At 71.4% G+C, this 57,671-nt stretch carries 46 protein-coding genes and 2 tRNA genes (2 of these 48 cut by a window edge); 17 read left to right on the top strand and 31 right to left on the bottom strand.

What is annotated here, in order from left to right:
* From ACQY0Z_RS12560 to ACQY0Z_RS12550, 3 genes are all read left to right on the top strand, one after another.
* A protein-coding gene (locus ACQY0Z_RS12560) for a CDP-alcohol phosphatidyltransferase family protein (RefSeq protein WP_254586885.1) crosses the window boundary here: on the top strand, positions 1 to 651 show its 3' portion. It extends 336 nt beyond the left edge of the window; only the last 651 of its 987 coding nucleotides appear in the window; its start codon lies beyond the left edge, outside the window; its stop codon occupies positions 649 to 651.
* A gap of 80 nt (positions 652 to 731) precedes the next feature.
* Positions 732 to 2,411 carry a hypothetical protein gene (locus tag ACQY0Z_RS12555; protein WP_439812269.1) on the top strand — a complete coding sequence of 560 codons (1,680 nt, stop codon included), beginning with the start codon at positions 732 to 734 and terminating at the stop codon, positions 2,409 to 2,411.
* 228 nt (positions 2,412 to 2,639) lie between these two features.
* Positions 2,640 to 4,817, top strand: a complete 2,178-nt coding sequence (locus tag ACQY0Z_RS12550; RefSeq protein WP_189906483.1) for an acyltransferase family protein — start codon at positions 2,640 to 2,642, stop codon at positions 4,815 to 4,817.
* Positions 4,818 to 4,888: 71 nt separating this feature from the next.
* Here ACQY0Z_RS12550 and obgE read toward each other — a convergent pair whose 3' ends face one another.
* The 8 genes from obgE to ACQY0Z_RS12510 form a co-directional block, all read right to left on the bottom strand.
* Positions 4,889 to 6,334 carry a GTPase ObgE gene (gene obgE, locus ACQY0Z_RS12545; protein WP_189906481.1) on the bottom strand — a complete coding sequence of 482 codons (1,446 nt, stop codon included), beginning with the start codon at positions 6,332 to 6,334 and terminating at the stop codon, positions 4,889 to 4,891.
* Between the two features lie 103 nt (positions 6,335 to 6,437).
* Complete coding sequence (rpmA, locus tag ACQY0Z_RS12540) at positions 6,438 to 6,692, bottom strand: 50S ribosomal protein L27 (RefSeq protein WP_189906479.1); 255 nt, start codon at positions 6,690 to 6,692, stop codon at positions 6,438 to 6,440.
* A gap of 14 nt (positions 6,693 to 6,706) precedes the next feature.
* Complete coding sequence (rplU, locus tag ACQY0Z_RS12535) at positions 6,707 to 7,027, bottom strand: 50S ribosomal protein L21 (RefSeq protein WP_006132815.1); 321 nt, start codon at positions 7,025 to 7,027, stop codon at positions 6,707 to 6,709.
* A gap of 203 nt (positions 7,028 to 7,230) precedes the next feature.
* Complete coding sequence (locus ACQY0Z_RS12530) at positions 7,231 to 7,983, bottom strand: sugar phosphate nucleotidyltransferase (RefSeq protein ID WP_381730984.1); 753 nt, start codon at positions 7,981 to 7,983, stop codon at positions 7,231 to 7,233.
* 82 nt (positions 7,984 to 8,065) lie between these two features.
* Positions 8,066 to 12,382, bottom strand: a complete 4,317-nt coding sequence (locus ACQY0Z_RS12525; protein ID WP_439812268.1) for an Rne/Rng family ribonuclease — start codon at positions 12,380 to 12,382, stop codon at positions 8,066 to 8,068.
* Between the two features lie 261 nt (positions 12,383 to 12,643).
* Complete coding sequence (locus tag ACQY0Z_RS12520; protein ID WP_254588605.1) at positions 12,644 to 13,432, bottom strand: TIGR03936 family radical SAM-associated protein; 789 nt, start codon at positions 13,430 to 13,432, stop codon at positions 12,644 to 12,646.
* 188 nt (positions 13,433 to 13,620) lie between these two features.
* Positions 13,621 to 14,553: an MHYT domain-containing protein gene (locus ACQY0Z_RS12515; RefSeq protein ID WP_439812267.1), complete on the bottom strand. Its 933-nt coding sequence runs from the start codon at positions 14,551 to 14,553 to the stop codon at positions 13,621 to 13,623.
* A gap of 98 nt (positions 14,554 to 14,651) precedes the next feature.
* The gene (locus ACQY0Z_RS12510; protein ID WP_439812266.1) at positions 14,652 to 15,620 is read right to left on the bottom strand and encodes a hypothetical protein; all 969 of its coding nucleotides are present in this window, start codon (positions 15,618 to 15,620) and stop codon (positions 14,652 to 14,654) included.
* A 264-nt stretch (positions 15,621 to 15,884) separates the two neighbouring features.
* Between ACQY0Z_RS12510 and ACQY0Z_RS12505 the strand changes: the two genes are divergently transcribed.
* Complete coding sequence (locus ACQY0Z_RS12505) at positions 15,885 to 16,673, top strand: hypothetical protein (RefSeq protein WP_189906859.1); 789 nt, start codon at positions 15,885 to 15,887, stop codon at positions 16,671 to 16,673.
* A gap of 117 nt (positions 16,674 to 16,790) precedes the next feature.
* On the opposite strand, the gene ACQY0Z_RS12500 is transcribed toward ACQY0Z_RS12505, so the two are convergent.
* From ACQY0Z_RS12500 to ACQY0Z_RS12445, 12 genes are all read right to left on the bottom strand, one after another.
* The gene (locus ACQY0Z_RS12500) at positions 16,791 to 18,755 is read right to left on the bottom strand and encodes a TIGR03960 family B12-binding radical SAM protein (RefSeq protein WP_254588592.1); all 1,965 of its coding nucleotides are present in this window, start codon (positions 18,753 to 18,755) and stop codon (positions 16,791 to 16,793) included.
* Between the two features lie 102 nt (positions 18,756 to 18,857).
* A complete protein-coding gene (locus ACQY0Z_RS12495; protein WP_439812265.1) occupies positions 18,858 to 20,429 on the bottom strand; it encodes a CYTH and CHAD domain-containing protein in 1,572 nt (523 codons plus the stop codon).
* A gap of 78 nt (positions 20,430 to 20,507) precedes the next feature.
* A complete protein-coding gene (gene rodA, locus ACQY0Z_RS12490; RefSeq protein ID WP_189906865.1) occupies positions 20,508 to 21,710 on the bottom strand; it encodes a rod shape-determining protein RodA in 1,203 nt (400 codons plus the stop codon).
* On the bottom strand, positions 21,707 to 24,037 hold the full coding sequence (gene mrdA, locus ACQY0Z_RS12485; protein WP_381730978.1) for a penicillin-binding protein 2: 2,331 nt from the start codon (positions 24,035 to 24,037) through the stop codon (positions 21,707 to 21,709). The genes rodA and mrdA overlap by 4 nt, the downstream gene beginning before the upstream one ends.
* 114 nt (positions 24,038 to 24,151) lie before the next feature.
* Positions 24,152 to 24,820 (bottom strand): rod shape-determining protein MreD, encoded by a 669-nt coding sequence (gene mreD / locus ACQY0Z_RS12480; RefSeq protein WP_189906869.1) that lies wholly within the window; start codon positions 24,818 to 24,820, stop codon positions 24,152 to 24,154.
* Positions 24,821 to 24,833: 13 nt separating this feature from the next.
* Positions 24,834 to 25,775 (bottom strand): rod shape-determining protein MreC, encoded by a 942-nt coding sequence (mreC, locus tag ACQY0Z_RS12475; RefSeq protein WP_254585546.1) that lies wholly within the window; start codon positions 25,773 to 25,775, stop codon positions 24,834 to 24,836.
* A 169-nt stretch (positions 25,776 to 25,944) separates the two neighbouring features.
* Entirely contained in the window at positions 25,945 to 26,964 is a 1,020-nt protein-coding gene (locus ACQY0Z_RS12470; protein WP_019527666.1) for a rod shape-determining protein, read from the bottom strand.
* A 425-nt stretch (positions 26,965 to 27,389) separates the two neighbouring features.
* Positions 27,390 to 27,803 (bottom strand): nucleoside-diphosphate kinase, encoded by a 414-nt coding sequence (ndk, locus tag ACQY0Z_RS12465; protein ID WP_086698973.1) that lies wholly within the window; start codon positions 27,801 to 27,803, stop codon positions 27,390 to 27,392.
* A gap of 64 nt (positions 27,804 to 27,867) precedes the next feature.
* A complete protein-coding gene (locus ACQY0Z_RS12460; protein WP_439812264.1) occupies positions 27,868 to 28,218 on the bottom strand; it encodes a DUF4233 domain-containing protein in 351 nt (116 codons plus the stop codon).
* A gap of 6 nt (positions 28,219 to 28,224) precedes the next feature.
* Positions 28,225 to 29,745, bottom strand: coding sequence for a bifunctional tetrahydrofolate synthase/dihydrofolate synthase (gene folC, locus ACQY0Z_RS12455; RefSeq protein ID WP_189906875.1), 1,521 nt, complete (start codon positions 29,743 to 29,745; stop codon positions 28,225 to 28,227).
* A 54-nt stretch (positions 29,746 to 29,799) separates the two neighbouring features.
* On the bottom strand, positions 29,800 to 30,834 hold the full coding sequence (locus ACQY0Z_RS12450) for an acyltransferase (protein ID WP_347226288.1): 1,035 nt from the start codon (positions 30,832 to 30,834) through the stop codon (positions 29,800 to 29,802).
* Positions 30,835 to 30,977: 143 nt separating this feature from the next.
* The gene (locus tag ACQY0Z_RS12445; RefSeq protein ID WP_381727856.1) at positions 30,978 to 33,602 is read right to left on the bottom strand and encodes a valine--tRNA ligase; all 2,625 of its coding nucleotides are present in this window, start codon (positions 33,600 to 33,602) and stop codon (positions 30,978 to 30,980) included.
* Positions 33,603 to 33,738: 136 nt separating this feature from the next.
* On the opposite strand from ACQY0Z_RS12445, the gene ACQY0Z_RS12440 reads away from it, so the two are divergent.
* On the top strand, positions 33,739 to 34,737 hold the full coding sequence (locus ACQY0Z_RS12440) for a hypothetical protein (RefSeq protein ID WP_381727854.1): 999 nt from the start codon (positions 33,739 to 33,741) through the stop codon (positions 34,735 to 34,737).
* Between the two features lie 37 nt (positions 34,738 to 34,774).
* Complete coding sequence (locus ACQY0Z_RS12435) at positions 34,775 to 35,722, top strand: hypothetical protein (RefSeq protein ID WP_189905414.1); 948 nt, start codon at positions 34,775 to 34,777, stop codon at positions 35,720 to 35,722.
* 265 nt (positions 35,723 to 35,987) lie between these two features.
* Here the strand turns inward: ACQY0Z_RS12435 and clpX are convergent, their stop codons facing one another.
* The 5 genes from clpX to ACQY0Z_RS12410 all read right to left on the bottom strand — a co-directional run bounded on the left by clpX (position 35,988) and on the right by ACQY0Z_RS12410 (position 40,838).
* The gene (gene clpX / locus ACQY0Z_RS12430; RefSeq protein WP_439812263.1) at positions 35,988 to 37,274 is read right to left on the bottom strand and encodes an ATP-dependent Clp protease ATP-binding subunit ClpX; all 1,287 of its coding nucleotides are present in this window, start codon (positions 37,272 to 37,274) and stop codon (positions 35,988 to 35,990) included.
* Between the two features lie 183 nt (positions 37,275 to 37,457).
* Positions 37,458 to 38,165: an ATP-dependent Clp protease proteolytic subunit gene (locus tag ACQY0Z_RS12425; protein WP_006133588.1), complete on the bottom strand. Its 708-nt coding sequence runs from the start codon at positions 38,163 to 38,165 to the stop codon at positions 37,458 to 37,460.
* A 107-nt stretch (positions 38,166 to 38,272) separates the two neighbouring features.
* On the bottom strand, positions 38,273 to 38,878 hold the full coding sequence (locus ACQY0Z_RS12420) for an ATP-dependent Clp protease proteolytic subunit (protein ID WP_189905509.1): 606 nt from the start codon (positions 38,876 to 38,878) through the stop codon (positions 38,273 to 38,275).
* Positions 38,879 to 39,199: 321 nt separating this feature from the next.
* Positions 39,200 to 40,597 carry a trigger factor gene (tig, locus tag ACQY0Z_RS12415; protein WP_189905416.1) on the bottom strand — a complete coding sequence of 466 codons (1,398 nt, stop codon included), beginning with the start codon at positions 40,595 to 40,597 and terminating at the stop codon, positions 39,200 to 39,202.
* Positions 40,598 to 40,761: 164 nt separating this feature from the next.
* Positions 40,762 to 40,838 (bottom strand) — tRNA-Pro (locus tag ACQY0Z_RS12410).
* Between the two features lie 165 nt (positions 40,839 to 41,003).
* On the opposite strand from ACQY0Z_RS12410, the gene ACQY0Z_RS12405 reads away from it, so the two are divergent.
* A tRNA-Gly gene (locus tag ACQY0Z_RS12405) sits at positions 41,004 to 41,074 on the top strand.
* 185 nt (positions 41,075 to 41,259) lie between these two features.
* On the opposite strand, the gene ACQY0Z_RS12400 is transcribed toward ACQY0Z_RS12405, so the two are convergent.
* On the bottom strand, positions 41,260 to 41,454 hold the full coding sequence (locus ACQY0Z_RS12400) for a hypothetical protein (protein WP_006133597.1): 195 nt from the start codon (positions 41,452 to 41,454) through the stop codon (positions 41,260 to 41,262).
* Positions 41,455 to 42,139: 685 nt separating this feature from the next.
* Between ACQY0Z_RS12400 and ACQY0Z_RS12395 the strand changes: the two genes are divergently transcribed.
* Positions 42,140 to 43,282, top strand: coding sequence for an acyltransferase family protein (locus tag ACQY0Z_RS12395; RefSeq protein ID WP_381728683.1), 1,143 nt, complete (start codon positions 42,140 to 42,142; stop codon positions 43,280 to 43,282).
* Here ACQY0Z_RS12395 and ACQY0Z_RS12390 read toward each other — a convergent pair.
* Together ACQY0Z_RS12390 and ACQY0Z_RS12385 are read right to left on the bottom strand one after the other, a co-directional pair.
* Positions 43,279 to 43,731 carry an HD domain-containing protein gene (locus ACQY0Z_RS12390; protein WP_189905513.1) on the bottom strand — a complete coding sequence of 151 codons (453 nt, stop codon included), beginning with the start codon at positions 43,729 to 43,731 and terminating at the stop codon, positions 43,279 to 43,281. The genes ACQY0Z_RS12395 and ACQY0Z_RS12390 overlap by 4 nt on opposite strands.
* A gap of 41 nt (positions 43,732 to 43,772) precedes the next feature.
* Positions 43,773 to 44,951 carry a PP2C family protein-serine/threonine phosphatase gene (locus ACQY0Z_RS12385; protein ID WP_189905418.1) on the bottom strand — a complete coding sequence of 393 codons (1,179 nt, stop codon included), beginning with the start codon at positions 44,949 to 44,951 and terminating at the stop codon, positions 43,773 to 43,775.
* 164 nt (positions 44,952 to 45,115) lie between these two features.
* On the opposite strand from ACQY0Z_RS12385, the gene ACQY0Z_RS12380 reads away from it, so the two are divergent.
* On the top strand, positions 45,116 to 46,366 hold the full coding sequence (locus tag ACQY0Z_RS12380; protein WP_439812262.1) for a GNAT family N-acetyltransferase: 1,251 nt from the start codon (positions 45,116 to 45,118) through the stop codon (positions 46,364 to 46,366).
* A gap of 37 nt (positions 46,367 to 46,403) precedes the next feature.
* On the opposite strand, the gene ACQY0Z_RS12375 is transcribed toward ACQY0Z_RS12380, so the two are convergent.
* Both ACQY0Z_RS12375 and ACQY0Z_RS12370 read right to left on the bottom strand, forming a co-directional pair.
* Complete coding sequence (locus ACQY0Z_RS12375; protein WP_189905422.1) at positions 46,404 to 47,225, bottom strand: Fpg/Nei family DNA glycosylase; 822 nt, start codon at positions 47,223 to 47,225, stop codon at positions 46,404 to 46,406.
* A 43-nt stretch (positions 47,226 to 47,268) separates the two neighbouring features.
* Entirely contained in the window at positions 47,269 to 47,754 is a 486-nt protein-coding gene (locus ACQY0Z_RS12370; RefSeq protein WP_189905424.1) for a ribose-5-phosphate isomerase, read from the bottom strand.
* A 204-nt stretch (positions 47,755 to 47,958) separates the two neighbouring features.
* Here ACQY0Z_RS12370 and ACQY0Z_RS12365 point away from each other — a divergent pair, with 204 nt between their 5' ends.
* Complete coding sequence (locus tag ACQY0Z_RS12365) at positions 47,959 to 49,437, top strand: amino acid permease (protein ID WP_189905426.1); 1,479 nt, start codon at positions 47,959 to 47,961, stop codon at positions 49,435 to 49,437.
* Between the two features lie 86 nt (positions 49,438 to 49,523).
* Here ACQY0Z_RS12365 and ACQY0Z_RS12360 read toward each other — a convergent pair whose 3' ends face one another.
* The gene (locus ACQY0Z_RS12360) at positions 49,524 to 50,108 is read right to left on the bottom strand and encodes a biotin transporter BioY (protein ID WP_189905429.1); all 585 of its coding nucleotides are present in this window, start codon (positions 50,106 to 50,108) and stop codon (positions 49,524 to 49,526) included.
* A gap of 468 nt (positions 50,109 to 50,576) precedes the next feature.
* Between ACQY0Z_RS12360 and ACQY0Z_RS12355 the strand changes: the two genes are divergently transcribed.
* From ACQY0Z_RS12355 to ACQY0Z_RS12325, 7 genes are all read left to right on the top strand, one after another.
* Positions 50,577 to 51,785 carry an ROK family protein gene (locus ACQY0Z_RS12355; RefSeq protein ID WP_439812261.1) on the top strand — a complete coding sequence of 403 codons (1,209 nt, stop codon included), beginning with the start codon at positions 50,577 to 50,579 and terminating at the stop codon, positions 51,783 to 51,785.
* A gap of 233 nt (positions 51,786 to 52,018) precedes the next feature.
* Positions 52,019 to 53,083, top strand: coding sequence for an ABC transporter substrate-binding protein (locus ACQY0Z_RS12350; RefSeq protein WP_439812260.1), 1,065 nt, complete (start codon positions 52,019 to 52,021; stop codon positions 53,081 to 53,083).
* A complete protein-coding gene (locus tag ACQY0Z_RS12345; RefSeq protein WP_381728411.1) occupies positions 53,080 to 53,952 on the top strand; it encodes an ABC transporter permease in 873 nt (290 codons plus the stop codon). Before ACQY0Z_RS12350 ends, ACQY0Z_RS12345 begins: the two co-directional genes overlap by 4 nt.
* Positions 53,928 to 54,647: an ABC transporter ATP-binding protein gene (locus ACQY0Z_RS12340; RefSeq protein WP_189905436.1), complete on the top strand. Its 720-nt coding sequence runs from the start codon at positions 53,928 to 53,930 to the stop codon at positions 54,645 to 54,647. Before ACQY0Z_RS12345 ends, ACQY0Z_RS12340 begins: the two co-directional genes overlap by 25 nt.
* Before the next feature lie 96 nt (positions 54,648 to 54,743).
* On the top strand, positions 54,744 to 56,105 hold the full coding sequence (locus ACQY0Z_RS12335) for an LLM class flavin-dependent oxidoreductase (RefSeq protein WP_439812259.1): 1,362 nt from the start codon (positions 54,744 to 54,746) through the stop codon (positions 56,103 to 56,105).
* 32 nt (positions 56,106 to 56,137) lie between these two features.
* Positions 56,138 to 57,049, top strand: a complete 912-nt coding sequence (locus ACQY0Z_RS12330) for a TauD/TfdA dioxygenase family protein (protein WP_439812258.1) — start codon at positions 56,138 to 56,140, stop codon at positions 57,047 to 57,049.
* A gap of 142 nt (positions 57,050 to 57,191) precedes the next feature.
* Positions 57,192 to 57,671: the beginning of an amino acid permease gene (locus tag ACQY0Z_RS12325; RefSeq protein WP_189905442.1), read on the top strand. It continues 900 nt past the right edge of the window; the window shows 480 of its 1,380 coding nt (coding positions 1–480); the start codon lies at positions 57,192 to 57,194; its stop codon lies off the right edge, out of view.

Raw genomic sequence — 57,671 nt, 5'->3', positions numbered from 1 at the left:
CGCGTGCTGGTGTGCGCCATCGCCCTGATGGGCGGGCAGTACCAGCGGACGGAGGACGTCACCTACATATGGCTCGCCGTGGCCGTGGTGTTCCTCGACATGCTCCGCTACATGGACGCGCTGGAGATATGGAAGGTCCGCCTGAACATGCGGCGGCGCCAGCGTGAGCGCGCCGAGGAACTGGGCCTGATCGACACCTCCCAGGACAACGGCTCGGACGACGACGCCGACGACACCCCGGTGAAGACCGCCAAGGTCCCCGCCCAGCCGACGGCCGGCGACGCCTCCGCGGCCGACGCCGCGGCGACCGCCACCCCGGCGCACGTGGTGCCCCCGGCCAAGACGTTCATCACGCGCCTGCCGGGGTACGTGCGCCTGCGCGACTTCCTCGTCAGTCACCGGATCCGCATCCACCTGTTCAGCGGCATCGAGTTCCAGATGACGATCTTCATCGTCGCGCCGCTGCTCAACCAGATCTTCTGGCCGACGGTCGCCGCGGGCGCCCTGCTCCTCGCGTTCGAGGTGCTCGTCGTCTACCGCCTCCTCCTGGCCACCCGCGCCTTCCAGCGCACGATGGCCCGGTACGACCGCCTGGAGGCCGAGATGACGTCCGAGACGTCCAGCCCGTCGGAGCAGGCCACGCTGGTCTGAGAGGGAGAGGGCCGCCCGGCGGAGAGGACGAGCACAGAGGACGAGCACAGACGTTCCCGGCAGAGAGTGCGCAGATCGCGATGAATGAGACCCTCCCGGCACTGTCCCCGAACTACGCGGCACAACGGCGGCACGTCTTCACCGAGGCCACCGAGGCGCACGGGAAGTGGCCCGTCGAATTCCAGTTCCGCCCCGCCCGCGGGGACCACCGCAATCTCCTCGTGGTCTTCTCGTCCGTGGGGAGCCGGTACGGATTCGGCAACGCCCTCGACAGTGTCCAGTGCCACATTCTGCGGATCCGCGACCACTTCGACGGCGGGGCCTCGTACTACGTCGCCCGGGACATGGACTTCTCGGTGTCGGAGTCCGTCCAGTCGCTCATCAGGAGTTTCATGGAGCGGCTGGGCGTGTCCCGGGACGGGGTGACCCTGCTGGGAGCGTCGAAGGGCGGAAGTGCCGCCCTGTACTACGGCATCAAGTACGACTACCGGAACATCGTCGCGTCGACTCCCCAGTACTTCCTGGGCAGCTACGCGCACGGTCACGGTCAGCTCGGCGACGCGGTTCTCGGTGAGGGCCAGCCGGCCGAGAACGTCGCGCTCATGGATTCCGTGATGAGGGATCTCCTCGAGAAGGACACGGAATTCGACCGGAACATCTACGTGATCTCTTCTCCGGGCGATTACCAGTACGAGCAGGAAGTGAAGCACTACCTGCCCGCGCTGCGGTCCTACGAGAACGTCAACTTCCTTTTCGTGGACTCCCCCACCGTGCGGCGCCACGACGAGGTCGTCCGCCAGGCCATGCCCTCCGTCCTGAGCATCGTGTACGCGCTCACCGAGGGCGTGGCCCCGCGCTGGGGCGACGTCCGGATCGGTCCAGGACCCGAGGACGAGGACAAGGCGGCCGAACACCTCGACCGGCTCCGTAAGTCCGACACCGCGCTCGCCGTTCTCACCCGCGCCGCCGCCGACGGCGGCGGGCTCCGGCTGAGCGGGCACGCCTTCCTCCCCGGCGTCTCCCGTGAGGGCGTCAAGGAGGAGCAGAAGCGGCTCGTCCTGGAGCGGCGCGGCAGGAGCTGGACGTTCCCGCTGACGTCCGCCAAGGAGCCGCGGCTGTACCGGGAGTACTTCGACGAGTACGTCTGCGCGTACGGACAGGGCGGGTTCGCCACCCCGGACGGCCTGGACCTCACCGCGCTGCCCCGGGGCACGTACGAGGCCTCCGTCGTCGTGTCGAGCCCCGAGGAGGGGATCGAGCGGCGCACCCGTCTCATAGCCTCGCGGCCGCTCGACGCGCGCCAGGCCCTCGGCGACAGCGAACTCCTGGTCCGGGGCGGCGGGAACGGCGTCAGGATGACCAAGCGGCGCATCCTCGGGGAGGACACCGGCGGGGTGCGCTTCTCGCTGGAGAAGTCCTGGAGGCGGGACCGCACGGTGCACGCCGAGGGCGTCTTCTTCCTCCCCGGCAGGAACGCCGACAAGAAGGGCCACGCCCACTACTACCTGGTCCTCCAGGGCCGACGCGGCTGCTTCTCCTTCCCTCTCGAGGCGAGGAAGAACGCGGCGGTGGTGCGCGCGCACCGGGGCCGCGGGGACATCGGCGCCTATCCCTTCGGGTACTTCACCACGCCCGGGGACGAGGGCGTCGACGTGTCCGCGCTCCCGGCCGGCCGGTACCGGATGTACGTGACGATGAGCACGGGCGGCGCGCTGTTCACCAAGAAGGCCGGGCGCGTCACCCTCGGCAGAGTGCGCTGACCCGGCGGAGGACCCGGCTCACACCACCCTCCACGGGCGTTCGTGAGTCACTTGTTACGACAATGCGACAGAAGATGCGACGGATCCCGGACCGGGCGGAGATACGCTCGAGCGTCTGACTCCGCGTCGATCACCGGCGTCAGCAGGTCCCGGCGGCGCCTGGCCCCGGACCGTGTCGCAGACTTCTCACGTCTCGCAGACGCTCCCCGAACAAGGAGAATCCCCGAATTGTCCGCCCGCGATCTCGCGTCCCCACCGCGGCCTGCAGCAGATGGCGCCCCGTCCGTCCCCCACACGCGGGCCGACTCCCCCGCACCGCCGTCCGGCGCCAAACCCGCCTCCACCGCGGGCGGCGCCGGACTGAGGCTGGACATCCAGGGACTGCGCGCCGTCGCGGTCACGCTCGTGGTGGTCGCCCACGCGGGTGTGTCGTCCCTGGCCGGCGGCTTCGTCGGCGTCGACGTCTTCTTCGTCATCTCCGGCTTCCTCATCACCTCGCTGATGCTCCGCGAGTGGAAGCGTGAGGGCCGGATCTCGCTGGGCCGCTTCTACGCCCGCCGGGCCATGCGCCTGCTGCCCGCCTCCACACTGGTCGTCATGGCGACGCTGGCCGGGTCGTGGCTGTTCCTGGGCCCGCTGCGGTTCGCGGACTACGCCAAGGACGCCATCGCCTCCGCCTGGTACGTCGTCAACTTCCGGCTGGCCGACACGGGCACCGACTACTTCAACACGGACGTGCCGCCGTCGCCGTTCCAGCACTTCTGGTCGCTGGCGGTGGAGGAGCAGTTCTACCTGATCTGGCCCGTCCTGCTGATCGTCGCGCTGAAGATCTTCCGGCGCCGCGCCCTGCTGGCGATCCCGCTGCTGGCCCTGGCCGCCGCGTCCTTCGCCGTGAACCTGCACCTCACCGAGACGTCCCCGTCCTGGGCCTACTTCGGCTCGCAGGGCCGTGTCTGGGAGCTGGCGGTCGGCGCTCTGCTGGCGCTGGTGGCGCACCGGCTGGACGACATCCCGCGCCCGGTCGCCGCGGTCCTCAGCTGGGCCGGCCTGGCCGCCATCGCCTACGCGGCGGTGGCCTTCGACGACCACACCGTCTTCCCCGGCCACAACGCCGTGATCCCCGTGCTCGGCGCGGCCGCCGTGCTGGCGGGCGGCGCGGCGGGCGGCCGGTACGGCGCGGGCCTGGTGCTGTCGCTGCGTCCCGCCGTGTGGGTCGGCGGCGTCTCCTACGCCTGGTACCTGTGGCACTGGCCGCTCATCGTCATCGTGCCCGCGGCCGCAGGGTTCGGCGAGCACGAGGGCCCGCTGCGGCTGATCGCCGCCCTGGGCGGTCTGGTGCTGGCCTGGCTGACGCTGAAGCTGGTCGAGGACCCGATGCGGTTCCACCGGGCGTTCAAGGCGCACGCGGCACGCGGTCTGTCGCTGGGTCTGGGTCTGTCGGCGGTCGCGGCGGTGGCCGCGCTGGTCGCCGCGCAGTTCCCGCCGAGCCTGTCCTCGGGCGGCGCGCAGCAGAACACCAAGGAGGCGATCGCCCAGGCGCCCGACCCGCAGGCGGCCCTGACCCGGCTGCTGCAGGACCCGGCGGAGAAGATGCCGTCGAACCTGTCGCCGAGCGTGCACGACGTGGCGTACAAGCGGACGGCCGTCTACAACGACGACTGCGCGCTGACCATGTCGGACGAGAAGCAGACACAGCCGTGTCTGTACGGCGACAAGAACGGCGACCGCAGCGTGGTGCTGTTCGGCGACTCGCACGTCGCCCAGTGGTTCCCGGCGTTCGACGCGATCGCCCGCGAGCACGGCTGGAAGCTGTACTCGTTCACCAAGAACGCCTGCAAGGTCTCCCAGATCACCATCGCCTACAACAACGGCCCGTACTCGTCCTGCGACGACTGGCGTGAGGTGACCATCGACAAGATCCTCGCGATGGAGCCCGACCTGGTCGTCACCTCCAGCTCCAACTCCGCGAAGCTGTGGGGCGAGGGCGACACCGCCACCGAGTGGGGCAAGGGCCAGGCCGAGACGTACCGGATCCTCCAGCGGGGCCGCACCCGCGTGCTCACGCTGCTGGACAACCCCTGGCCGAAGAACAACTCGGTGGACTGCGCGGTCGCCAACCCGGACGACCTGTCCGAGTGCGCCAACAAGCTGTCCGAGGCCGACAAGCAGCCCTCGGTGACCAAGGCGATCCGCAAGGCGGCGGCCGCCGAGGACGTCGCTCTCATCGACCCCGCCCCCTGGGTCTGCGCCCCCTCCGGCACCTGCCCGGTCGTGGTGGGCAACACGCTGGTGTACCGGGACTACGGCCACCTGGCGGACGCCTACGTCGAGGCCCTCACCCCGCTGGTGGAGGAGCGGCTGCTGGGCCTCTACGGCGCGGACCTGAGCCGGACCCCCGGCAACTGAGCCGCCGTACGCACGAGAAGGGCCCGTTCCGGTCGGAACGGGCCCTTCTCGTGCGTGGTGCGCGGTGGGGGCTAGAACGGCTCGAAGCCGTCGAACTCCCGCTCCGCCTCGTCGCGCTGCGCGTCGCGGTCGCGGCGGCGCTGGGCGGCCGGGCGGGGCGCCTCGAAGCGGTGGTCCTCGCCACGGCGGCCGAGCATCTCCGCGCCGGCACTGACGGACGGCTCCCAGTCGAAGACCACGGCGTTGTCCTCGGGGCCGATGGCGACGGCGTCGCCGCCGCGGGCGCCCGCCTTCATCAGCTGCTCCTCGACGCCGAGGCGGTTGAGCCGGTCGGCGAGGTAGCCGACGGCCTCGTCGTTGTTGAAGTCGGTCTGGCGCACCCAGCGTTCGGGCTTCTCGCCGCGTACCCGGAACACCAGCTCACCGTCGGCCTCCTCGCGGGTGACGGTGAAGCCGGAGTCGTCGACCGCCTTGGGACGGATGACGATGCGGGTCGCCTCCTCCTTCGGCCGGGCCTCGCGCGCCTTGGCCACCAGGTCGGCGAGCGCGAAGGACAGCTCGCGCAGACCGGTGTGGGCCACGGCGGACACCTCGAAGACGCGGTAGCCCCGCTCCTCCAGGTCCGGGCGGACCATGTCGGCGAGGTCCTTGCCGTCGGGCACGTCGATCTTGTTGAGGACGACGAGCCGCGGCCGGTTGTCCAGGCCGCCGTACTGGCGCAGCTCCTCCTCGATGACGTCGAGGTCGGAGACGGGGTCGCGGTCGGACTCCAGGGTGGCGGTGTCCAGCACGTGCACCAGGACGCTGCAGCGCTCGACGTGGCGCAGGAACTCCAGGCCCAGGCCCTTGCCCTGGCTGGCGCCGGGGATCAGGCCGGGGACGTCGGCGATGGTGTAGACGGTCGAACCGGCGGTCACCACACCGAGGTTGGGCACCAGGGTGGTGAACGGGTAGTCGGCGATCTTCGGCTTGGCGGCGCTGAGCACGGAGATCAGGGACGACTTGCCGGCGCTGGGGTAGCCCACGAGGGCCACGTCGGCGACGGTCTTCAGCTCCAGGACGATGTCGCGCAGGTCGCCCGGCTCGCCGAGCAGCGCGAAGCCGGGGGCCTTGCGGCGCGCCGAGGCGAGGGCCGCGTTGCCGAGGCCGCCGCGGCCGCCCTGGGCGGCGACGTAGGAGGTGCCGTGGCCGACGAGGTCGGCGAGGACGTTGCCCGCCTTGTCGAGCACGACGGTGCCGTCCGGTACGGGCAGGATCAGGTCCTGGCCGTCCTTGCCGGAGCGGTTGCCGCCCTCACCGGGCTTGCCGTTGGTGGCCTTGCGGTGCGGCGAGTGGTGGTAGTCGAGCAGGGTGGTCACGGACTGGTCGACGGTGAGGACGACATCGCCGCCGCGTCCGCCGTTGCCCCCGTCGGGGCCGCCGAGCGGCTTGAACTTCTCGCGATGGACGGAGGCACAGCCGTGACCTCCGTTACCCGCGGCGACATGCAGCTCGACGCGGTCCACGAAGGTGGTCATGGAATGTGCCTCCAGTTACTACGGGGTTGTCTCTTGGGTAACACGCGAAAGGCGGACCCGCTTCCCGTGGGGGAAGTGAGGTCCGCCTCGCGAAAGTGTCCGATCAGGCGACCGGAACGATGTTCACGACCTTGCGGCCACGAGCGGTGCCGAACTGCACCGCACCGGCCTGCAGCGCGAACAGCGTGTCGTCGCCGCCACGGCCGACGCCGGCGCCCGGGTGGAAGTGGGTGCCGCGCTGGCGGACCAGGATCTCGCCCGCGTTCACGACCTGACCGCCGAAGCGCTTCACGCCGAGGCGCTGAGCGTTGGAGTCACGACCGTTGCGGGTGGACGATGCGCCCTTCTTGTGTGCCATCTCTCCTCAGTCCCTTACTTCGCAGCCGCGGGGATCTCAGTGACCTTGATCGCCGTGTACTGCTGGCGGTGGCCCTGACGACGGCGGTAGCCGGTCTTGTTCTTGTAGCGCAGAATGTCGATCTTCTGGCCCTTGTGGTGGTCCACGACCTCGGCCTGGACCTTGATCCCGGCCAGCACCCACGGGTCGCTGGTCACGGAGTCGCCGTCGACGACGAGCAGGGTCGAGAGCTCGACCGTGTCGCCGACCTTGGCGGTGGAAATCTTGTCAACCTCGACGATGTCGCCGACAGCAACCTTGTGCTGGCGACCACCGCTGCGCACGATGGCGTACACGCGGATCTCACTCTCACTCGAAGAACGGCACCCCCGCAGGCCAGTCGCCCACGCGCATACGCGGGCGACCTCTCCCGGTCGCGGCCCGCGTCCGGGAGGAAGAGGTTTACGGGGATGTGGCGGTCCCGATGGACACGCCGACGGTCAAGGTTACGGGGCCGGAGCCACGGGGGTCAAACCGGACCCCCGCGCGCCCGCGCCGCTCAGTGACCGGCGACGATCTCCCGCGCGCGGGCGAGGTCGTCGTGGTTGTCGATCTCGACCCACCGGACGTCGCCGATCGGCGCCACGTCGATCCGGAAACCCCGGTTCACCAGCTCCTGGTAACCGTCCTCGTAGTACAGCTGCGGGTCCCGCTCGAACGTCGCCTTCAGCGCGTCCGCCAGCTGCTCCGCCGCCCCGCCCTCGATGAGCGTGACGCCGATGTACTCGCCGGTCGCCTCCGCCGGGTCCATCAGCTTGGTGATCCGCCGCATCCCCTTCTCCGGGTCGACGACGACCTTCATCTCCTCGTCGGCGAGCTGCTTCACCGTGTCCAGCGCCAGGATGATCTGCCTGCCGTCACCCCGCGCGTCCAGCAGCGTCCGCTCCACCGACACCGGGTGCACCGTGTCGCCGTTGGCGAGGATCACACCGTCCTTCAGGGCGTCCCGCGCACACCACAGCGAGTAGGCGTTGTTCCACTCCTCCGCCTTGTCGTTGTCGATGAGCGTCAGCTTCAGCCCGTACTTCGCCTCCAGCGCCGCCTGCCGCTCGTACACGGCCTCCTTGCGGTACCCGACCACGACACCGACCTCGGTCAGCCCTATCTCCGCGAAGTTGCCGAGCGTCAGGTCCAGGACGGTCGCGGCGTCCGGGTCGCCCTCCGCGCCCACCGGCACCAGGGCCTTGGGCAGCGTGTCGGTGTAGGGGCGCAGACGCCGGCCGGCGCCGGCCGCGAGCACGAGGCCTATCATCGCGGGTCGTTCTCCTTCGGGGACGTGAAAAGCGTGTGGCCCTGCCCCCGCAGGGGACAGGACCACACAGCGTAGACGCTGGTCAGCTCTCGTCGGCCGCGGCCGTGACGGAGGAGGGCGCCTGCTGCTCGGCAGCGGCGGTCTTCTTCGTCGTGGCCTTCTTCGCCGTCGACTTCTTGGCGGTGGTCTTCTTCGCCGCCGTCGTCGTCTTCTTGGCCGCCGTCTTCTTGGCCGTGGCGGTCTTCTTCGTGGCGGCCTTCTTCGCCGTGGCCTTCTTGGCCGTCTTGCGGGCGGCCTTCTTGGCCGGAGCGGCCTCCTCGGCGCCCTCGGCGGACTCGGCACCCTCGGCGGGCTCGGCGGCCGTGACGGCCTCCGGCGTGGCGGCGGGCTCCTCGGCGGGCTTCTGCTCGTCCGCCGGGGCGGACGGCAGGACCACGACGGCCGTGTCCTCGGACGCGGTCGAGGTGCTCGGCTTGCGCACCGCGCGACGCCGCGGACGGGCCGGGGCGGACGCCTCGGGCGCGGCCTCCGGTGCGGCGGCCTCGGCCGGGGTCTGCTCGGCCTCCGGCGCCTCCTCCGTCTTCGCGGGCTCGGCCTTCGCGGGCTCGGCCTTCGCCGGCTCGGCGACGGTCACCACCGCGGCCTCGGCGCCCGCAGGGGAACCTGCCGGCGCGGTCACCTTGCGGGTGGCCCGGCGGCGCGTACGGCCCTTGGGGGCGGCCTCCTCGGCCTGCGGCACCACGGCGTCCTCGGCGGCGGCCGGCTCGGCCAGCGCCTCGGCGGCCGGCTCGGGCTGCACGGGACGCCGCGCCTCCTCGGCGGCGGTCACGTCCTGCGCCGTGGGGACGGCCCGCGTCTCCTCGGCGGCGGGCGCCTCCTCGGCACGCTCCTCGGCCTGCTTGCGGCCGCCCTTGGCGGTCTCACGCTGCGGGGAGCCCGCGGGCGCGGACGCCCGACGGCTCGCCCGGCGGCGCGTACGGCCGCGGGACGCGGCGGCCTCGGCCTCGGCGGCGCTGCTGTACAGCTCCTCGTCCGGCGTGAACTCCGGGGAGGGCAGCGCGGCCGGCTCGGCGACCTCGGCGGCGACCTCGGCCGGCGTCTCCGCCTCGGCCTCGGCCTCCTGCTCGGCGGTCTCCACGACGGCCTCGTGCTCGTGCGGCTGGTCTCCCGCACCGGCCCGGGCGCGCTTGCGGCGCTTGCCGCCGCCGGAGGAGGACGGCTGGTCGAGGTGGACGATGACACCGCGGCCGTTGCAGTGGACGCAGGTCTCGGAGAACGACTCCAGCAGGCCCTGGCCGACCCGCTTGCGGGTCATCTGGACCAGGCCCAGCGAGGTCACCTCGGCGACCTGGTGCTTGGTGCGGTCCCGGCCCAGGCACTCCAGCAGCCGGCGCAGCACCAGGTCCCGGTTGGACTCCAGCACCATGTCGATGAAGTCGATGACGATGATGCCGCCGAGGTCGCGCAGCCTGAGCTGGCGCACGATCTCCTCGGCCGCCTCCAGGTTGTTCCTGGTGACCGTCTCCTCGAGGTTGCCGCCCTGACCGGTGAACTTGCCGGTGTTGACGTCGATGACGATCATCGCCTCGGTCCGGTCGATCACCAGCGAACCGCCGCTGGGCAGCCAGACCTTGCGGTCCAGCGCCTTGGCGAGCTGCTCGTCGATCCGGTACGTGGCGAAGACGTCGACCTCGCTGGTCCACCGCTGCAGGCGGTCGGCCAGGTCGGGCGCGACGTGGGAGACGTAGCCGTGGATCGTCTCCCAGGCCTCGTCACCGCTGACGATGACCTTGGAGAAGTCCTCGTTGAAGATGTCCCGGACGACACGGACGGTCATGTCCGGCTCGCCGTACAGCAGCGTCGGGGCGGTGCCGCCGTTCTTGGACTTCTTCTTGATCTCCTCCCACTGCGCCTGGAGCCGCTCGACGTCGCGGCGCAGCTCGTCCTCGCTCGCGCCCTCGGCGGCGGTGCGCACGATGACGCCCGCGTCCTCGGGGACGATCTTCTTGAGGATGGTCTTCAGCCGGGCCCGCTCGGTGTCGGGCAGCTTGCGGCTGATGCCGGTCATCGAGCCCTCGGGCACGTACACGAGGTAGCGGCCGGGGAGGGAGACCTGGCTGGTGAGGCGGGCGCCCTTGTGGCCGATCGGGTCCTTGGTGACCTGGACCAGCACCGGCTGCCCGGACTTCAGCGCGGACTCGATGCGGCGCGGACCGCCGGACATGCCGAGCGCGTCGAAGTTGACCTCGCCGGCGTACAGGACGGCGTTGCGGCCCTTGCCGATGTCGATGAACGCGGCCTCCATCGACGGCAGCACGTTCTGCACCTTGCCCAGGTACACGTTGCCGACGTACGAGGTGGCCTGCTCCTTGTTGACGTAGTGCTCGACGAGCACGCCGTCCTCGAGGACGCCGATCTGCGTGCGGTCGCCGTGCTGGCGGACCACCATGACGCGCTCGACGGCCTCGCGGCGGGCCAGGAACTCGGCCTCGGTGATGATCGGCACGCGCCGGCGGCCCTGCTCGCGGCCCTCGCGGCGGCGCTGCTTCTTGGCCTCCAGGCGGGTGGAGCCCTTGATGGACTGCACCTCGTCGGACGGCTCGGCCTTCGGGCGGGGCTCGCGGACCTTGACGACGGTGCGCTCGGGGTCGTCGGCGGACGTCTCGGGCTCCCCGCCGCTGTCCCCGGCGCGGCGACGGCGGCGACGGCGGCGACGGCTGCTGCTGGAGCCGCCGTTGTCCTCGCGCTCCTCGGCGTCCTCGTCGCTCTGCCCGTCGGCGTCCTCGGCGTCCTGCGCGGACTGCTCGGACCCGGCGCGCTCGGCGGTGTCGGTGTCGGCGTCCTGCTGGTCGCCGCTGTCGGCGTCGGCGGACTCGCCACGGCGGCGGCGACGGCCGCCACGGCGACGGCGACGGCGCGAACCGGACGACTCGTGGTCGTCGTGGTCGTCGCCCTCGTCGGTGTCGGTCTGGTCCTCGGCCTGGTCGGCGGCGTCCTCGGCCTCGGCCTCGGGGGTCTCCTCGGCGGCGGCCGGGGCGGCAGCCTCGGGCTCGTCGGACGCGCCCCTGCGGCGACGACGGCGGCGGGAGGCGGTCGGCTGCTCCTCCGGGAGCTCCTCGGTCTTCTCCTCCGGCTCCTCGGCCTCGGTGAGTCCGGCGGCGGCCTCGGCGGCGGCGCGCTCCGGGGTCTGGAAGCGGGGCTCGGTGAACACCGGCGGCTGGAACACGGCGACGGCGGGACGCGCGGGACGGCGCGGGGCGCCCTCCTTGTTCTCGGCGTTCTCGGCGTTCTCGGCGCCGCGGGCGCCGCGCGCGGGCTCGGCGAATCCGGCGGCGGCCTTGCGGACGACGCGCCGGCGGCGGCGCGGGCCGCCCTCCTCGGCGGGGGCCTGCGCGGCGGGCGCCTCTGCGGGGGTGTCGGCCTGCTTCTCGTCCTGCTTGTCGTTCTCCGTCACCGGGGCCTCCTCGGCGGTCGGGGCGGCCTGCTCGGTCTCGTCGTCGGCCTGTACGGCGGCGGGAGCACCGGCGGGCGCGGACGCGCGCCGAGAGGCACGGCGGCGGGTGCGGCGCGGGGCGGCGTCGTCCTCGGTGACGTCGGCGGCGGGCTCGGGGGCCGTCTCGGCGGTCTCTTCCGCCGCGGGCTCCTCCGCCTTCGGCTCGGCGGGCGTCTCGGCCGCCGGGGCCGTCACGGTGCGCGTGGCGCGGCGCCGGGTGCGGCGCGGAGCGGCGTCCTCCGTGGTGTCGGCGGCCGGCTCGGCCGGGGTCTCGGGGATCTCGGGGGCCGCGGCGGTCTCGTCGGCGGCCGGGATCTCGGCGGCGGGCGCCGGAGCGGTCACGGTGCGCGTGGCGCGGCGCCGGGTGCGGCGCGGAGCGGCGTCCTCCGTGGTGTCGGCGGCCGGTTCGGCCGGGGCCTCGGGGATCTCGGGGGCCGCGGCGGTCTCGTCGGCGGCCGGGATCTCGGCGGCGGGCGCCGGAGCCGTCACGGTGCGCGTGGCGCGGCGCCGGGTGCGGCGCGGAGCGGCGTCCTCCGTGGTGTCGGCGGCCGGCTCGGCCGGGGCGGCGGCCTCGGACGCGGGCTGCGCCGTGGGGACGACGGTCTCGGCGGCCTCCGCGGACGCCGGCGCTCCGGCGGGCGCGGCCGCGCGGCGGACCACACGGCGACGCCGGGGCGCGGGGGCCACGGTCTCCTGCTGGGTGTCGGTCTCGCTCTCGGCGGCCTGAGGCGTCTCCACCGGGTCGGCGGCCGGTATGGCCGGCGTGACCGTTTCCGCCGTGGTGTTCTCGGCGGCGGCGGGCGGGCCCGCCGGGCGGGACGCGGCCCTGCGTCGCCGGCGGGGCGGCAGGGTGTCGCTGGGGGTGTTCGGTTCGGAGCCCTCGGTGGGCTCGGTCGGTTCGAGCATGCGGGCGTTTCTCCCGTCAGGCTCCCGGGCGCCGCGCCTGGTCCGGCGATGCCGGTGACGTCCGCGGCCCGCGCGGTGCGCGGTGGCCGCCGTCCGGGGCGCGGGCGCCGCTCGGAAGCTCTCTGTGTCCTGTCTCGCCGGTTCCGTACGCCGAATGCGTACGGCCTGGCGAAAGTCTTCTGGTCGGTGCGCTGCCCGACCCAGGTGGCTCCCGAGTTCGAGGGCGGCGCTTACGACGTCCGTCCCTACGCGGGACCTTCCTTACGCCGGCGCCGTCGCGGCGGCAGTGGCGGCGGCCGTGTGCGGCTCGGTCGCTGCTGCCTCGCGGTCGGGCGCGAGCGGGTCGGTCACCGTGCCGGTCTCTTCATCGAACAGCCCCTGCGCCAGCCTGGTCACCGCTACGGGGACCGGCGGCGCCAGGTCGGCCACGGCGCGGAGACCGGACAGGACGTCGTCGGGTCGTACGGCAGGCGTCACGTGCCGAACAACCAGCCGCAGTATCGCACAGGGCCGGTCGGTCGGCCTATCAGCAGGCGCGGGGTCCGTCCCGGCGCCTTCCTCGACGGTTTCGAGGGAGGCGACCGCGGACCGGGCGTCGAAGGTACGGATGCCGTTCTTCATGCGGCGCTGGACCTCGACGGTCTCGGCCGCCTCGAAGGCGTCCACCGCGCGGCGGGCGTCCTCGGGGGCGACACCGTCCAGCCGCAGCTCCCACACCGAGGCCGTGAGCCGGTCGGCGAGCCCGGACGTACGGGCCTCGACGGCCTCGACGATGTCCAGCCCGGCGGGCATCGACTCGTCGAGCAGGACCCTCAGACGCTCGGGGTCCCGCGGCTCGGTGAGCGCGATCTCCAGGTACTCGGCCTCGCTGCCGGTGCCGGTGGGTGCGGCATTGGCGTACGACACCTTCGGGTGCGGCGTGAAACCGGCCGAGTACGCCATGGGTACCTCGGCGCGGCGCAGCGCGCGCTCGAAGGCACGCTGGAAGTCACGGTGGCTGGTGAACCGGAGGCGGCCGCGCTTGGTGTAGCGCAGTCGGATGCGCTGCACCGCGGGTGCGGGCGGCGGGCCTTCGGGCTGTCGCTTGCCCAGTGGATCTTCTCCTTGTCGCAAGGGGGCGCGGGGAGCGCCTTCCCTTCCAGGGTACGGCCGTGCGTGACGGCCCCGGCGGGCCCGGTCGGGCACCGGGACCGTGTCCTTCAAGGGTACGTGCCCGTGGGGACGGCGGTTTCCCGGCGTCACCAGCCGGCGGGACGCTCTCCCTGGCCGCCGTTGCCTGCTCCGGTACCCCAGGCGGCGCCGGGCATGCCGTCCCCGTGCGGGCCGGGGGCGGGTTCGTACGGGAAGGCCGGGGCGGGCTCGTACGCGGTGTCGCGCCGGTCGGGGAGGGCGGGTGCGGGGGTGTCGTCGCGGCGGGCGGGGCGTACGACGGCGGGTTCGTCGCCCGCGATCAGCAGCGGGTCGAACATGACGACGGCGGTGGCGAAGAGGAGGAAGACGAGGGGACCGAGCAGCATCGGCAGCATGACGGAGAGCATGTGGGTGCCGGAGCCGCCGCCCTCGCCGTGGAGGTGGACGCTCATGGACGCCATGCCGGTGTAGTGCATGCCGGTCACCGCGAGGCCCATGATCAGGCTGGCGCCCATGCTGGCCTTGAAGCCGCGGACGGACACGGCGGCCCAGAGCGCGGCGGTGGCGGTGACGATCGCGATGACCACCGAGAGGGCGACCAGGACGGTGTCGTACGGGAAGGCGCCGCGCATCCGCATGCTCGCCATGCCGATGTAGTGCATGCCCGCGACGCCGAGTCCGGTGACGACGCCGGCGGTGAGGAGCGTCGCCCGGCCGGTACCGCGGTAGCCGACGGTGAAGACGCCGACGGCGACGACGACGATCGCGACGGCGAGGCTGACCAGGGTGAGCGTCATGTCGTAGCGGATGGACGTCTCGTTCACGGAGAAGCCGAGCATCGCGATGAAGTGCATGGTCCAGATGCCGCAGCCGATGGAGGCGGCGCCGAGCGCGAGCCAGCCGGGCTTCCACGACTGGCCGCCCTCGCGCAGCGACCTGGTGGTGCAGCGCAGCCCGAGGGCGCCGCCGAGGCAGGCGACGAGATAGGCGGCGACAGGGGTGACCAGACCGTAGCTGAATCCGTCCACGGTGCCTTGCATGTGCGGTGCGCCTCTCATGTGCAGCTTTTGTGAAGGCGAGATCTGCATGTAGGAGCCACACAAAAACAAGCCCAGCCGAGACGAAACGAAACGCCTGGTCAGCGCTTGGTCAGGAGAATCCGGTCACCCTGCCCATCTGACGGCACGACAGTTGGCTTTACGCTCTGATCGCCTTGTTCACCTGGCGTTTTTGGATCACCGAGAAGCGCCCGCCGGACGTCCTGACGGACCTGACGCACCGTCACACGGACCGAGTGGAGAGCGTCTCGTGTGACGCGTCCCACACTCCGAGCCGCCTCCATGACGGGCCTCAGCACCCGGTCGCGGACGACGTGACCGACCGGCGTGAGCACGCTCCGGTACACCCGGCGCGCCGGCTCCACGACCGTCCACCGGAAGAAGGCGGCAAGGGCACCGCCCACGGCGAGCGAGACGTACCCGGCGACCCGCCAGGCGTGCCCGAGCGCGGCCCCGACCTCCCGCGCCACGACGGCCAGCACCCGGCCGACGGGCGCGAGGACCCACCGCCACACCACGGACGCCGGCCACACCACCAGGACGCGGACCGTCCAGTACAGGGCCGTGGCGATCCCGGCGACCAGCAGCGAGGCCAGCGCGCAGAGCCCCCTGCCGCACCACGCCAGCGCGTGCCCGACCGGGGTGAGCAGCCACCGGTACAGCCACACCGACGGCACGACCAGCAGCATGCGCCCCAGCCAGGACAAGGCGTGGCCGAGGGGTGTCAGCACCGCCCGGTAGAGCCATCCGGCCGGGACGACGAGCAGCACCGCGCCCAGCCACCGCAGCGCCGCCCCGAGCGGTACGAGCACCCAGCGCCAGAGCGCGACGAACGGCCAGACGAACACCGCGCGCCCCACCCACGCCAGCGCGCGCCCCAGCGGACGGAACACCGTGTCGCCGAGGAACCGCCCCACGACCACCAGGGCGTCCCACACCATCCGCACCGGCACCACCAGCACGAGCGCCACGATCCGCACCGGCATGCGGACCGCCACGACGAGGCACCCCTCGCCGGACCGCTGCTCCCGCGACTTCTCCAGATCCATACCGGCTAGGACGCACGGGACGCCCGCGCGGATGCGAACGCTGGGTTCCGTTTTCTTCATATGCTGAAAGGCCCATCGAAAAAAGGAAATTCGGAGCCTTCGACTAACCAATTGTCGCTATGGGCGTTCACTCATTCGCCGCGCATCCAAGTGAAAGTGCCGCCGTTAGTCGCTGTATGAAGGCAAGCAGGTCAGGTCCGCTCCAACTGCACTTCGCGCGAACGCTGTTGAGTGCTCCCGCCGGCCCGATGAATCAATCCTGACATGAATGATGAACGCTACGACCCGCTCTGGTACAACACCGACGCAGCGGACCCGTTCACCGAAATGGGAACCGGCCGGCACCGGGCCGGAGCCGTCTACGCGGAGCCCGTCGAGCCCGCCATGCCGCCCTGGGACCCGGCCGAGGAACTGGCCTACCTCCTCCAGGAGGCCCGCGCCGACGAGTACGCCGCCCCCACGGTGCCGCCACCGCGCGAGGAGACCTCGGTCACCGCTCCCCCGGCCGGCAGCCCCATGGGCAACCTGCAGGAGATCACGGCCGAACTGCCGCCCCTGCGCTCCGCGCCGCGCGCCCACCGCAAACCCCCGCGGCCCCGCCCCGACGCCGTGCGCGTCGCCAGCTACGCCATCGCCGCGATGGCCGCGGTCACCGTGTCGATGGTCAGCGTCTTCAGCGGAGTCGTCACCTACGAGCCGCTGCTCCTCGTCACCACGGCGCACAGCACCGGCGACTCCTCGTCCTGGTGGCCGATCCTGGTGTACGGCCCCTGGCTGGCCGGCTCCCTCTCCATCCTCCGCGCGGCCCTTCACCAACGACGCGCCCTGCACTCCTGGTTCGTCGTCCTGCTCTTCTCCTCCGTCGCGGTCCTGCTGTGCGTGGCCCAGGCGCCCCGCACCGTCACCGACACGGCGGCCGCGGCCCTCCCGGGCGTCGCCGCCCTGGCCTGCTTCCAGCAACTGGTCCGCCAGATCACCCTCACCCGCCCACCCCGCCGCACGGTCAGCCCCCGCCACCGCGTCCGCCACTACGGCGGCCGACAGGTTCCGTGACCCGAATTCCGCGTACACACCTGATTTCCGCGTGCCCGTACGAAAGCGGAGCAGCGGCCCCCTTCATCAGGGACCGCTGCTCCGTCTTCTGCTTACGCCCGGTTGTCCGGGCCGGGGTCAGTGCGAGTGCCCGCTCGGCACCGGGCCCGCGTTCTTGACCGTCAGGGGCAGCAGCTTCTTGCCCGTCGGGCCGATCTGGATGCTCGTGTCCATCTGCGGGCAGACGCCGCAGTCGAAGCACGGGGTCCAGCGGCAGTCCTCGACCTCGGTCTCGTCGAGGGCGTCCTGCCAGTCCTCCCAGAGCCAGTCCTTGTCCAGGCCCGAGTCGAGGTGGTCCCAGGGGAGGACCTCCTCGTAGGCGCGCTCGCGGGTGGTGTACCAGTCGACGTCCACGCCGAACGGGGCCAGCGCCTTCTCCGCGCACCGCATCCAGCGGTCGTAGGAGAAGTGCTCGCGCCAGCCGTCGAAGCGGCCGCCGTCGTCGTAGACCGCGCGGATCACGGCGCCGATGCGGCGGTCACCGCGGGAGAGCAGGCCCTCGACGATGCCGGGCTTGCCGTCGTGGTAGCGGAAGCCGATCGAGCGGCCGTACTTCTTGTCGCCGCGGATCTTGTCGCGGAGCTTGGCCAGGCGCTCGTCCGTCTCCTCGGCCGACAGCTGCGGCGCCCACTGGAACGGCGTGTGCGGCTTGGGCACGAAGCCGCCGATGGACACCGTGCAGCGGATGTCGTTGGAGCCGGAGACCTCGCGGCCCTTCTGGATGACGCGCGTGGCCATGTCGGCGATCTGCAGCACGTCGTCGTCGGTCTCGGTGGGCAGGCCGCACATGAAGTACAGCTTCACCTGGCGCCAGCCGTTGCCGTAGGCCGTGGCGACGGTGCGGATCAGGTCCTCCTCCGAGACCATCTTGTTGATGACCTTGCGGATGCGCTCCGAGCCGCCCTCGGGCGCGAAGGTGAGACCGGAACGGCGGCCGTTGCGGGTCAGCTCGTTCGCCAGGTCGATGTTGAACGCGTCGACGCGGGTGGAGGGGAGGGACAGGCCGATCTTGTCCTCCTCGTAGCGGTCCGCGAGACCCTTGGCGATGTCGCCGATCTCGCTGTGGTCCGCGGACGAGAGGGAGAGGAGGCCGACCTCCTCGAAGCCCGTCGCCTTCAGGCCCTTGTCGACCATCTCTCCGATGCCGGTGATCGAGCGCTCGCGCACCGGGCGGGTGATCATGCCGGCCTGGCAGAAGCGGCAGCCTCGGGTGCAGCCGCGGAAGATCTCGACCGACATGCGCTCGTGGACCGTCTCCGCGAGCGGCACGAGGGGCTGCTTGGGGTAGGGCCACTCGTCGAGGTCCATGACGGTGTGCTTGGACACACGCCACGGCACTCCCGAGCGGTTCGGCACGACACGGGCGATCCGGCCGTCGGGGAGGTACTCGACGTCGTAGAAGCCGGGGACGTACACCCCGCCGGTCTTGGCCAGGCGCAGGAGGAGCTCCTCGCGGCCGCCGGGGCGGCCCTGCTCCTTCCATTCGCGGATCAGCCGTGTGACCTCGAGGACGGCCTGCTCGCCGTCGCCGATGATCGCGCAGTCGATGAAGTCGGCGATCGGCTCCGGGTTGAACGCCGCGTGGCCGCCGGCCATGACGATCGGGTCGTCGTCCGTGCGGTCCCTGGCCTCCAGCGGAATGCCGGCCAGGTCCAGCGCGGCGAGCATGTTGGTGTAGCCCAGCTCCGTGGAGAAGCTCAGGCCGAACACGTCGAAGGCGCGCACCGGACGGTGGCTGTCGACGGTGAACTGGGGCACACGGTGCTCGCGCATCAGCGCCTCGAGGTCCGGCCAGACGCTGTAGGTGCGCTCGGCCAGGACGCCGTCCTGTTCGTTGAGGACCTCGTAGAGGATCATGACGCCCTGGTTGGGGAGTCCGACCTCGTACGCGTCCGGGTACATGAGTGCCCAGCGGACGTCGCAGGAGTCCCAGTCCTTGACCGTGGAGTTGAGCTCTCCGCCGACGTACTGGATCGGCTTCTGCACATGCGGGAGCAGAGCTTCGAGCTGCGGGAACACAGACTCGGCGGCTTCGGCAGGCATCTCGCGAACCTTCGTGTGGTGACTGCGGTCCCCCCGGGCCGATGCCTCAGGGGCGGGTGACCATCCAGCCTAACCCGCCCGGAGGGGTCTCCCGTACGGCGCTCAGAACGGGAACTCCCGGCTGATCGAGCTCCACGCCTCGGGAAGCGCCTCCTCGGCGACCCGCGCGCGGTGCGCCTCCCCCGCGTACAGCACCCCGTACGTGAAGTCGCTCTCCCCCGCCGCGTGCGCCACGGCGGCCAGCTCGCGCAGGGTGCGGCGGGCCATGACGCTGTCCTGGTGGTCGCCGAGCAGGCCCTGCAGCGACTTCATGTCCCGGACCGCCTCCTCGGCCCGCCCGCCCAGCGCGGGGACGGCGGCCTCGGCGGCGTACCGGGTGCGCTTGGTCTTCTTGCGCGCCTCGTGCAGCGCGGTGTCCCGCTCCTGGCCGGGCGGCAGCTCCAGGGCGTGCTCGACGAGCCCGGCCAGCTTGCGGAAGTCCTTGCGTACGGCCTTGGCGAGGACCTTGTCCGGGCGGGCGGCGGCCTTCTTGCGCAGGGGCGGGTCCGCGAGCAGCGCGTCCAGGGTGTCGAGGAGGGAGAGGTACCGGCGCGAGTCGAGGATGGCGACGACCTCGTGGTGGGCGCCCTGGTGGCGGGCCTGGGACCAGGCGGCGAGGCGCTCGGCGACCGGGCCGGTGACCTGGTCGGGGGTGAGCTTGCCGAGGGCCTGGGTGAGCCGTTCGGCGAGGACCTCCTGGTCGCGGTCCTTGCCCAGTTCGGCGGCCAGCCACTTCAGGTCGGCGGCGACGGGGTCGGTGGCCGCGCGGTCGAGGACGGAGCGGAAGCTGCGGAAGGCGCTGCGCAGGCGGCGGGTGGCGACGCGCATGCGGTGCACGGCGTCGGGCACGTCCTGCCGCACGGCGGGGTCCAGCTCGACGAGGGCGTCGCGCTGGGCGCGGACGTAGGCGAGGACGTGGTCGCCGGCGGTGACGGGGGCGCCGTCCGGGCGGGGGCGGTGCTTGTGCCGGGGGGCGGCCTCGGGGGCGGTGGCGGGGGGTGGGCCGGTGGCTTCCCGGCGCGCGGCGGGTCCGGCGGCCGGCGCGGTCTCGGCGAGGGCGCGGGCCAGCTTCGAGGACGACGACGAGGGCCGTACGCCCGCCTTCCTCAGCCGTTTCTCCACCTTGTCGAGGAAGGCCGGGTCGCCGTCGTCGGCGAGTTCCACCTCGATCTCGGTCCAGCGCGCCTCGCCGCCCCCGCCGGTGAGGCGTTCGGCGTGCACGGTGTCGACGCTCACCTCGGCGAGCAGCCGGTCCTGGTCGTCGAGGAGGTGGCGGACGTCGCGGTCGGAGCGCAGGCGGACCACGGGGAGCAGTTCCCGGTCGCGGGCGCGGGAGCGGACCAGGGCGGCCAGTTCGTCCGGGAGGGTGTCGGAGAGCGGGGCGCGGATCTCGTCGCGCACGCCCGGGGCGACGGGGAACTTCAGGTGCCAGCCGGCGTCGGCGCCTCCGGTGCGGCGGCGCAGGGTGACGGAGGAGGAGGCGAGGCGCTGGTCGGCGGTGTCGTAGTAGGTGGCGTCGAGGTGGGTGACGCCGCGGTCCCGCACGGACGCGACGCCGGGGACGCGGGTGAGGTCGGGCAGAGCGGCGTCGTCGGAGTCGTACTTCCGCTCGATCTCGCGCTTGGTGTCCGCCATGCACCGAATCTAGTCGTCCTCGGTGCGGAGCGGCAGTGGGCCGCTCCGCACCGGTGACGTGGAGCCGTCGTCCTGGAGTCAGGCGGACATGGGGCGCTGCATTCTGATCGACTGCAGCAACCCGACCGCCAGCCAGGTCGCGAACATCGAGGAACCGCCGTAGGACACGAACGGCAGGGGCAGGCCGGTGACCGGCATGATGCCGAGGGTCATGCCGATGTTCTCGAAGGTCTGGAAGGCGAACCAGGCGACGATGCCCGCCGCGACGATCGTGCCGTAGAGGTCGGTGGTGTCGCGGGCGATGCGGCAGGCGCGCCAGAGGATGATGCCGAGCAGGCCGATGATCAGCGCGCCGCCCACGAAGCCCAGTTCCTCGCCGGCGACCGTGAAGACGAAGTCGGTCTGCTGCTCGGGGACGAACTGGCCGGTCGTCTGCGAGCCCTGGAAGAGGCCGGAGCCGGTCAGTCCGCCGGAGCCGATGGCGATGCGGGCCTGGTTGGTGTTGTAGCCGACACCGGCCGGGTCGAGCTCCGGGTTGGCGAACGCGGCGAAGCGGTTGATCTGGTACTCGTCGAGGATCCCGAGCTGCCAGACGGCGATCGCGCCGGTCGCGCCCGCGCCGATCAGGCCGAAGATCCAGCGGTTGGAGGCCCCGGAGGCGAGCAGCACGCCGAGCACGATGACGACCATCACCATGACCGACCCGAGGTCGGGCATGAGCATCACGATCAGCATGGGCACGACGGCGAGACCGAGGGCCTGGAGCACCGTGCGGTGGTCCGGGTAGGGCTTGTCGCCCGCGTCGACCCGCGCCGCCAGCAGCATCGCCATGCCCAGGATGATCGTGATCTTCACGAACTCCGAGGGCTGGAGGGAGAAGCCGCCGGGCAGCTTGATCCAGGAGTGGGCGCCGTTGATCGTGGAGCCCAGCGGGGTGAGCACCAGCAGGATCAGGAACACCGAGGCGCCGTACAGCAGGGGGACCGCCGTGCGCAGCCCGCGGTGGCCGAGCCAGATGGCGCCGATCATCAGGGCGACGCCGATGCCGGTGTTCAGCCAGTGCCGGACCAGGAAGTAGTAGGGGTCGCCCTGGTTCAGCTCGGTGCGGTTGCGCGTGGCCGACCAGACCAGCAGCGAGCCCAGCAGGGACAGGGCGAGCGCCGCGAGCAGTATCGGCCAGTCCAGCCGGCGGGCCAGGCCGTCGCGGGCGAACACCCGTGTCCAGCCGGCCCGCTCGGGTCCGTACCCGGAGACCTGGAAGCTGTTGACGCCGCCGGTCATGACGCCGTCCTCTCCGGGCGTGCCGTGCGCGGGCGGGGGTTGCGGCCCGCCGGGCCTCCCCGGCCGGGGCGTGGGCCGCCGCCCCGGCGGCGCCTGCGGCGGGTGTCGCGGTTGGTGTTCTCCGGCGACGGGGTCGTGCCCGCCTGCTGCGGGTCGGCCGGGTCGTCGCCCTGTGGGGCGGTGGCCTCGCCGTCCGGGGAGGGCGAGGGGCGCAGCTCCTTGGCGAAGTCCTTGACGATCTTCGGCGAGGTGATGGTGCCGTCCGTGCGGACCTTGGGGAGGGTCTTCTGCGGCTTGGGCAGCAGCGCCTTCTTGTTGTCGATCTCGCCGTCCTCGGACACGCCGTAGAGCGCGTTGTAGATGTTGCGCACGGCGGGGCCCGAGGCGCCGGAGCCGGTGCCACCCTGGGAGATCGTCATCACGATCGCGTAGTCCTCGGTGTAGGTGGCGAACCACGAGGTGGTCTGCTTGCCGTACACCTCGGCCGTACCGGTCTTGGCGTGCATCGGGATCTTGTCCTGCGGCCAGCCGCCGAACCGCCACGCGGCCGTACCGCGGGTGGCGACTCCCTCGAGGGCTTCGTCAATCTGCTTGAGCGTCTTCTTCGACGTGGGCAGCTTGCCGTGCGCCTTGGGCTCGATCTCCGTGACGGTCTTGCCGTCGGGGCTGATGACGGCCTTGCCGACGGTCGGGTCGTACAGCGTGCCGCCGTTGGAGATGGCCGCGTAGATGGTGGCCATCTGGATCGGGGTGACGAGCGTGTCGCCCTGGCCGATGGAGTAGTTCACCGAGTCACCGGCGCGCAGCCGGTTGCCTTCGAGGCAGTTCTCGTAGGCGATCTGCTCGGCGTAGCTGCCGCCCTTCTTGCCGTACTTGCACCAGGCGTCCTTGTTGGCCTTCCAGTAGTCGGCCTTCCACTGGCGGTCGGGAATGCGGCCGGTGACCTCGTTGGGCAGGTCGATGCCGGTCTCCTCGCCGAGGCCGAACTGGTGGGCGACCTTGTAGAACCAGTCCTCCGGGTTCTTCTTCGGCTTGTTGCCGCCGTCGCGCTTCCACTCCTCGTGGGAGAGGGCGTAGAAGACGGTGTCGCAGGAGACCTCGAGCGCCCGGCCGAGGCTGATCGGGCCGTGGTTCTGGGACTCGAAGTTCTTGAAGACCTGGCCGCCGATGGAGTACGAGCTGGAGCAGTTGTAGGGGCCCTCGAAGGAGTAGCCGGCCTTGATGGCGGCGGCCGTCGGGATCACCTTGAAGATGGAGCCGGGCGCCGACAGGCCCTGGATGGCGCGGTTCAGCAGCGGGTAGTTGGACTTCTTGCCGGTGAGCTGCGCGTAGTCCTTGGCGGAGATGCCGCCGACCCAGGCGTTGGGGTCGTAGGTCGGGTTGGAGGCCATGGCGACGACGCGGCCGGTCTTGGCCTCCATGACGACGACGGCGCCGGAGTCGGCCTCGTAGTTCCGCCCGGTGTTGCGGTCGTGCTGCTTGCGGGCCTCCTTCATCGCCTCGTTCAGTTCGTACTCGGCGATGCGCTGCACGCGGGAGTCGATGCTGGTGACGAGGTTGGCGCCGGGCTCGGCCGGGTCGGCCTGGGCCTCGCCGAGGACGCGGCCGAGCTTGTCGACCTCGTAGCGGGTGACGCCGGCCTTGCCGCGCAGCTGCTGGTCGTACTGCCGCTCCAGGCCGGAGCGGCCGACCATGTCGGAGCGCAGGTAGGGCGAGTCGGTGTCCTGGGCCTGCTGGATCTCCTCGTCGGTGACCGGCGAGAGGTAGCCGAGGACCTGGGCGGTGTTGGCCTTGCCGGGGCTGGGGTAGCGGCGCAGCGCCTGGGGCTCGGCGGTGATGCCGGGGAAGTCCTCGGCGCGCTCGCGGATCTGCAGGGCCTGCCGGGGTGTGGCCTCGTCGGTGATGGGGATCGGCTGGTACGGCGAGCCGTTCCAGCAGGGCTGGGGGGTCTCGGCGTTGCACAGCCGGACCTTCATCATGACGTCCTCGGGCTTCATGCCGAGGACGCCGGCCAGCTTGGTGAGGACGGCCTTGCCGTCGTCCTCCATCTTCATCAGGTCCGTGCGGGAGGCGGAGACGACGAGCCGCGTCTCGTTGTCCGCGAGGGGCACGCCGCGGGCGTCCAGGATGGAGCCGCGCACGGCGGGCTGGACGACCTGCTGCACGTGGTTGCCGGAGGCCTCCTTGGCGTACTGGTCGCCCTCGCGGATCTGGAGGTACCACAGCCGCCCGCCGAGGGTGCCGAGCAGGGAGATGACGAGGACCTGGATGACGACGAGCCGGATCTGGACCCGCGGGCTGCGGCCGGTCTCGGGGATGTTGGTCACGCGGCTTCCTCCCCTCTCAGAGCGCGTGCGGGTGTGAGCTGACGAGTGGTGAACGACCGGCCGGTGGACGCGCGTTCCAGCCGCGTTCACTCGTACCGGTGAAGTTTCGGGAGGTCACAGGCGCTTGACCCCCTTGATGCGTCCGGCGCGGGCCGAGCGGGCGCGGGCTGCCTTGACCCGCAGGCCGTTGCGCTGGCCGCCGATGCGCAGCCCGGTGCCGCCGGAGAGCCAGCCCGTGGAGATGTCGCCGGCCTTGGCGGAGTTCGTCTCGGCGAGCGGGTCGTTCTCGGCGCGCCGGGCCAGCGCCATCACGCCCGGCACCACGAAGGGCGCGAGCAGCAGGTCGTACAGGGCGGCGGTGAACAGCAGGCCGCTGAGGCCGACATGACGGGCCGCGGTGTCCCCGACGAGGGCGCCGACGCCGGCGTAGAGCAGGGTGGAGCCGACGGCGGCGGCGACCACCACGAGCATCGGTCCGGCCGCCGTCCTCACCTGCCCGCTCTCGGGTTTGACGAGTCCGGCGAGATAGCCGATGACGCACAGCACGAGGGCGTAGCGCCCGGCGGCGTGGTCGGCGGGCGGGGCGAGGTCCGCGAGGAGGCCGGCGGCGAAGCCGACGAGGGCGCCGCCGACGTGGCCGTAGACCAGGGCGAGTCCGAGGACGACGAGCAGCAGCAGGTCGGGGACGGCGCCGGGGAGGTGGAGGCGGGCGAGGACGCTCACCTGGATCACGAGGGCGACGACGATCAGCGAGCTGGAGAGCAGGATCCGGTTGACGCGCATGGGGTGACAGCTCCTACTGCTCAGGCTGGTCGGTACCGTCGGCGGGCGCCGAGGGCGTGACGGTCACGGTCACGGTCGGCGTCGGGGTCGGCTTGGGCTTCGCGGGCAGCACCGTGTCGCGCGGGTCCTTCTTCGGCGCCTGGACGACGACGCCGACCACGTCCAGCTTGCTGAAGTTGACGTACGGCGTGACGTACAGGGTGCGGGTCAGGTCGCCGCCGGAGGGATCGACGCGGGAGACGACGCCGACGGGGACGCCGGGCACGAACGGCTTGTCGGCCTGCGAGCCGAAGGTGACCAGCCGGTCGCCCTTCTTGATCTCGGCCTTGCCGTTGAGCAGTTCGACGCGCAGCGGGCGGTCGCCCTGGCCGGAGGCGAAGCCGAGTTCGTCGCCGGCCTCCATGCGGGTGCCGACGGTGAAGTCGGGGTCGCTGGCGAGCAGCACGGTGGCGGTGCCGGGCCCGACCGTGGTGACGCGGCCGACCAGGCCGTCGCCGTTGAGGACGGTCATGTCGCGCTCGATGCCGTCCTCGGCGCCGGCGTCGATGGTGATGGTCCAGGAGAAGCCCTGGGCCGCTCCTATGGCGATGACCTGGGCGCCCTTGATGCCGTACTGGCCCTTGCCGGCGACGCCGAGCAGCTTGTCGAGTTGCTTGAGGCGGCTGCGGCTGCGGTCGTCGCTGCCGAGTTCGGCCTTGAGCGCCGCGTTCTCCCGCTCGAGCTGGGCGAGCCGGTCGTGGCGCTCGCCGGACTCGCGGACGGCGGTGACGGCGTTGCCGATCGGGTCGACCGCGCTGGACACGCCGTTCTCGATCGGGCCGAAGACCGACGCCGCCGCCTGGCGGGCACCGTCGACCGGTGAATCCTCTCCGCCGCGGATGTCCACCGTGATCAGCGCGAACGCGATGGCGATCAGCAGCACCAGGAGCAGCCGGCTCTCTTTCGTGTCCCTCACGTGCGGCGGCCGTGCCTTCCTCGTCGAGAACGGGTATGCGGTGGGGTTTCTGTTCAGGTTTCAGATCGCGTGAGGGGTCTTCGGGGCGTCAGGGCCCGGTGTGCCCCTCGACACCAGCGCTCCGCCGTACGGGAGGGAACGTCCCGTACGGCGGAGTCGCGGCGGTGTGTCATCGGCGGGGCGCGGCGTCCAGGACCTGCTGCAGCGCCTCGAACTCCTCGACGCACTTGCCGGAGCCGAGCGCCACGCTGTCCAGCGGGTCCTCGGCGATGTGGATCGGCATGCCGGTCTCCCGGCGCAGCCGCTCGTCGAGGCCGCGCAGCAGGGCGCCGCCGCCGGTCAGCACGATGCCGCGGTCCATGATGTCGCCGGACAGCTCGGGCGGGCACTTGTCGAGGGTCGTCTTGACCGCGTCCACGATGGCGTTGACCGGTTCCTCGATCGCCTTGCGCACTTCGGCGGCGGAGATCACCACGGTCTTCGGCAGCCCGGAGACGAGGTCCCGGCCGCGGATTTCGGTGTGCTCGTCGGAGTCGAGGTCGTACGCCGAACCGATCGTGATCTTGATCTGTTCCGCCGTCCGCTCACCCAGCAGGAGCGAGTACTCCTTCTTGATGTGCTGGATGATGGCGTTGTCCAGCTCGTCGCCCGCGACGCGGATGGACTGCGCGGTGACGATGCCGCCGAGGGAGATGACCGCGACCTCCGTGGTGCCGCCGCCGATGTCCACCACCATGTTGCCGGTGGCCTCGTGGACCGGCAGTCCGGAGCCGATGGCGGCCGCCATGGGCTCCTCGATGATGTGCACCTGGCGGGCGCCGGCCTGGGACGACGCCTCGATGACGGCGCGGCGCTCGACGCCCGTGATGCCGGAGGGCACGCAGACGACGACCCGCGGGCGAGCCAGATACCGCCGCTTGTGGATCTTCAGGATGAAGTAGCGGAGCATCCGCTCGGTGATCTCGAAGTCGGCGATGACGCCGTCCTTCAGGGGGCGCACGGCCACGATGTTGCCCGGCGTGCGTCCGATCATCTTCTTCGCTTCGGCGCCGACCGCGAGGATGCCACCGGTGTTGGTGTTGATCGCGACGACGGACGGCTCGTTGAGTACGATTCCGCGACCCCTGACGTACACCAGCGTGTTGGCGGTCCCGAGGTCGACAGCCATGTCACGGCCGATGAACGACATTGAGTTCCCCATCAGGATTCGTCTGGCCTTCCCACGAGCTTTTGAGGGCTTTTCAGGTCGGCGAGGTGGGTGCGGTGACGCGATGGCGTCCATGGTAGACGTGCCTTCGCGCACACTGTGCGAGGGTCTTCGCCATTGTCATCAGATGGCGCGTCGCCCTGCCTTCGGAGACGGGCCAACGGGGGCATCCGTTCCCCCGAACGCCGTGCATATGCCAAAAAAGGCCCGAGGGCAAAGCTCTCAGACCATGCGTGGTACGACAAATAGCCGGGGTGCGTCCGCGACGTGATCGTTATGCGCGGATTTCGTCGCGACGACACGCCCGCGCGCGGCGACGCCGCCGCGTGTCCGCGCGGCCGCGCCGGGTCACCGTGAAAGAGGAAGGCGCGCCGGTCAGGCCACGACCGGCGCGCGCCGGGAAGCGCTCAGGCGCGGCCCGGGAAGAAGATCTTGATCTCGCGCGCGGAGGACTCCTCCGAGTCGGACGCGTGGATCAGGTTCTCCCGCACGATCACACCGTAGTCGCCGCGGATCGAGCCCGGGGCGGCCGCGATCGGGTCCGTCGGGCCGGCCAGCCGGCGCAGGCCCTCGATGACCCGCTCGCCCTCGACGATCATCGCGACGACCGGGCCGGACGCCATGAACTCCACCAGCGGCTCGTAGAAGGGCTTGCCCTTGTGCTCGCCGTAGTGCTGCTCCAGCGTGTCCTGGTCCAGGGTGCGCAGCTCCAGCGCGGTGATCCTCCAGCCGGCCTTGCGCTCGATGCGGCTGATGATCTCGCCGGTCAGGCCACGACGGACGGCGTCGGGCTTGAGGAGGACGAGGGTGCGCTGGCTCACTGCGGGCTCCTTGTGGGTCAAATGGTGCGGGGCACCGAGATTACCGGGCGTGTCGGAGGGCTCGTCACGCAGTGTCGGGCTGTTCCGCCTGTGCGGCGAAACGGGCCTTCGCCTCGTCCACCTTTCGCCCGAAGTGCACCGACGCCCACCACAGCAACGCGAACACCGCGCCCATGAAGAACATCATCGGGACGAACACGCCGGAGGCGATGAGCGCGATCTGCAGCGCCCACCCGAGGGCGACCCCGCCCGGCCGGCCGACCATCCCGCACAGCGCCACGGACAGGAACATCGCGACGCCGCAGACCGTCCACACCGTGCCGGTCGACAGGTCGGGCTGCTTCATCGCGACGAGCCCGGCGAACCCGATGACGAAGAACTCGCCGACCAGCGTCGAAGAACAGAGCGTACGCACGGGATGTCAGCCCTTCCCCAGGAGCAGCCGGGCCTCGCCGACCGTGATGACGGAACCGGTGACGAGCACACCGCCGCCGGCGAACTCGCCCTCCTCCTCGGCCAGCGTGATCGCGGCCTCCAGGGCGTCCGGCAGCCGCGGCTCGACCTGCACGCGCTCCTCTCCGAACACCTCCACGGCGATCGCGGCGAGCGCGTCCGCGTCCATCGCGCGGTGGCTGGAGTTCCGGGTGACGACGACCTCGGCGAAGACCGGCTCGAACGCCTCCAGCAGTTCGCGCACGTTCTTGTCGCCGCTCGCGCCGACCACGCCGATGAGACGGCTGAACTGGAAGGCCTCGCCGATCGCGGCGGCCGCGGCCCGCGCGCCCGCCGGGTTGTGCGCGGCGTCCAGCACCACGGTCGGCGAACGGCGCACGACCTCCATACGGCCCGGCGAGGCGACGGAGGCGAACGCCCGCCGCACGGTGTCGATGTCGAGCGGCTGCACCCGCTGGGCGCCGACGCCGAAGAACGCCTCGACGGCGGCGAGGGCGACGGCCGCGTTGTGCGCCTGGTGGGCGCCGTGCAGCGGCAGGAACACCTCGGTGTACTCGCCGCCCAGCCCGCGCAGCGTCATCAGCTGGCCGCCGACGGCGACCTGCCGGTCAAGGACGCCGAACTCCAGGCCCTCGCGGGCCACGGTGGCGTCCAGCTCGACGGCCTTCTTCAGCAGCACCTGAGCCGCGTCCACCGGCTGCTGCGCCATGACGACGGTGGCCTGCGGCTTGATGATGCCGGACTTCTCACCGGCGATCTCCCCGGGCGAGCCGCCGAGCCGGTCGGTGTGGTCCAGGTCGATCGGGGTCACCACGGCGACGCCGGCGTCGATGACGTTCGTCGCGTCCCAGGCGCCGCCCATGCCGACCTCGACGACGGCCACGTCCACGGGCGCGTCGGCGAAGGCGGCGTACGCCATGCCGGTCAGCACCTCGAAGAAGGACAGCCGGTACTCCTGCGAGGCGTCGACCATCTCCACGTACGGCTTGACGTCCTGGTACGTCTCGATGAACCGCTCGGCGGAGACGGGCGCGCCGTCGAGGCTGATCCGCTCGGTGACGGACTGGACGTGCGGGGAGGTGTAGCGGCCGGTGCGCAGGTCGAAGGCGCCGAGCAGCGCCTCGATCATGCGGGCGGTGGAGGTCTTGCCGTTGGTGCCGGTGATGTGGATCGACGGGTACGAGCGCTGCGGCTCGCCCAGGACGTCCATCAGGGCGGAGATCCGGTCCACCGAGGGCTCGAGCTTGGTCTCGCCCCAGCGGGTGGCGAGCTCCGCCTCCACCTCGCGCAGGGCCTTGTCGACCTCGGGGTCGGCGGGGCGCGCCGGGACGTCCGCCTGCGGCGGGCCGCCCTGGGTGCGCAGCGTACGGCTGCCGGCCTCGATCACCGCGAGGTCGGGGTCGCGGCGGGTCTCCTCCTCCACGAGCTCCGCGAACTCGTCGAAGGTGTCGTCCGGGTCGGGACCTGCTGAATCTGGGCGCTCGCTCACGGTCCCCAGTCTACGGAGCGGCGCGAGTGGTCCCCCGCACACCCCGGCGCGGGGTCAGCCGAGCCACTTCCGCCAGGCGGGACGCCCCCACAGCACGCTCACGGCGAAGGACGCCCCCGCCGCCGCCACCGCGGTCACGGCCAGCGCGGCGGGCGCCCAGGGTCCGTCGGGCAGCCGCGCGGCGACCGGCCCCACCAGCAGCCGCACCCACAGCAGATGGACCAGGTACGTCCCGAACGACGCGTCCGACAACCGCGCCACCAGCGGCCGCACCCGCTCCGGCACCCGCACCCCGGCCGCCGTGCCGAGCACCGCGAACGTCACGGCGGCGACGGCCACGCCCCCGTACGCGGCGGGGTGGCGCACCGTGAGCTGGTACACGGCGAGGGCGGCGAACGCGACGGCCGCGCCCGCGGCCCACAGCGCCCTCGGTCCGAGGCGCGGGGCGGCGAGGAGGGCGGCGCCGGCCACCGCGTAGACGACGGTGGACAGCGGCACCGACCATCCCCAGCCGGGCGGGGCCCAGCCGGTGATCTCGCGCACGTCCCCGGCGAGCGCGGGCGCGACGGCGAAGGCGACGAGCAGGGTCAGGGCCCGCAGGGGCAGGGCGCGCCGACGCACCACCAGCACCAGGACGCCGAGCAGCAGGAGCAGGGGGACGTAGGCGTACAGGTACCAGAGGTGGAAGGCCGCCTCGACGGAGCCGAACAGGGCGCTCGCCGCCTCCGCGCCGATGCCGGAGCGGCCGGTGAGGTACGCGCAGAGCAGGTACAGGGCGGTCCACACGGCCATCGGGCGCAGGATCCGGCCGAGCCGGGACAGCAGCCGGGTCTCGTCGCCCACGGGAGCGCCGGACAGCGCGGCCCAGCCGGCCATGGCGAAGAACACCGGCACCGCGAACCGCCCGGCCGTGTCGCCCAGGACGCCGGAGGTGCGGTGGCCGGCGTCGATGAACTCGGCGGAGGCGTGCACCAGCACGACGGCGGCGGTGCACAGCACGCGCAGCAGGTCGATGTCGTACCGCCGCTCCCTGCCCGGGGTGCGGTCCGGGGCTTCCGGCGCGGCGGCGGGGGACACGGGAGAGGACATCGGCGGGGCGCTCCTGGCGGCGGGATTCTGCGGCGGGCGATTCCGCAGGTTCCCTCTCCCGGGTTACGCGGTCCCCACCACCACGTGAACGGCCCCCGGCCGGAACGTACCGGTCGGGGGCCGTGCGGGCCGTGGGCTTGAGGTCAGGCCTGGGGCAGCCGCTCGAGCTGGGTGCGGATGCGGACGATGTCCTCCTCCGCCTTGGCGAGCCGCGTGCGGATCTTGTCGACCACGTGGTCCGGGGCCTTCGCCAGGAACGCCTCGTTGCCGAGCTTCGCCGTGGCCTGGGCCTGCTCCTTCTCGGCTGCGGCGAGGTCCTTGGCGAGCCGCTTGCGCTCGGCGGCGACGTCGATCACGCCGGACAGGTCCAGCGCGACCTCGACACCGGCGACGGGCAGGGTCGCGGTCGCCGTGAAGGAGCCGCCCTCCGGCTGGAGGCGCAGCAGCTGGCGGATGGCCGCCTCGTGCGCGGCGAGGGCGGTGCCCTCCAGCGTGAGCCGGGCCGGGACCCGCTGGCCCGGCTGGAGACCCTGGTCGGCGCGGAACCGGCGGACCTCGGTGATCACCGACTGGAGCGTCCCGATCTCCCGCTCGGCGGCCTCGTCGCGGAAGCCGCTGTCGGCCGGCCAGTCGGCGACGACGACGGACTCGCCGCCGGTCAGCGTCGTCCAGAGCGTCTCGGTGACGAACGGGACGACCGGGTGCAGCAGCCGCAGCGTGACGTCGAGGACCTCGCCGAGGACGCGCTTGCTGACCTCGGCCGGCTCGCCGCCCGCCTGGAACGTCGTCTTGGACAGCTCGACGTACCAGTCGAAGACCTCGTCCCAGGCGAAGTGGAACAGCGTGTCCGAGAGCTTCGCGAACTGGTAGTCCTCGTAGTACGCGTCGACCTCGGCGACCACCGAGTTCAGCCGGGACAGGATCCAGCGGTCGGTCGGCGACATCGTCGAGGCGTCCGGCAGCGGGCCCTCGACCGTGGCGCCGTTCATCAGCGCGAAGCGCGTGGCGTTCCAGATCTTGTTGGCGAAGTTCCGGGAGCCCTGGACCCAGTCCTCGCCGATCGGGACGTCGACGCCCGGGTTGGCGCCGCGCGCCAGGGTGAAGCGGAGAGCGTCGGAGCCGTACTTGTCCATCCAGTCCAGCGGGTTGACCACGTTCCCGAAGGACTTGGACATCTTCTTGCCGTTCTGGTCACGGACCATGCCGTGCAGGGCGATGGTGTGGAACGGCGGGGTGCCGTCCATGGCGTAGAGGCCGAACATCATCATCCGGGCGACCCAGAAGAAGAGGATGTCGTAGCCGGTGACCAGGACGGAGTTCGGGTAGAACTTCGCGAGCGACTCGGTCTGCTCGGGCCAGCCGAGGGTGGAGAAGGGCCACAGGCCGGAGGAGAACCAGGTGTCGAGGACGTCGGAGTCCTGGCGCCAGCCCTCGCCGCTCGGCGGCTCCTCGTCGGGGCCGACGCAGACGACCTCGCCGTTCGGCCCGTACCAGACGGGGATGCGGTGGCCCCACCACAACTGCCGCGAGATGCACCAGTCGTGGAGGTTGTCGACCCAGTCGAAGTACCGCTTCTCCATCTCCTGCGGGTGGATCTTGACCTTGCCGTCGCGGACCGCGTCGCCGGCGGCCTTGGCGAGCGGGCCGACCTTGACCCACCACTGCATGGACAGGCGCGGCTCGATGGTGGTCTTGCAGCGCGAGCAGTGGCCGACGGAGTGGACGTAGGGGCGCTTCTCGGCGACGATCCGGCCCTCGGCGCGCAGCGCGGCGACGATGGCGGAGCGGGCCTCGAGGCGGTCCAGTCCCTGGAAGGGGCCGTGCGCGGTGATGACGGCGTGCTCGTCCATCACGGCGATGGCCGGCAGGTCGTGGCGCTGGCCGATCTCGAAGTCGTTCGGGTCGTGGGCGGGCGTCACCTTGACGGCGCCGGTGCCGAACTCGGGGTCGACGTGCTCGTCCGCGACGACCGGGATGGAGCGGTCGGTCAGCGGCAGCGTGATGAGCTTGCCGACGAGGTGCTTGTAGCGCTCGTCGTCGGGGTGGACCGCGACGGCGGTGTCGCCGAGCATCGTCTCCGCGCGGGTCGTGGCGACGACGATGGTGTCGTCCCCCTCGCCGTACTTCATGGAGACGAGTTCGCCGTCGTCGTCCTGGTACTCGACCTCGATGTCGGAGATCGCGGTCAGGCAGCGCGGGCACCAGTTGATGATGCGCTCGGCGCGGTAGATCAGCTCGTCGTCGTAGAGCCGCTTGAAGATCGTCTGGACGGCCTTGGACAGGCCCTCGTCCATGGTGAAGCGCTCACGCGACCAGGCGACGCCGTCGCCGAGGCGGCGCATCTGGCCGCTGATCTGGCCGCCGGACTCGGCCTTCCACTTCCAGACGCGCTCGACGAACGCCTCGCGGCCCAGGTCGTGGCGGGACTTGCCCTCCTTGGCGAGCTCCCGCTCGACCACGTTCTGCGTGGCGATGCCGGCGTGGTCCATGCCGGGCTGCCAGAGCGTCTCGTAGCCCTGCATGCGCTTGCGACGGGTGAGGGCGTCGATCAGCGTGTGCTCGAAGGCGTGGCCCAGGTGGAGGCTGCCGGTGACGTTCGGCGGGGGGATGACGATCGTGTACGGAGGCTTGTCGCTCTTCTCGTCCGCCTCGAAGTAACCCCGCTCCACCCAGCGCTCGTACAGCGGCCCCTCTACGTCGGCCGGCGCGTACTGGGTCGGCAGTTCGGTCGTGGGCGCTGGTGGCTGCTGCTGAGCGTTGTCGGTCACGCGCCCAGTTTAGAGCCGTCACGGCGGTGTCCCGAAACGCGTTTCGTTTGTAACGGTGCGACCCCCGGCGGCCTGGAGTCGTTGACTCTGAGCCAGGATGTGAACAGAAGTTGAGCGTCTCGAGGGGAACCGAGTCATGAGTCACCACCAGCCGGGGCCGTACGGCGGGCAGCCGCAGCAGCCCGGACCTTACGGACAGCAGGGACCGTACGGCGGCCAGCCGCAGACCCCGCAGCCCGGCTACGGCCACCCCCAGCAGGCGCCCCCGCCCGCGCAGCCCGGCTACGGCTATCCGCAGCAGCAGCACCCCGGAGTGCCGCCGCAGCAGCCCGCGTACGGCCAGCCGCAGTACGGTCAGCAGCCTCCGTACGGACAGCCCCCGTACGGCGTGCCTCCCCAGCCCCCCGTCTCCGGCGGCGGCGGCAAGGTGGCCGCGATCGTCGTGGGCGCCGTCGCGGTCGTCACGGCCATCGGCGTCGGCGCGTACCTCCTCATCGGCGGCGACGGCGGCAGCACCGCGGCGGGCCTGACGGACGACGGCCCGCACAAGCTGACCGTGCCGAAGACCGTGCTGGGCGAGTACCAGCGGTTCGGTGAAGGCTCCGAGGAGAGCGGCTCGAAGACCGCGAAGGACATGGAGAACAGCGGGGTCAAGAACGGCACCGCCATCCTCGGCCAGTGGTCCACCGCCGACTTCGGGAACTACGACCCGGCCGACCCCGGCACCGCGGGCGACTTCCCGGACCAGTCGGAACTGCTGACCGCCAAGGGCATCACCATGGTGGGCGGTTACGGCGAGATCGCCGACCCGCAGAAGACGCTGGACAAGTTCTTCACCAACATCCAGGAACAGGTGGAGAAGAGCGCCGAGCAGAACACCGGGGGCATGGAGAACGCGGAGCTCGTCGGCGAGCCCGAGGAGGTCGAGATCGCCGGTACGGTGGCCAAGTGCCAGTCGACGAAGAGCACCAACGCGCTCACCAAGAAGGAGTCGACGGACTGGTTCTGCGCCTGGGCCGACCACAGCACGGTCGGCATGGCCTCGCCCGGCGACAACGCCGGCACGGGGGTCGACAAGAAGACGGCGGTCGACCTCACCACCCAGCTCCGCGAGCAGATCCGCGTCAAGGTCTGACGGCACCGCAGCAGCGAACACAAGGGGGAACCCAGTCATGAGCTTCAACCAGCCGGGCCCGTACGGCGGGCAGCCGCAGCAGCCCGGGCCGTACGGCCAGCAGCCGGGACCGTACGGCCAGCCGCCGCAGACCCCGCCCCAGCCGCAGCCCGGCTACGGCTACCCCCAGCAGGCGCCCCCGCCCGGCCAGCCCGGCTACGGCTACCCGCAGCAGCCCGGGCACCCCGGTGTCCCGCCGCAGCAGCCGCCCTACGGCCAGCAGCCGCAGTACGGCATGCCGCCCCAGCCCCCGGCCTCCGGCGGTGGCGGCGGCAAGAAGGCGGGGATCGTCATCGGCTCCGTCGCGGTCGTCGCGGCCATCGGTGTGGGCGCGTACTTCCTGTTCGGCGGCACGGGAGGCAGCGGCGGCCTGGAGGACGACGGCCCGCACAAGCTGACCGCGCCGGCGTCGGTCCTCGCGGACAAGTACGACCGCCAGGGCCCCGCGCAGGAGGAGTCGGCCAGCTCCAGCGACGAGAAGGACCTGGCGAAGGCGGGGGTGACCGACGCCACTTCGGTCGGCGCCGTCTACTCCACCACCGACCTGACGGAGCTGAACCCCGAGGACCCGGAGGACCTGGCGAAGCTGCAGACCGCGGAGAACATCACCTACTTCGGCGTCTACGGCAAGGTCGAGGACCCGGAGAAGGCCCTCGACGTGATGTTCACGCAGATGCACAAGAACACCGACGACGAGAAGGTCACGCTGGTCGGCGAGCCCAAGTCGGTGTCGCCGGACGGGCTGGACGGCGCGGTGATGAAGTGCCAGGAGGCCAAGACCCAGCACCCGGTGACCAAGAAGGACCAGACGACCTTCATGTGCGTGTGGGCGGACTACAGCACGCTCGCCGTGGTCGAGCCGACCGCCACCGGCAAGCAGTACTCGCTCGACGAGTCCGCGGGGATGGCCGCCGACGTCCGCAAGGACGTGCGGGTCGCCAATTGACACCCTCTCCCCGCTGAAGGGGGGAGATTCCCGCCTACCGGGCCGTTGAACGTGAAGCAGTACATCGAGCAGCAGAACCGGCCGCTCCGGGCTGCGCCGAGGTGAACAGTGCAGATCGGTGCACCCAGTTGAGGTCGGAGCAACTCTCAGATTCGTTTCACCACCGGCCTGAAGCCCGGTGCACCGCGAATAGTCCCGGTAGCACCTGAACAAGGAAAGGGCGTCCGGCGCGGTGCGCCGGACGCCCTTTCCGTCTGCCAGGGGCTTACGCCGTCTTCTGCTCGCCCGAGCCGCGGCCGCGCGAGTCGCGCGGGATGAGCGTCGGGTTGACGTTGGAGAGGACCACGTCCGCGGTGATGACCACGCGGGCCACGTCCTTGCGGGACAGCACCTCGTACATCACGCCCTGGAGGACCTCCTCCATGATGGCGCGCAGGCCGCGGGCGCCGGTCTGGCGCAGGATCGCCTGGTCGGCGATGGCCTCCAGCGCCTCACGCTCGAAGTCCAGCTCCACACCGTCGAGTTCGAACAGGCGCTGGTACTGCTTCACCAGCGCGTTGCGCGGCTCGACGAGGATCTGCAGCAGCGCCTCGCGGTCGAGGTTGTGCACGCTGGTGATGACGGGGAGACGGCCGATGAACTCGGGGATCATGCCGAACTTGACCAGGTCCTCCGGCATGACCTCCTCGAACTGGTCCTTGGACTCCATCTCCCGCTTGGAGCGGATCGTCGCGCCGAAGCCGATGCCCTTGGCACCCGCCCGGCCCTCGATGATCTTCTCCAGACCGGCGAAGGCGCCGCCCACGATGAACAGCACGTTCGTCGTGTCGATCTGGATGAACTCCTGGTGCGGGTGCTTGCGCCCGCCCTGCGGCGGGACGGAGGCGGTGGTGCCCTCGAGGATCTTCAGCAGCGCCTGCTGCACGCCCTCACCGCTCACGTCCCGGGTGATCGACGGGTTTTCGCTCTTTCGGGCGACCTTGTCGATCTCGTCGATGTAGATGATCCCGGTCTCGGCCTTCTTGACGTCGTAGTCGGCCGCCTGGATCAGCTTGAGCAGGATGTTCTCGACGTCCTCGCCGACGTAGCCGGCCTCGGTGAGCGCCGTGGCGTCGGCGATCGCGAAGGGGACGTTCAGCATGCGGGCGAGGGTCTGCGCCAGCAGGGTCTTGCCGGAGCCCGTGGGGCCCAGCAGCAGGATGTTGGACTTCGCCAGCTCGATGGCGTCGTCACGGCCCTGGGCGCCGCCGTTCTCCCCGGCCTGGACGCGCTTGTAGTGGTTGTAGACCGCCACGGAGAGCGCCTTCTTGGCCGCCTCCTGGCCCACCACGTACCCCTCGAGGAACTCGTAGATCTCGCGGGGCTTGGGGAGCTCCTCCCAGCGGACCTCGCTGGTCTCGGCGAGCTCCTCCTCGATGATCTCGTTGCAGAGGTCGATGCACTCGTCGCAGATGTACACACCGGGCCCTGCGATGAGCTTCTTGACCTGCTTCTGGCTCTTGCCGCAGAACGAGCACTTGAGCAGATCGCCGCCGTCACCGATGCGTGCCACGGTGTGCTTCCCCTTCGCCTGGGAGACGACCGGACGTCCATGTCCGGCGGCTCCTGGTGCTGCCTTATGTCCGACGGTACCTTGCCTGGCCCCCCGTTCGGGCCCCCCTTGGCACGGTTCACTTTGACGTGGACCGTGCCAAACCGTGCCAAGGGGCGGCAGACGTTACACCCCAGCCGTGCCTCAGCGCAGGCTGGAGTTGTCCATCTTCCGGGTGGTGATGATCTGGTCGATCAGGCCGTACTCCAGCGCGTCCTCGGCCGTGAGGATCTTGTCGCGCTCGATGTCCTCGCGGATCTTCTCGATCGGACGGGTCGAGTGCTTGGCCAGCATCTCCTCCAGCTGCGTGCGCATGCGGAGGATCTCGTTGGCGGCGATCTCCAGGTCGGAGACCTGGCCGCGGCCGGTCTCGCTGTACGGCTGGTGGATCAGCACCCGGGCGTTGGGCAGCGCCATGCGCTTGCCGGGCGTGCCGGCGGCGAGCAGGACGGCGGCGGCGGAGGCGGCCTGGCCCATGCACACCGTCTGGATGTCCGGCTTCACGTACTGCATCGTGTCGTAGATCGCGGTGAGCGCGGTGAAGGAGCCGCCGGGGCTGTTGATGTAGACCGAGATGTCACGGTCGGGGTCCATCGACTCCAGGCACAGCAGCTGCGCCATGACGTCGTTGGCGGAGGCGTCGTCGATCTGCACGCCGAGGAAGATCACACGCTCCTCGAAGAGCTTCGCGTACGGGTCGTACTCGCGGATGCCCTGGGAGGTGCGCTCGACGAAGCGCGGAATGACGTAACGGGACTCGGCCTGCGGACCGGTGTAGCGGCCCTGCGAGCCGGTCATGTCCTGCACGGCCTGCATACGGTCGTAGATCCCGCTGCCGGGGAATGCGTTCACGGTGTCTCCTGAAAGGGGCTGAGGCGGTCGGCTGGGGCTGCTGGGGCCCCGGGCTCTCACGGGCCCGGGCGGGGTCCTACGGGGCTCGTGGAGCCTCGCAAGGCCGCTCAGGCCCCGGTGCCGCCGCCGCCCGGCATGCCGGCGGCCGTGGCGATCACGTCGTCGATGAGGCCGTACTCCTTGGCCTCGAAGGCGTCGAACCAGCGGTCGCGGTCCGAGTCACGGGTGATCTGCTCGATCGTCTGGCCCGTGTGCTGGGCGGTGAGCTCGGCCATGCGCCGCTTGGTGTGCAGCAGCCGCTCGGCGTGGATCTTGATGTCCGAGGCGGAGCCGGCGAGACCTGCGGAGGGCTGGTGGATCAGGATCTCGGCGTTCGGCAGCGCGAAGCGCTTGCCGGGCGTGCCCGCGCTGAGCAGGAACTGTCCCATGGACGCCGCGAGACCCATGGCGATCGTCACCACGTCGTTCTTGATGTACTGCATGGTGTCGTAGATCGCCATGCCGGCCGTGATCGAACCGCCGGGGCTGTTGATGTAGAGGTAGATGTCCTTGTCGGGGTCCGAGGCAAGGAGCAGCAGCTGTGCGGTGATCTTGTTCGCGATGTCGTCGTCGACCGGCTGGCCGAGGAAGATGATCCGCTCGCCGAGCAGCCGGTTGTAGACCTGGTCGCCGAGGCCACCACCGATGGAAGGCTCGCCGGCGGCTGAAGGCATCAGATTCGTCACGTATCCACCTGCTCGTCTTACGACGGCGCCGGGCCGTCTCACGTGTTCCCTGCGGGGCGGGAGCCGTATCGGAGACTCCACTGCCCTGGTATTCATGGACCCTAACGCGCGGGTCCCTTCGGGGAATCCCGGAGATGGGAGTGTTCGCCGGGGGCGTAGTCGGGTGCGGGCGCCGGGCGTGGCCGGGTGCGGGCGCGTCGTGGTCGCCCGCGCAGTTCCCCGCGCCCCTGAGGGCGTTCCGTCCCCCGGTGGCGAGAAGGCCCCGGGGTTGTCGCCCCGGGGCCTTCTCGATGTTCACCTTGCCGGGGCTCAGCCCTCGGTCTTCTCCTCGGCCTTCTCGTCGGCCTTCTCGTCGGCGGAGGCCTCGGAGGTCTCGGCCTCGGCGACCTCGTCCTCCTCGTCCTCCAGGTCGACGATCTCGCCGTTGGTGTCCTTGACCGTGGCCTTCTCGACCACGACGGCCAGCGCCTTGCCGCGGGCGACCTCGCCGACGAGCAGCGGGACCTGGCCCTGCTCGACGACCGCCTGGGCGAACTGGTCGGGGGACATGCCGGAGGAGGCCGCACGCCGCATGAGGTGCTCGGTGAGCTCCTCCTGGTTGACGTTGAGCTTCTCCTGCTTCACGAGCTCGTCGAGCACGAACTGGGTCTTGATGCCCTTGATCGCGGCCTCGCGGGTCTCGTTCTCGAACTCCTCCTCGGTCTTGCCCTGGATCTCCAGGTACTTCGCGAGGTCCAGGCCCATCTGGCCCAGCTGGTGGTGCTCGAGGTTGTGCTTGCGGGTGTTGATCTCGTCCTCGAGGAGCTTCTCGGGGACGGGCACCTCGACCAGCTCGAGCAGCTTGTCCAGGACGCGCTCCTGGGCCTGCGTGGCCTGGTCGTACTGCTTCATGTTCTCGAGGCGCTTGCGGCTGTCCGCCTTCAGCTCCTCGAGGGTGTCGAACTCGGAGGCGAGCTGGGCGAACTCGTCGTCCAGCTCGGGCAGCTCACGCTTGGCGACCTGGGTGACCTTGACGGTGACCTCGGCCTCCTTGCCGGCCGCCGAGCCGCCCTTCAGCTCGGAGGTGAAGGTGGCCTCGCCACCGGCCTCCAGGCCCTTCACGGCGTCGTCGATACCGTCCAGCAGCTCACCGGAGCCGATCGTGTAGGAGACGCCGCTGGCGACGCCGTCCTCGAGGACCTCTCCGTCGACCTTGGCCTCCAGGTCGATGGTCACCACGTCGCCGTCCTCGGCGGCCCGCTCGACCGGGGTCGTGGAGGCGAAGCGCTCACGGAGCTGCTCCACCGACTTCTCCACGTCCTCGTCGGTGACCTCGACGGCGTCGACCTCGACCTCGATGCCGGAGTAGTCCGGGATCTCGATGGCCGGGCGGATGTCGACCTCGGCGGTGAAGTTCAGCGTCTCGCCGTCCTTCAGCTCCGTGATGTCGACCTCGGGCTGGCCGAGGGGGCTCAGCTCCGCCTCGTTCACGGCGTCGGTGTAGAACTTCGGGAGGGCGTCGTTGACGGCCTCCTCCAGCACCGCACCACGGCCGAAGCGCTGGTCGATGACCCGGGCCGGGACCTTGCCCTTGCGGAAGCCCTTCACCGTGACCTGCTGGTTGATCTTCTTGTACGCCGCGTCGAGGCTGTCCTTGAGCTCCTCGAAGGGCACCTCGACAGTGAGCCGAACCCGGGTCGGGTTCAGGGTCTCCACGGCGCTCTTCACGGTTCGGTCTCCTTGTGGCTGACTTCTCGGGTTCTGCCGGGACCAGAGCGGTCCGGCCGATTCGCCGCCCGGAGGACTTTCAGAGACACACGGGCGTGCAGCTTGCATAGTAACGGCAGCGGCTGCGGCACCCAAAAGGCGATCACCGATGGTGAGCAGGTGGCTGGTCGGGGTGGCGGGATTTGAACCCACGGCCTTCCGCTCCCAAAGCGGACGCGCTACCAAGCTGCGCCACACCCCGTCTGGTGCGATCCGTAGGGTACATGCACGCGGGCGAAAGGTCCGCCGCCTTCACGGCCCCGGGGCGGCGTCCGGCGACCGGCCGGACACGGGGTGTGCGGCGAGGGCGCACGACCCGCTACGATGCCTGTCGGTGCCGCGGTCACGGACGCGCGGCGCACACCGTGCGGGCGTAGCTCAATGGTAGAGCCCCAGTCTTCCAAACTGGCTACGCGGGTTCGATTCCCGTCGCCCGCTCTGCACGGCCGAAGGCCCAGGTGAGAGGGTATGCACCCGCTCCCTGGGCCTTCGTCGTACCTGTGCGCCCGGCGGCTCGGTCGGCACCCCGGGCCCGCCGTCCCGACCGCGCCGAGCCGCCTCGCGCGCAGCATGCGCCGGTCCGGAGATGTCCGGGCCGGCCCTGGGGGTGTCCGTGGGCGGGATCAGAAGCTGATGGAGTTGATCATCTCGGCTATCGAGTCCAGGAAGCGCTGGATGTCGTCGGCCATGCCCGTCGAGGCGAGGAAGAAGCCGAAGAGGACGGCGACGATCGCCGGCCCGGCCTTGATGGAGCCACCTCTCAGCAGCACCACCAGGATGATCGCCAACAGCAGCACCACTGACAGTGAAATGGCCACAACTGATCACACCCTTGGTCGGTTCGGCTTCGCCGGCCCGGGCGACGCATCCCCGCGCACCCCGCCAGAACCATCGTGCCACCAACGAGCCCGCCCTAACCGGCCGCTGACACATCGTCCGCCTCAAGATCCCGCCGCCGTCGCCGCCGTACCGGACACGGAGAGGCAACACCTGTTTGTCGTACGGCAATTCGAGAGAACACCCGCACGGGGAATTCAGCGACCTCCCGGGGGATTACGCGGGACTTACGGACATCCCTTCTCCAGGCCCTCACATGGTGTTCGCAGGCGATTCGAATAACCCCTGTTCCACCTGACAAGAGGACATGTCGCCGCCAGTCACCCCCCTCCCCCATGACCGGATTGATCCGGAACAATCCTGACAAGAACGGCTGGCGTGAGGGGGGACACGGCAACAACACGGCACCTCTTCACTTGTGTTGCCCACCACGCCCACGGCATGCGCGCATTGCCGATTCCGGGGTACCCGAACGCGATAACCAGGAATGACGTCGGGCGTTTTACGTATTCCCGAAGACGACGCTAGGGTGCCTGAGATGTTCCACGCTGCCTCGTCCCCCGCAAGCGCAGCGAGCTCCCCGATCGCCTCCCCGTTCCACCGCCGGGAGGGCCAGTGACGAACTCGCAGCGACCGTACGGCAACAGCAGGACGCCGCTCCCACCGGTGCAGACGCCGGCGGACGGAGTGCCGACCCCGCGCACCAGGATCCCGGACGGCTCCCGGCCCGCCCCGGGCGGCAGACAGCGCGACGCGTTCTTCGACAACGCCAAGTACCTGGCGATCGTGCTGGTGGCCGTCGGCCACGCCTGGGGGCAGCTCCTGGACGACGGGGCGGTCGAGACCGCCTACCGGGTCGTCTACACGTTCCACATGCCGGCGTTCATCCTCATCTCCGGCTACTTCTCCCGCAGCTTCGACCTGCGCCCCAAGCATGTGCGGCGCCTGGTCACCGGGGTCGTCGTCCCCTACGTCGTCTTCGAGACCGCGTACTCCCTCTTCCAGCGCTACGGCAACGACGAGCCGGAGCACGGCATCACACTGCTGGACCCCACGTACCACCTGTGGTTCCTCTGCGCCCTGTTCGTGTGGCGGCTGACCACGCCGGTGTGGAAGGCGATCAAGCACCCGCTGCCCGTCTCGCTGGTGCTCGCCGCGCTCGGCTCGGTGTCCCCGCAGATCGGCGACGACCTGGAGCTCCAGCGGGTGCTGCAGTTCCTCCCCTTCTTCGTGCTGGGCCTGACCCTGCGCCCCGAGCACTTCCGGATGGTCAAGCGCCGCTCGGTGCGCCTGGCGTCCGTGCCGGTGTTCGTCGCGGCGGCCGTCACGGCCTGGGCGACGATGCCGTACATGCGGCTCGGCTGGCTCTACCACAGCGACGCGGCCCAGGAGTTGGGCACGCCCTGGTGGACCGGCCCCGTCACGGTGTGGGCCACGCTCGGCTGCTCGCTGGTGATGACCGTCTGCTTCTTCGCCTGGGTGCCGCGCCGCCGCATGTGGTTCACCTCCCTCGGCGCGGGCACCATCTACGGCTATCTGCTGCACGCCTTCCTGGTGCGCGCGGGCAACTACACGGACTTCTACGACCAGCCCGCGCTGCACGAGCCGCTCGGCGTGCTGGGACTCACCGTCTTCGCGGCCGCCGCCGTGACGCTGCTGTGCACCCGGCCGGTGCAGCGGGCGCTGCGCTGCGTGGTGGAGCCGCGCATGGAGTGGGCGTTCCGGAAGGACGCGGGCGAGGCGGCCCCCATCCGTCAGCAGCCCCGGACGGCCGAGGTGCGGGCGCAGGGCGAGAAGGTCTCCGTCTAACGGCCCGTGCCGCCCGCGTCCAGGCCCAGCAGGGCGCGCATCCGCGCGTACTTGGCGGTCAGCCGGGCACGGGTGGCGTCGTCGAGGACGGCGAGGCGGGCCGGGTCGGCGTTGTGCGCCAGGTCCGCCTCCTTCACCAGCAGGGCGCCCGGGGTGGCCAGGATGCGGGCCGCGTACTCCTCGGGCGGCTCGCCGGACCTCTTGGTCACGGCGAGGACGATGTCCTTGGTGCGCCGGGTGAGCGCCGCCTCCTCCAGCCACGCTCGGCTCAGCTTGTCGTCCTCCACGGAGTCGTGCAGCCAGGCCGCCGCGATCTGCTCGTCGTCGCCGCCCCGCAGCCGTACGCCCTCGGCGACCGCGCGCAGGTGCTCGGCGTAGGGGCGGCCCGCCTTGTCGGTCTGGCCGGCGTGTGCGGCGCGGGCGGTGGCCTCGACCTCGGCCAGGTCCATGAGCGGTGTCCGGTTCACGCGACCAGTGTGCCCGGCGCGGCTCAGCGGACCGCGGCCGCGGTGGGGCCCTCGCGGCAGATCAGCAGCAGCGCCCGGTCGTCGTTGACGTCCTTGGCGACGGCCTCGATGAGGTGCCAGGCGGCGCCGTGGAAGCCGCCGACGACATAGCGGTCGGCCTCGCCGGTGAGCCGGTCGATGCCCTCGACCATGTCCCGGTCGGAGGTCTCCACCAGGCCGTCGGTGAACAGCATCAGCACGTCGCCGGGGCGCAGCGAGCCCTTCACCGGGTCGAACTGGGCGCCGTCGTACACGCCCAGGAGGGGCCCGTCGGCGGCCTTCTCCTCCCAGCGGCCGCTGCCCGCGCTGAGCTGGAGGCCCGGCGGGTGTCCGGCCGAGTAGAGCTCGTAGTCGCCGGAGTCCAGGTCGAGGACCAGGTGGATGGAGGTGGCGAAGCCCTCGTCCCAGTCCTGGCGCAGCAGATAGCCGTTGGCGGCGGGCAGGAAGTCGTGCGGGGGCAGGCTGCCGAGCAGGCCGCCGAAGGCGCCGGACAGCAGCAGGGCGCGCGAGCCGGCGTCCATGCCCTTGCCGGAGACGTCGGTGAGGACGACCTCCAGGGTGCGCCCGCCGTTGGTGCGGGCGGCGACCACGAAGTCGCCGGAGAAGGACTGGCCGCCCGCGGGACGGAGTGCCATCTCCCGGTGCCAGCCCGTCGGCAGCTTGGGCAGCTTGCTCTGCACGCGGATGCGCTCGCGCAGGTCGAACAGCATGGTGCCGCCGCGCCGCCAGGGCACGCCGACCCGGCTGCGGAACTGGGCGACGAGCAGTCCGAAGAAGCCGCAGGCCGCGACGACCAGGACCACGCCGGGGGTGACCCGTGCCACGCCCTCGGTGTACGGGCCGAGTTGCACGGCCTCCACGATCAGCGCGGTGGCCGCGGCCGCGTAGAGCCCGAGCAGGCTGGCCGGGCGCAGCAGCAGGCCGCCCGCGACGATCGGGATGCACAGGGCGGACGGCGAGCACCACACGGAGTTGGCGAGGGTGCCGGCGGCGATCAGCGGGACGGTGAGGAGCAGTCCGGCGAGCGCGATCCAGTCCGAGCCGTCGCCGCGGAAGTAGTCGACGGCGGCCCGGCGCACGCCGACGCGGGCCCGGTGCCACTGCTTCTTCAACCGGGCCGTGAACGTTTCGGCCGCCGCGCGCCGCTCTCGTCCTGCTGCCATCAGTTCGGGACCCTATCCATCCAACCGGCCGCTTGGCACGGGAGGTCCAGCTTGTCCCCCCTGACGGGGACCGGACTCACAGTGAACTTCACCCGGAGCCGTCCCGGGCCGGGGCGGCGGAAATTGCCTCGCCCCGATTCCGGGGGCCTGGTAGGCATGGCCCCATGGTCGACGATCACATGGGCCCGGAGCCCGAACTGCGCAGCCTGCGGCCCGACGAGTGGGACGGCGCGTACGGGAACCTGCTGCGCGCCTTCGGCGGGCTGACGGAGGCCGACGAGGAACGTCAACTGTGGCGCTCCCTGACGGAGTTCGGCCGCTTCCTGGCCGCCTGGGACGGTGACCGGTGCGTGGCGTCCGGGGGCGCCTTCTCCTTCCGGCTGACGGTGCCCGGCGGGGCGTCGGTGCCGGCCGCGGGCGTGACGATGGTGAGCGTGGCCGCCACCCACCGGCGGCGCGGGCTGCTGACCGCCATGATGCGCCGGCAGCTGGACGACATCCGTAGCTGGGGCGAGCCGCTGGCGGTGCTGACGGCGTCGGAGCCGGCGATCTACGGCCGGTTCGGCTACGGAGCGGCCACCTTCCAGCTGGACGCGGAGATCGACACCGTGCGCGCCGGTCTGACGGTGCCGGACGGTACGGACGACGTACGGCTGCGGTACGCGGACCCGGCGGAGGTGCTGGACGTGTGCGAGGCGGTCTACGCACAGCTGGTGCCGGGGCGTCCCGGCATGCTGGCGCGGCGGCCCGGCTGGGAGAAGCCGGGCGTGCTGGACCCGGAGAGCCGGCGGGGCGGGGCGTCGCCGCTGCAGTGCGTGGTCGCCGAGCGCGACGGCGCGACGGTCGGGTACGCGCGGTTCCGGGTGAAGCCGCACTGGGGTCCGGGCGGGCATGACGGCGAGGTGGCGCTGAACGCCCTGGACGCGCTGGACCCGGCGGTGGCCGCTGCGCTGTGGCGGTTCCTGTTCGACCTGGACCTGACGTCGTCGCTGCGGGTGCGGGGACGTCCGGTGGACGACGCCTGGCAGTACCTGGTGCGGGACGTGCGGCGCTGCCGTCCGGCGCTGCGGGACGCGCTGTACCTGCGTCCGGTGGAGGTGGGCGCGGCGCTCGCGGCGCGGACGTACCGGACGCCGGTGGACGTGGTGCTGGAGGTGGAGGACGCCTTCTGCCCGTGGAACGGCGGGCGCTGGCGGCTGAGCGGGGACGCCAAGGGGGCCGTCTGCGAGCCCACCCGGGACGCGGCCGACCTCGCCCTGTCGGTGCGGGAGCTGGGCGCCGCCTATCTGGGAGGGGTGAGCCTGACCGCGCTGGCGGCGGCCGGGCGGGTGCGGGAGCTGCGGGGCGGCGCGCTGGCCGAGGCGTCGGCGGCGTTCGGCAGCGACCCGGCGCCGTGGCTGCCGCACGGCTTCTGACCAGCGGCGCGCTTCAGGGGCGCCGGGGCGTGCGAGGTCAGGCCCGCTGGCAGCCCGGGCACCAGAAGAGGTTGCGGGCGGCGAGGTCGGCGGTGCGGATCTCGCCGCCGCAGATGTGGCAGGGCAGGTTCGCCCGGCGGTAGACGTACACCTCGCCGCCGTGGTCGTCGACGCGCGGCGGGCGGCCCATGGCCTCGGGGGTGTGCTCGGGGCGGACGGTGTCGATGCGGTTGTTCCGGACGCCCTCGCGCATCAGGGCGACCAGGTCGTCCCAGATCGCGTCCCATTCGGCGGGGGTGAGGTCCTTGCCGGCCCGGTAGGGGTCGATGCCGTGCCGGAACAGCACCTCGGCCCGGTAGACGTTGCCGACGCCCGCGACGACCTTCTGGTCCATGAGGAGCGCCGCGACCGTCGTACGGCTGCGGCTGATCCTGCGCCAGGCGCGCTCGGGGTCGGCGTCGGGCCGGAGGGGGTCCGGGCCGAGCCGGTCGTGTATCGCCCGCTTCTCGGGCTCCGTGATCAGGGCGCAGGTGGTGGGGCCGCGCAGGTCGACGTACGCGGTGGAGCCGGTCAGACGCAGCCGCACGGTGTCCGTGGGCGGCGGCGCCGGGGCCGGTCCGAAGGTGACCTTGCCGAACAGGCCGAGGTGGATGTGCACCCACTCCGGATGGCCGGGGTCGCCGAAGCCCAGGAAGAGGTGCTTCCCGTGGGCGTCGGTGGTGCGCAGCGGGGTGCGGTCGAGGAGGGCCGCGGCGTCGCTGAACTTGCCCTGGGGGCTGGTGACGCGCAGGGAGGAGTCCGCCCGGAAGGCCTCGGCGTAGTCCTCGGCCAGCCGGTGGATGGTGTGTCCCTCGGGCACGGTCCCCCTCGCTCGCTCCGCTGTCTGTGTCCGGGTCCGGAGGTTACTGCTGCGGGTGGTGCGCCGGGATCGGCGGGAGGTCGCCGGAGGTCTCGTAGGAGGAGAGCATGTCGATCCGGCGGATGTGGCGCTCGTCACCCGAGAACGGGGTGTTGAGGAAGATCTCGACGAACTTCGTCGCCTCCTCCTGGCTGTGCATGCGCGCGCCGACGGCGACCACGTTGGCGTCGTTGTGCTCGCGGCCCAGCGCGGCGGTCTGCTCGCTCCACGCCAGGGCGGCCCGTACGCCCTCGACCTTGTTGGCGGCGATCTGCTCGCCGTTGCCGGAGCCGCCGATCACGATGCCGAGGGAGCCGGGGTCCGCGGCGGTCCGCTCCGCGGCGCGGAGGCAGAACGGCGGGTAGTCGTCCTGGGCGTCGTAGATGTGCGGGCCGCAGTCGACGGGTTCGTGCCCCGCCTCCTTGAGCCACTCGACGAGATGGTTCTTCAGTTCGTAGCCCGCATGGTCGGAGCCGAGATACACGCGCATGCGTCGAGTGTGACACGGCCCTTCCGGGGAAGCGGCGCGGGGTGGGCGGTGTGAAAGGTGTGAGCCAATCCACAGGACCTCAGGAAAAGCTCGGGTAAAGATTGGAAATCAAAGGTTCCTGTGAAAGTAGGCCTCCGTTTCACTGGTTCAGCTCGTGCACCGCTCGTACGGGTACCGCTCAACCGGCGCAAAGGAAGACCCCACATGACTTCGCAGCCGACCCTCACCAAGGCGGGTAACGGCCCCGAGGGCCCCGGAGGCCCGCCCACGGGCTCCGGGCTCCAGGCCGGTCTCAAGAACCGGCACCTGTCGATGATCGCCATCGGCGGTGTCATCGGCGCCGGACTCTTCGTCGGTTCCAGCACCGGCATCGCCACCACCGGTCCCGGCATCCTCCTGTCGTACGCGCTCGTCGGCACGCTCGTGGTGCTGGTGATGCGGATGCTCGGCGAGATGTCCGCGGCCAACCCGACCTCCGGATCCTTCTCCGCGCACGCCGACCGCGCCCTCGGACCCTGGGCCGGATTCACCATCGGCTGGCTCTACTGGTTCTTCTGGGTCGTCGTGCTCGCCGTCGAGGCGACCGCGGGCGCCGCCATCCTCGAAGGGTGGATACCCGCCGTCCCCCAGTGGGGCTGGGCGCTCATCGTGATGCTGGTGCTGACCGCGACCAACCTGGCGTCGGTCGGCTCCTACGGCGAGTTCGAGTTCTGGTTCGCCGGGATCAAGGTCGTCGCCATCGCCGCGTTCATCGTCGTCGGCGGGCTGGCCGTGTTCGGCCTGCTGCCCGGCGTCGACAGCGAGCAGGCGGGCCTGTCCAACCTGACCGGCCACGGCGGCTTCCTGCCGAACGGCGCGGGCGCCGTCCTCACCGGCATCCTGCTCGTGGTGTTCTCCTTCATGGGCAGCGAGATCGCCACCCTGGCGGCCGGCGAGTCGGAGGACCCGCAGCGGGCCGTCACCAAGGCCACCAACAGCATCATCTGGCGGATCGGCGTCTTCTACCTCGGCTCGATCCTCGTCGTGGTCTGTCTGCTCCCCTGGGACAGCGAGGCCATCGCCGAGGACGGCTCGTACGTCGCCGCGCTGGACTCGCTCGGCATCGCGCACGCGGGCCAGATCATGAACTTCATCGTGCTGACGTCCGTGCTGTCCTGTCTCAACTCCGGGCTCTACACGGCCTCCCGGATGGCCTTCTCGCTCGGTGAGCGCGGGGACGCGCCGAGGGCGTTCGCCCGGACCACCCACCGGGGCGTGCCGCGTGCCGCGATCCTCGTGTCGGTCGTGTTCGGCTTCGTCGCGGTCTTCTTCAACTACAAGTTCCCCGACTCCGTCTTCCTCTTCCTGGTCAACTCCTCCGGCGCGGTCGCGCTGCTGGTGTGGCTGGTGATCTGCTTCTCGCAGCTGCGGATGCGGAAGATCATCCAGGCGGAGGCGCCGGAGAAGCTGGTCGTGCGGATGTGGCTGTACCCGTACCTGACCTGGCTGAGCATCGGGTTCATCGCCTTCGTGCTGGTCTACATGCTCACCGACACCGAGCACGACGGCCGGTCCACGGTGCTGCTGACGCTGCTGGTCGCGGCGGTGGTGCTGGCGATCGCCCTGGTCCGGCACCGGCTGGCCGGCCGGCGGGAGGCCGCCGGCGCCAGTGCCTCGGAGCGGGACGAGGTGGGCGTGGGCTGAACCGCCCCTCCCCGGACATGACAGAAGGGCTCGGCGGGCGCTGTGATCAGCGCCCGCCGAGCCCTTCGGCGTATGCGGTGAAGCCGTCAGCGCTTGTCGACGAGCTTCCAGGCGGTGGGCAGCAGGCCCATCGCGAGCGCGGCCTTGAGCGCGTCACCGATGAGGAACGGGGTCAGGCCGGCCGCGATCGCGGCGGAGGCGGACATCCCGGTGGCCAGGGCCAGGTACGGCACGCCGACGGCGTAGATGATCGCCGAGCCGAGCAGCATCGTGCCGGCCGTGCGCCAGGCGGAGCGGTCGGCGCCGCGGCGGGCGAGCGCGCCCACGACGACGGACGCCAGCAGCATGCCGAGGATGTAGCCGAACGACGGCATGCCCATCCCGGACTTGCCCTCCGCGAACCACGGCACGCCCGCCATGCCCACCAGCGCGTACACCGCGAGCGAGGCGAAGCCGCGGCGGGCGCCGAGGGTGGTGCCGACGAGGAGCGCCGCGAAGGTCTGGCCGGTCACCGGCACCGGGGAGCCGGGGACGGGCACCGCGATCTGGGCGGCGAGACCGGTGAGCGCGGCGCCGCCGAGCACGAGGGCCGCGTCCCGGACACGGGAGGCGGGGACGAGGTCGGCGAGGACCTGTCCGGGCCGGGCGGAGGTGACGGTGGCGGTGCTCATGGGGACTCCCCGGGGATGAGGGCAGATGGGAACACGGCGACGCTATACCGGCGCCCCGGTGCCGATCACCAGCAGCGCTCGACAAAGGCTCGATCAGGGAGTTGGTGGGCTCCGGACAAACAGCGGGGGTCACACCTCGCCCGGGGTGACACGGGTCACTGAGGTGACGTGGTGTCGCCGACACGGAGGGGCCGAGGAGCGGCTGTAGGGATCCACCAACACGGGCCGTCGCGCGCGGGCGTGCCGTCTCGCCCGTCGGTCACGGTCTGGGCAGCGGGAGTGACCGTTTGCTAGCTTCGGGCCATGGTCGCCCAGTCCCGGAACTTCACCTCGCGTCGCCACGTCGATCTGCGACGCGTGGGCGCCACTGCCTGTCGCCTCCTCTGACGAGGCGGGCGGAGCGGATCCGGCGCGCCTCGACTCCCGTACGACGGCGCAGTGTCGGACCCGTTCCCGAGGAAGTTCCCCATGCTTCGTACCGTGGCACCCCCGCCCCACTCCCCTGCCCGCCCGGCGCGTGCCGCCGACCCCGACCGGCGGCGCACCAGCGCCCGCACCGTGCTGCGGTGCGTGCTGGAGCACGGTCCGGTGGCGCGCAGCACCGTCGCGCGGCTCACCGGTCTGTCGCCTGCCTCCGTGACCGACCACTGCGCCCGGCTGACGGAACTCGGCCTGCTCCATGAGGCGACGGCGCCGCGCCGCTCCGGCGGGGTGGGACGCCCGCACCTGCCCCTCGACGTGGACGGGTCACGGCTGGTGGTCGGCGGGGTCCATGTGGCGGTGCCGTACACCACGGTGGCGCTGCTGGACCTGCGCGGCCGGGTGGTCGCCGAACGGCGGCTGCCGCACCCGGACCCCGAACCGGTGCGGGTGCTGGAGCGGGCCGCCGGCGGTCTCGCCGAACTGCTGGAGCGGGTGCCGGAGCGGCGGCCGCTCGGCGTCGGTTTCGCGGCCGGCGGCTGGGTGGACCGCGCGGCCGGCACGGTCGTCGACCATCCGCTGCTGGGCTGGCGGGAGGTCCCGGCGCGTGAGGTGCTGCGCGCCCGTACCGGGCTGCCGGTCCATGTGGACGGGCACGCGCGGGCGTTGGCGGACGCGGAGCGGCTGTTCGGCCGGGCCGCGCGGGGCGGCGGGAGCGCGCTGCACCTGTTCGCCGGGAACATCGTCGACGCGGCCTTCGCCACCCATGACCAGGTGCACCACGGGCCGCGCTCCCAGGCGGGCGCGATCGCCCATCTCCCGCTGACGGGCGGCACCGAGTCCTGCCCGTGCGGCCGGACCGGCTGCCTCCAGGCCGAGTTGAGCGAGCGCACCCTGTGCCGGCGGGCCCGTGAGGCGGGCGTGTGCGACGGCCGCAACCCGCTGCACGTGGTCGACGCGGCGGCGGCCGGGCATCCGGCGGCGGCGCGGCTGCTGCGGGAGCGGGCCCGGATGGTGGGGCGCGCGGTGGGGCTGCTGACGGACGTCCTCAACCCGGAGAGCGTCATCGTCACCGAGATCGGCGTCATCCACCGCCCCGACTGTCTCGCGGTGCTGCGCGGAGAACTGGACCCGGCGCGCGCGGAGACGGTGACACCGACGAGTTTCCCGGAATCCGTGCTGGCCGTGGCGGGTGGAGCGGTCGCTCTGGACGTGCTCTACCGGGACCCGCTGAGCGTGTCACCAGAGCGTATTTAATTCAGAAACTCGGAATATTGACAGCCCCCTTCTGGGACAAGGAACATGCTGGTCATGAGCTGTCGCACCCTCTGTTGCTGACACGTTGACGCGCGATCGTCCGCAGCGTCCTCCCTTTCTCGCGCGCTTTCCCTTCCGGGTGTTTCTTGTCTTTCCCGCCCGGTAATCCAGCCTGCCTTTCCGTCCCCGCGCACACCCCTGTGCGCTTTTCCCCATCCCCCGGGAGTTCCCTCATGCCCGCACCACCGGTGGCCGGCCTCGACCGGCGTCTCTTCCTCACCTCCCTGCTCGGCGTCACCGCCGCCGCTGCCGGACTGAGCGGCTGCGCCGAGGCGGGGGCCGCGGCCGACGAGGCCGCGCTGAAGGCCCCGCTGGCCACGAAGGTGCCGCCGGGCACCCGGCTGAAGATCTCGTCGTACGAGAACTTCCAGCAGATCCAGCTGAAGCTCGCCGGCCTCGACGACCTGCCGTTCGAGGTGGCCGAGTGGCTGAACATCGGGGCAGGACCGGACGTCATCAACGCCTTCCGCGCCAAGTCCCTGGACCTCGCCAACAACGCGGGGATCCCGCCCATCCAGGCCTTCTACCAGGGCTACGACGCGCGGATCGTCGCCATCAACGTCACCCGCAAGCCCAACTACCTGTTCGCCACGAAGCCCGGCAGCGACATCCGCACGGTCGCCGACTTCAAGGGCAGGCGTCTGGCGTTCTCGCAGGGCCAGGCGCAGGGCGTGGTGCTGCTGCGCGCCCTCAAGGAGGCCGGCCTGGACTACGACGACGCCGAACTGGTCCCGCTGACCAGCAACCAGTTCCTCACCGCCCTGCAGTCCGGGCAGGTGGACATCGCGCCGCTCGGCATCAGCCAGGCCCCGTCCTACCTCAAGCAGTACGGGGGAAAGGGCGCCCGCACCATCCCCACCGACGTGGTGGACCTGCTCAACCTGCTGTGGGCGCCGGCCGAGGTGCTCGCCGACCGGGACAAGGCCGCCGCGGTCGCCGCGTACATCCCGTACTGGGCCAAGGGCGCGGTGTGGCAGTACGAGCACCCGGACGTGTGGAACCGGGAGTACTTCGTCAAGACGCAGAACCTCACCCTCGCGCAGGCCGAGTCCATCACGGCTCTCGCCAACAAGCCGTATTTCCCGCCCCGTTGGGACGAGGCCATCGCGTGGGAGCAGGAGACCGCCGATCTGCTCGCGGCGGGCGGCTACGTGAAGAAGTTCGACGTCGGCGTGCTCTTCGACCGGCGCTTCGAGTCGCTCGCCGCGCGGGCCGTGCCCGCGGAGTACCGGAGGTGACCGCCGTGACCACCACCACGACCACCACGACGGAAACGACCCCGACCGCACCCGCCCCGCCCGCCGTCGAAGGGGCGCACCAGGTCAGGCGACGACGGCGGCTGTCGCCCGGCGAACGGCTCCCCGCCACCCGGATCACCGGCCCGCTGCTCGTGCTGGCGCTGTGGGCCGCCGCCTCCGCCGCCGGACAGCTGGACCCGGGCGCGATCCCCGCGCCCTGGACCGTGGTGGAGACCGGGATCCGGCTGTGGACCGAGGGCACGCTGACCGACGACGTCCTCACCTCGCTGCAGCGCGCGGGGGCCGGGTTCGCGATCGGCCTGACGGCGGGCATCGTGCTCGCCCTGGCCGCCGGGCTCAGCCGGGTCGGCGAGGCGCTGATCGACGGCAGCGTGCAGCTCAACCGGGCGGTGCCCACGCTCGGCCTGATCCCCCTGTTCATCCTCTGGCTGGGCATCGGCGAGACCTTCAAGATCGCGATCATCGCCATCGTCGTCTACATCCCGATCTACCTGAACACCCACGCCGCGCTGTCGGGCATCGACCACCGGTTCGTGGAGCTCGCGGAGGTGCAGGGCCTGTCCCGGTCCGCCTTCGTCCGGCAGGTCGTCGTGCCGGGCGCGCTGCCCGGCTTCTTCGTCGGGCTGCGGCTCGGCGTCACCGGGTCCTGGCTGGGCCTGGTCGTCCTCGAGCAGATCAACGCCACCAGCGGACTCGGCTACATGATGTTCCAGGCGCAGAACTACGGCCAGACGGACGTCATCCTCGTCGGTCTCGTCGTCTACGGCCTCTTCGGCCTGGTCTCCGACACCGCCGTCCGCGCGATCGAACGGAGGGTGCTGTCATGGCGCCGCACACTGAGCAGCTGACCCGGCCGGCCGTACGGCTGCGCGGTCTGACCCGGTCCTTCGAGGGGCGCACGGTCCTCGACGGCATCGACCTGGACCTGCCGGAGGGGCAGTTCACCGCGCTGCTCGGGCACAGCGGCTCCGGCAAGAGCACCCTGCTGCGGGCGATCGCGGGCATTGACCACGGGGTGGCCGGCAGCGGCACCCTGACCGCGCCCGAGCGGGTGTCGGTGGTGTTCCAGGACTCCCGGCTGCTGCCATGGCGGCGGGTGCTGCCCAACGTGCTGCTGGGTCTGGACGGCAAGGACGCCGAGGAACGCGGCCGGGCCGCGCTCGCCGAGGTCGGTCTCGGCGGGCGGGAACGCGCCTGGCCGAGCGAGCTGTCGGGCGGCGAGCAGCAGCGGGCAGCCCTCGCCAGGTCCCTGGTGCGGGAGCCGGAACTGCTGCTCGCGGACGAGCCGTTCGGGGCGCTGGACGCGCTGACCCGGATCAAGATGCACGCGCTGCTGCGGCAGTTGTGGGAGCGGCACCGGCCGTCGGTGCTGCTGGTCACGCACGACGTGGACGAGGCGATCGTCCTCGCCGACCGGGTGCTGGTGCTGGAGGACGGCCGGATCGCGCTCGACCTGACGATCGACCGCGACGGCCCGCACGCCCACGGCGAGTACCGCACCCGGCTGCTGAAGGCGCTCGGCGTCTCCGAGGACGCCCCGTGAGTGTGTCCCGCCCGCACCGCGCCTGACACACCCCGCTCCACCGTCCCCCGCCCTCCGTCCCCGCTCCACCGTCCTCGCACCGAGAAGGGATCCCGCATGCCCAGACAGCTCCATCTGAACGCCTTCCTCATGAACACCGGGCACCACGAGGCGTCGTGGCGGCTGCCCGAGAGCGATCCGTACGCCCATGTCGACCTGGACCACCATGTACGGCTGGCCCGGACCGCCGAACGGGGCACGTTCGACTCGCTGTTCCTCGCCGACGGTCCCCAGCTGTGGAGTTCCGTGGCGCAGCGTCCCGCCGGGGCGCTGGAGCCGCTCACCCTGCTCACCGCCCTGGCGACCGCGACCGAGCACATCGGGCTGATCGCGACGGCGTCCACGTCGTACAACTCGCCCTACAACCTGGCCCGGAAGTTCGCCTCGCTGGACATCGTCAGCAAGGGGCGGGCCGGGTGGAACATCGTCACCACCGCCGGCGCGGAGGCGGCCCGCAACTTCGGTCTGGACGCGGAGCCCGCGCACGCCGAACGGTACGCGCGCGCCGCCGAGTTCCTGGGCGTGGCCCGGCTGCTGTGGGACAGCTGGGAGGACGACACGATCGTCGCCGACAAGGCGGCCGGGGTGTGGGGCGACGACGCCAGGATCCATCCGCCGCGTCACCGGGGCACGTACTTCCGCGTCGAGGGCGCGCTCAACGTGCCGCACACCCCGCAGGGTTATCCGCTGCTGGTGCAGGCCGGGTCGTCGGAGGACGGCACGGCGTTCGCGGCGCGGTACGCGGAGGCCGTGTTCACCGCCCAGCAGACCCTCGCCGGCGCGCAGGCCTTCTACGCCGGCCTCAAGGCCCGTACGGCGGCGGCCGGGCGCGACCCGGACCACATCAAGGTGCTGCCCGGCATCGTGCCCGTCATCGGCTCCACCGAGGCCGAGGCCAGGCGTCTGGAGGAGACGCTGGAGGAGCACATCGTGCACGAGCACGGGGTACGCCGTCTCGGGGAACTGCTGCGGATCGCCCCGGGCACGCTCGACCTGGACGGCCCGCTGCCCGACGAGCTGCCCTCGGAGGACGAGATCGAGGGCGCGAAGAGCCGCTACACGCTGATCGTGGAGCTGGCCCGGCGCGAGCGGCTCACCGTGCGGCAGCTGATCGCGCGGCTGGGCGGCGGGCGCGGTCATCTGACCTTCACCGGCACGCCCGAGCAGGTCGCCGACGCCATCGGCCGGTGGTTCGCCGAGGGCGCCGCCGACGGCTTCAACATCATGCCGCCCGTGCTGCCGTCCGGCCTGGAGACCTTCGTCGACGAGGTCGTCCCGATCCTGCGCGCCCGGGGCCTGTTCCGCACCGAGTACGGCCCCCGGCGCACCCTGCGCGAGCGCTACGGCCTGCCGCGCCCCGCCAACCAGCACGTCACCGCGCGCACCCCGGAGCCGGCCCCCACGGCCGCGCTCGTCTGACCGACCAGCCGTTCCAAGAAGGGAACGCCCTCATGTCCGACCTGAAGATCACCAAGGTCACCGCGAACATCGGCGCCCGGGTCTCCGGCGCCGACCTCTCCCGGCCGCTGGACGACGCCACCGTCACCGCGCTGCGGGACGCCCTGAACGAGCACAAGACGCTGCTCTTCGACGACGTGCACCTCGACGACGCGGGGCAGCAGGCCTTCGTGCGGCACTTCGGCGCGATCACGGGCGCCCATCCGACCGTGCCGGCCGTCGAGGGCGCGCCCGGCGTGCTGCCGGTCGACAGCGGGCGCGGGCGGGCCGCGAACAACTGGCACACGGACGTCACCTTCGTCCTCAATCCGCCGCAGGCGACCTCCCTGCGCAGCATCACGATCCCGCCGTACGGGGGCGAGACGCTGATCACCAACTCGGCCGCCGCCTACCGCGACCTGCCGGAACCGCTGCGCCGGCTGGCCGACACCCTGTGGGCCGAGCACACCAACGACTACGACTACGCCGTCCCGGAGGAGGCGATCGACGAGGACGAGGCGGCCCGCCGCGCCCAGTTCACCTCCGTGAAGTACCGCACCGTCCACCCGGTGGTGCGGGTCCACCCGCTCACCGGAGAGCGCGGGCTGTTCATCGGCGGGTTCGCGCAGCGGATCGTGGGGCTGTCCAAGAGCGAGTCGCGCAAGGTGCTGGACCTGCTCCAGGCGTACGTCACCCGGCCGGAGAACGTGGTGCGCTGGCGCTGGGAGCCGAACCAGCTGGTGCTGTTCGACAACCGCATCACCCAGCACTACGCGATCGACAACTACGACGGTCTGCCCCGCCGCCTGCACCGCGTCACGGTCGCCGGTGACGTGCCGGTCGGCGTCGACGGCAAGGAGTCGTACGCGATCGAGGGGGACGCCTCGCACTACACGAGCGTGGCGAAGGTGCCGACCGCCGCGTGACGGGCACCCCGCAGTGAACGGAAGGTAACCCTCCGTTTCAGCGCCGTCCACATACTGGGCGGCCGCGCCGGAACCTCCGGGCGGCCGCCCAGACTGGGGGGCGTTTTTGTCGTCTCCCCCCCACATTGGACGAGCCGCGCCCATGCCCCTCACCACGGTCGAGACGCCCGCCGACACCGACGGCGTCTCCCTTTCGCACGGCCTCAAACAGCGCCATCTGTCGATGATCGCCCTCGGCGGGGTGATCGGCGCCGGACTGTTCGTCGGCTCCGGCGCGGGCATCGCCGCCGCGGGCCCCTCCATCGTGATCGCCTACGCCCTCTCCGGCCTGCTGGTCATGCTGGTGATGCGGATGCTGGGCGAGATGTCGGCCGCGTATCCCTCCTCCGGGTCCTTCTCCTCGCACGCCGAGCGGGCCATCGGCCCCTGGGCCGGGTTCACCGCCGGCTGGGCGTTCTGGGTGCTGCTGTGCACCGCGGTCGGCCTGGAGGGCATCGGCGCCGCGCAGATCGTCCACGGCTGGCTGCCGGGCACGCCCGAGTGGGCGTGGGTCGCGCTGTTCATGGTGGTGTTCTGCGGGACCAACCTCGCGGCGGTGAAGAACTTCGGCGAGTTCGAGTTC

This window comes from Streptomyces sp. P9-2 (assembly GCF_051903975.1).
Classification (GTDB): domain Bacteria; phylum Actinomycetota; class Actinomycetes; order Streptomycetales; family Streptomycetaceae; genus Streptomyces; species Streptomyces cellulosae.
Note: the sequence above shows the minus strand (reverse complement) of the source record. Positions and strands in the feature narration are given on the sequence as shown.

Excerpts from the sequence above, each read along its gene's own strand:
- ACQY0Z_RS12435 (WP_189905414.1), top strand. The coding sequence starts at position 34,775 with ATGAGCTTCAACCAGCCGGGCCCGTACGGCGGGCAGCCGCAGCAGCCC.
- ACQY0Z_RS12355 (WP_439812261.1), top strand. The coding sequence starts at position 50,577 with ATGCTTCGTACCGTGGCACCCCCGCCCCACTCCCCTGCCCGCCCGGCG.
- ACQY0Z_RS12365 (WP_189905426.1), top strand. The coding sequence starts at position 47,959 with ATGACTTCGCAGCCGACCCTCACCAAGGCGGGTAACGGCCCCGAGGGC.
- ACQY0Z_RS12530 (WP_381730984.1), bottom strand. The coding sequence starts at position 7,983 with ATGATAGGCCTCGTGCTCGCGGCCGGCGCCGGCCGGCGTCTGCGCCCC.
- ACQY0Z_RS12470 (WP_019527666.1), bottom strand. The coding sequence starts at position 26,964 with ATGTCGTTCATCGGCCGTGACATGGCTGTCGACCTCGGGACCGCCAAC.
- ACQY0Z_RS12335 (WP_439812259.1), top strand. The coding sequence starts at position 54,744 with ATGCCCAGACAGCTCCATCTGAACGCCTTCCTCATGAACACCGGGCAC.
- ACQY0Z_RS12510 (WP_439812266.1), bottom strand. The coding sequence starts at position 15,620 with ATGGATCTGGAGAAGTCGCGGGAGCAGCGGTCCGGCGAGGGGTGCCTC.
- ACQY0Z_RS12380 (WP_439812262.1), top strand. The coding sequence starts at position 45,116 with ATGGTCGACGATCACATGGGCCCGGAGCCCGAACTGCGCAGCCTGCGG.
- rodA (WP_189906865.1), bottom strand. The coding sequence starts at position 21,710 with ATGACCGGCGGCGTCAACAGCTTCCAGGTCTCCGGGTACGGACCCGAG.
- ACQY0Z_RS12390 (WP_189905513.1), bottom strand. The coding sequence starts at position 43,731 with ATGGACCTGGCCGAGGTCGAGGCCACCGCCCGCGCCGCACACGCCGGC.
- ACQY0Z_RS12340 (WP_189905436.1), top strand. The coding sequence starts at position 53,928 with ATGGCGCCGCACACTGAGCAGCTGACCCGGCCGGCCGTACGGCTGCGC.
- obgE (WP_189906481.1), bottom strand. The coding sequence starts at position 6,334 with ATGACCACCTTCGTGGACCGCGTCGAGCTGCATGTCGCCGCGGGTAAC.
- ACQY0Z_RS12555 (WP_439812269.1), top strand. The coding sequence starts at position 732 with ATGAATGAGACCCTCCCGGCACTGTCCCCGAACTACGCGGCACAACGG.
- ACQY0Z_RS12360 (WP_189905429.1), bottom strand. The coding sequence starts at position 50,108 with ATGAGCACCGCCACCGTCACCTCCGCCCGGCCCGGACAGGTCCTCGCC.
- ACQY0Z_RS12495 (WP_439812265.1), bottom strand. The coding sequence starts at position 20,429 with ATGGCGGACACCAAGCGCGAGATCGAGCGGAAGTACGACTCCGACGAC.
- ACQY0Z_RS12500 (WP_254588592.1), bottom strand. The coding sequence starts at position 18,755 with ATGCCTGCCGAAGCCGCCGAGTCTGTGTTCCCGCAGCTCGAAGCTCTG.
- mreD (WP_189906869.1), bottom strand. The coding sequence starts at position 24,820 with ATGCGCGTCAACCGGATCCTGCTCTCCAGCTCGCTGATCGTCGTCGCC.
- ACQY0Z_RS12440 (WP_381727854.1), top strand. The coding sequence starts at position 33,739 with ATGAGTCACCACCAGCCGGGGCCGTACGGCGGGCAGCCGCAGCAGCCC.
- ACQY0Z_RS12330 (WP_439812258.1), top strand. The coding sequence starts at position 56,138 with ATGTCCGACCTGAAGATCACCAAGGTCACCGCGAACATCGGCGCCCGG.
- ACQY0Z_RS12515 (WP_439812267.1), bottom strand. The coding sequence starts at position 14,553 with ATGCAAGGCACCGTGGACGGATTCAGCTACGGTCTGGTCACCCCTGTC.
- ACQY0Z_RS12370 (WP_189905424.1), bottom strand. The coding sequence starts at position 47,754 with ATGCGCGTGTATCTCGGCTCCGACCATGCGGGCTACGAACTGAAGAAC.
- ACQY0Z_RS12385 (WP_189905418.1), bottom strand. The coding sequence starts at position 44,951 with ATGGCAGCAGGACGAGAGCGGCGCGCGGCGGCCGAAACGTTCACGGCC.
- ACQY0Z_RS12350 (WP_439812260.1), top strand. The coding sequence starts at position 52,019 with ATGCCCGCACCACCGGTGGCCGGCCTCGACCGGCGTCTCTTCCTCACC.
- ACQY0Z_RS12505 (WP_189906859.1), top strand. The coding sequence starts at position 15,885 with ATGAATGATGAACGCTACGACCCGCTCTGGTACAACACCGACGCAGCG.
- ACQY0Z_RS12420 (WP_189905509.1), bottom strand. The coding sequence starts at position 38,878 with ATGCCTTCAGCCGCCGGCGAGCCTTCCATCGGTGGTGGCCTCGGCGAC.
- rpmA (WP_189906479.1), bottom strand. The coding sequence starts at position 6,692 with ATGGCACACAAGAAGGGCGCATCGTCCACCCGCAACGGTCGTGACTCC.
- ACQY0Z_RS12525 (WP_439812268.1), bottom strand. The coding sequence starts at position 12,382 with ATGCTCGAACCGACCGAGCCCACCGAGGGCTCCGAACCGAACACCCCC.
- ACQY0Z_RS12450 (WP_347226288.1), bottom strand. The coding sequence starts at position 30,834 with ATGTCCTCTCCCGTGTCCCCCGCCGCCGCGCCGGAAGCCCCGGACCGC.